This is a genomic window from Streptomyces sp. SAS_281 (assembly GCF_052542855.1).
On record NZ_JBMNDO010000012.1, the window covers coordinates 1 to 55639 of the forward strand.

The 55639-nt window shown below is 72.9% G+C and carries 53 protein-coding genes (1 of these 53 cut by a window edge); 31 read left to right on the plus strand and 22 right to left on the minus strand.

The annotated features are described in order from the left end of the window. Positions 1-46: 46 nt before the first annotated feature. Positions 47-1162, minus strand: coding sequence for a baeRF3 domain-containing protein (locus ACN6LM_RS06960; protein WP_445064381.1), 1116 nt, complete (start codon positions 1160-1162; stop codon positions 47-49). A 148-nt stretch (positions 1163-1310) separates the two neighbouring features. On the opposite strand from ACN6LM_RS06960, the gene ACN6LM_RS06965 reads away from it, so the two are divergent. Continuing rightward, positions 1311-1883, plus strand: coding sequence for a hypothetical protein (locus ACN6LM_RS06965; RefSeq protein ID WP_445064382.1), 573 nt, complete (start codon positions 1311-1313; stop codon positions 1881-1883). A 36-nt stretch (positions 1884-1919) separates the two neighbouring features. Here ACN6LM_RS06965 and ACN6LM_RS06970 read toward each other — a convergent pair whose 3' ends face one another. Continuing rightward, a complete protein-coding gene (locus ACN6LM_RS06970) occupies positions 1920-2738 on the minus strand; it encodes an endonuclease I family protein (RefSeq protein WP_445064383.1) in 819 nt (272 codons plus the stop codon). A gap of 248 nt (positions 2739-2986) precedes the next feature. Between ACN6LM_RS06970 and ACN6LM_RS06975 the strand changes: the two genes are divergently transcribed. Both ACN6LM_RS06975 and ACN6LM_RS06980 read left to right on the plus strand, forming a co-directional pair. Further along, complete coding sequence (locus ACN6LM_RS06975; protein WP_445064384.1) at positions 2987-3187, plus strand: hypothetical protein; 201 nt, start codon at positions 2987-2989, stop codon at positions 3185-3187. Positions 3188-3271: 84 nt separating this feature from the next. Then, positions 3272-4414: a methyltransferase gene (locus tag ACN6LM_RS06980; RefSeq protein ID WP_445064385.1), complete on the plus strand. Its 1143-nt coding sequence runs from the start codon at positions 3272-3274 to the stop codon at positions 4412-4414. On the opposite strand, the gene ACN6LM_RS06985 is transcribed toward ACN6LM_RS06980, so the two are convergent. The 3 genes from ACN6LM_RS06985 to ACN6LM_RS06995 are packed head-to-tail and all read right to left on the minus strand — an operon-like array spanning position 4404 to position 8031. Then, positions 4404-5321, minus strand: coding sequence for an ADP-ribosylglycohydrolase family protein (locus ACN6LM_RS06985; protein ID WP_445064386.1), 918 nt, complete (start codon positions 5319-5321; stop codon positions 4404-4406). The genes ACN6LM_RS06980 and ACN6LM_RS06985 overlap by 11 nt on opposite strands. A gap of 38 nt (positions 5322-5359) precedes the next feature. Then, the gene (locus ACN6LM_RS06990; RefSeq protein WP_445064387.1) at positions 5360-6802 is read right to left on the minus strand and encodes an MFS transporter; all 1443 of its coding nucleotides are present in this window, start codon (positions 6800-6802) and stop codon (positions 5360-5362) included. Further along, positions 6799-8031 carry a M20 metallopeptidase family protein gene (locus tag ACN6LM_RS06995; protein ID WP_445064388.1) on the minus strand — a complete coding sequence of 411 codons (1233 nt, stop codon included), beginning with the start codon at positions 8029-8031 and terminating at the stop codon, positions 6799-6801. The genes ACN6LM_RS06990 and ACN6LM_RS06995 overlap by 4 nt, the downstream gene beginning before the upstream one ends. Before the next feature lie 118 nt (positions 8032-8149). Here ACN6LM_RS06995 and ACN6LM_RS07000 point away from each other — a divergent pair, with 118 nt between their 5' ends. From ACN6LM_RS07000 to ACN6LM_RS07010, 3 genes are all read left to right on the plus strand, one after another. Further along, a complete protein-coding gene (locus ACN6LM_RS07000; protein ID WP_445064389.1) occupies positions 8150-9214 on the plus strand; it encodes an Lrp/AsnC family transcriptional regulator in 1065 nt (354 codons plus the stop codon). Positions 9215-9312: 98 nt separating this feature from the next. Continuing rightward, entirely contained in the window at positions 9313-10248 is a 936-nt protein-coding gene (locus ACN6LM_RS07005) for an oxygenase MpaB family protein (RefSeq protein WP_445064390.1), read from the plus strand. After that, positions 10230-12287 carry a protein kinase domain-containing protein gene (locus ACN6LM_RS07010; protein ID WP_445064391.1) on the plus strand — a complete coding sequence of 686 codons (2058 nt, stop codon included), beginning with the start codon at positions 10230-10232 and terminating at the stop codon, positions 12285-12287. Before ACN6LM_RS07005 ends, ACN6LM_RS07010 begins: the two co-directional genes overlap by 19 nt. Before the next feature lie 66 nt (positions 12288-12353). On the opposite strand, the gene ACN6LM_RS07015 is transcribed toward ACN6LM_RS07010, so the two are convergent. Beyond that, positions 12354-14183 carry a serine hydrolase gene (locus tag ACN6LM_RS07015; RefSeq protein WP_445064392.1) on the minus strand — a complete coding sequence of 610 codons (1830 nt, stop codon included), beginning with the start codon at positions 14181-14183 and terminating at the stop codon, positions 12354-12356. 176 nt (positions 14184-14359) lie between these two features. Here ACN6LM_RS07015 and ACN6LM_RS07020 point away from each other — a divergent pair, with 176 nt between their 5' ends. Beyond that, positions 14360-15859 carry an acyl-CoA synthetase gene (locus ACN6LM_RS07020; RefSeq protein ID WP_445064393.1) on the plus strand — a complete coding sequence of 500 codons (1500 nt, stop codon included), beginning with the start codon at positions 14360-14362 and terminating at the stop codon, positions 15857-15859. 26 nt (positions 15860-15885) lie between these two features. Here ACN6LM_RS07020 and ACN6LM_RS07025 read toward each other — a convergent pair whose 3' ends face one another. The 3 genes from ACN6LM_RS07025 to ACN6LM_RS07035 form a co-directional block, all read right to left on the minus strand. Beyond that, positions 15886-16662, minus strand: coding sequence for an SAM-dependent methyltransferase (locus ACN6LM_RS07025; protein WP_445064394.1), 777 nt, complete (start codon positions 16660-16662; stop codon positions 15886-15888). Between the two features lie 110 nt (positions 16663-16772). Beyond that, positions 16773-18056 carry a phenylacetate--CoA ligase PaaK gene (gene paaK / locus ACN6LM_RS07030; RefSeq protein WP_445064395.1) on the minus strand — a complete coding sequence of 428 codons (1284 nt, stop codon included), beginning with the start codon at positions 18054-18056 and terminating at the stop codon, positions 16773-16775. A 331-nt stretch (positions 18057-18387) separates the two neighbouring features. After that, complete coding sequence (locus tag ACN6LM_RS07035) at positions 18388-20016, minus strand: FAD-dependent oxidoreductase (RefSeq protein WP_445064396.1); 1629 nt, start codon at positions 20014-20016, stop codon at positions 18388-18390. A 194-nt stretch (positions 20017-20210) separates the two neighbouring features. Between ACN6LM_RS07035 and ACN6LM_RS07040 the strand changes: the two genes are divergently transcribed. From ACN6LM_RS07040 to ACN6LM_RS07070, 7 genes are all read left to right on the plus strand, one after another. Further along, a complete protein-coding gene (locus ACN6LM_RS07040) occupies positions 20211-21332 on the plus strand; it encodes a SchA/CurD-like domain-containing protein (RefSeq protein WP_445064397.1) in 1122 nt (373 codons plus the stop codon). Positions 21333-21406: 74 nt separating this feature from the next. After that, entirely contained in the window at positions 21407-21841 is a 435-nt protein-coding gene (locus ACN6LM_RS07045) for a cupin domain-containing protein (RefSeq protein WP_018102923.1), read from the plus strand. After that, entirely contained in the window at positions 21838-23097 is a 1260-nt protein-coding gene (locus tag ACN6LM_RS07050) for a beta-ketoacyl-[acyl-carrier-protein] synthase family protein (protein WP_445064399.1), read from the plus strand. Before ACN6LM_RS07045 ends, ACN6LM_RS07050 begins: the two co-directional genes overlap by 4 nt. Next, positions 23097-24335: a beta-ketoacyl synthase N-terminal-like domain-containing protein gene (locus ACN6LM_RS07055; RefSeq protein ID WP_445064400.1), complete on the plus strand. Its 1239-nt coding sequence runs from the start codon at positions 23097-23099 to the stop codon at positions 24333-24335. Before ACN6LM_RS07050 ends, ACN6LM_RS07055 begins: the two co-directional genes overlap by 1 nt. Before the next feature lie 48 nt (positions 24336-24383). After that, the gene (locus ACN6LM_RS07060; protein ID WP_164404358.1) at positions 24384-24641 is read left to right on the plus strand and encodes an acyl carrier protein; all 258 of its coding nucleotides are present in this window, start codon (positions 24384-24386) and stop codon (positions 24639-24641) included. A gap of 1 nt (position 24642) precedes the next feature. Beyond that, entirely contained in the window at positions 24643-25122 is a 480-nt protein-coding gene (locus ACN6LM_RS07065) for an SRPBCC family protein (protein ID WP_445064401.1), read from the plus strand. 20 nt (positions 25123-25142) lie between these two features. Beyond that, positions 25143-25475: a TcmI family type II polyketide cyclase gene (locus ACN6LM_RS07070; RefSeq protein ID WP_164404356.1), complete on the plus strand. Its 333-nt coding sequence runs from the start codon at positions 25143-25145 to the stop codon at positions 25473-25475. A 68-nt stretch (positions 25476-25543) separates the two neighbouring features. Here ACN6LM_RS07070 and ACN6LM_RS07075 read toward each other — a convergent pair whose 3' ends face one another. Then, a complete protein-coding gene (locus tag ACN6LM_RS07075; protein ID WP_445064402.1) occupies positions 25544-26605 on the minus strand; it encodes a methyltransferase in 1062 nt (353 codons plus the stop codon). Positions 26606-26640: 35 nt separating this feature from the next. After that, positions 26641-27714 carry a right-handed parallel beta-helix repeat-containing protein gene (locus tag ACN6LM_RS07080; protein ID WP_445064403.1) on the minus strand — a complete coding sequence of 358 codons (1074 nt, stop codon included), beginning with the start codon at positions 27712-27714 and terminating at the stop codon, positions 26641-26643. A 108-nt stretch (positions 27715-27822) separates the two neighbouring features. Here ACN6LM_RS07080 and ACN6LM_RS07085 point away from each other — a divergent pair, with 108 nt between their 5' ends. Together ACN6LM_RS07085 and ACN6LM_RS07090 are read left to right on the plus strand one after the other, a co-directional pair. After that, entirely contained in the window at positions 27823-28230 is a 408-nt protein-coding gene (locus ACN6LM_RS07085; protein WP_445064404.1) for an ACT domain-containing protein, read from the plus strand. Positions 28231-28343: 113 nt separating this feature from the next. Next, positions 28344-28844 carry a hypothetical protein gene (locus ACN6LM_RS07090; protein ID WP_026171499.1) on the plus strand — a complete coding sequence of 167 codons (501 nt, stop codon included), beginning with the start codon at positions 28344-28346 and terminating at the stop codon, positions 28842-28844. A 56-nt stretch (positions 28845-28900) separates the two neighbouring features. On the opposite strand, the gene ACN6LM_RS07095 is transcribed toward ACN6LM_RS07090, so the two are convergent. Beyond that, entirely contained in the window at positions 28901-31114 is a 2214-nt protein-coding gene (locus ACN6LM_RS07095) for a terpene synthase family protein (protein WP_445064405.1), read from the minus strand. A 348-nt stretch (positions 31115-31462) separates the two neighbouring features. Between ACN6LM_RS07095 and ACN6LM_RS07100 the strand changes: the two genes are divergently transcribed. Continuing rightward, on the plus strand, positions 31463-32794 hold the full coding sequence (locus tag ACN6LM_RS07100; RefSeq protein ID WP_445064406.1) for an N-acetylmuramoyl-L-alanine amidase: 1332 nt from the start codon (positions 31463-31465) through the stop codon (positions 32792-32794). Between the two features lie 87 nt (positions 32795-32881). Here ACN6LM_RS07100 and ACN6LM_RS07105 read toward each other — a convergent pair whose 3' ends face one another. After that, entirely contained in the window at positions 32882-34018 is a 1137-nt protein-coding gene (locus ACN6LM_RS07105) for an aminoglycoside phosphotransferase family protein (protein ID WP_445064407.1), read from the minus strand. Between the two features lie 231 nt (positions 34019-34249). Between ACN6LM_RS07105 and ACN6LM_RS07110 the strand changes: the two genes are divergently transcribed. Then, the gene (locus ACN6LM_RS07110; protein ID WP_445064408.1) at positions 34250-35743 is read left to right on the plus strand and encodes a DNA-binding protein NsdB; all 1494 of its coding nucleotides are present in this window, start codon (positions 34250-34252) and stop codon (positions 35741-35743) included. A 54-nt stretch (positions 35744-35797) separates the two neighbouring features. Here ACN6LM_RS07110 and ACN6LM_RS07115 read toward each other — a convergent pair whose 3' ends face one another. Continuing rightward, a complete protein-coding gene (locus tag ACN6LM_RS07115; protein ID WP_445064409.1) occupies positions 35798-37222 on the minus strand; it encodes a SpoIIE family protein phosphatase in 1425 nt (474 codons plus the stop codon). Between the two features lie 331 nt (positions 37223-37553). Here ACN6LM_RS07115 and ACN6LM_RS07120 point away from each other — a divergent pair, with 331 nt between their 5' ends. Then, positions 37554-37814, plus strand: a complete 261-nt coding sequence (locus ACN6LM_RS07120; RefSeq protein ID WP_161210646.1) for a type B 50S ribosomal protein L31 — start codon at positions 37554-37556, stop codon at positions 37812-37814. 125 nt (positions 37815-37939) lie between these two features. Here ACN6LM_RS07120 and ACN6LM_RS07125 read toward each other — a convergent pair whose 3' ends face one another. The 3 genes from ACN6LM_RS07125 to ACN6LM_RS07135 form a co-directional block, all read right to left on the minus strand. Continuing rightward, positions 37940-38587 (minus strand): YoaK family protein, encoded by a 648-nt coding sequence (locus tag ACN6LM_RS07125; protein WP_445064447.1) that lies wholly within the window; start codon positions 38585-38587, stop codon positions 37940-37942. A gap of 23 nt (positions 38588-38610) precedes the next feature. Beyond that, the gene (locus ACN6LM_RS07130) at positions 38611-39984 is read right to left on the minus strand and encodes a cryptochrome/photolyase family protein (RefSeq protein ID WP_445064410.1); all 1374 of its coding nucleotides are present in this window, start codon (positions 39982-39984) and stop codon (positions 38611-38613) included. Positions 39985-40051: 67 nt separating this feature from the next. Further along, positions 40052-41581 carry an SDR family oxidoreductase gene (locus ACN6LM_RS07135; protein ID WP_445064411.1) on the minus strand — a complete coding sequence of 510 codons (1530 nt, stop codon included), beginning with the start codon at positions 41579-41581 and terminating at the stop codon, positions 40052-40054. A 130-nt stretch (positions 41582-41711) separates the two neighbouring features. Between ACN6LM_RS07135 and ACN6LM_RS07140 the strand changes: the two genes are divergently transcribed. The 6 genes from ACN6LM_RS07140 (at position 41712) to ACN6LM_RS07165 (ending at position 45702) form a co-directional block, all read left to right on the plus strand. Next, the gene (locus tag ACN6LM_RS07140) at positions 41712-42377 is read left to right on the plus strand and encodes a VanZ family protein (RefSeq protein WP_445064412.1); all 666 of its coding nucleotides are present in this window, start codon (positions 41712-41714) and stop codon (positions 42375-42377) included. A 152-nt stretch (positions 42378-42529) separates the two neighbouring features. Then, positions 42530-43312, plus strand: coding sequence for a DUF4389 domain-containing protein (locus ACN6LM_RS07145; RefSeq protein WP_445064413.1), 783 nt, complete (start codon positions 42530-42532; stop codon positions 43310-43312). 42 nt (positions 43313-43354) lie between these two features. Then, positions 43355-43870, plus strand: a complete 516-nt coding sequence (locus ACN6LM_RS07150) for a DinB family protein (protein ID WP_445064414.1) — start codon at positions 43355-43357, stop codon at positions 43868-43870. A gap of 80 nt (positions 43871-43950) precedes the next feature. After that, positions 43951-44664 carry a DUF4230 domain-containing protein gene (locus ACN6LM_RS07155; RefSeq protein ID WP_445064415.1) on the plus strand — a complete coding sequence of 238 codons (714 nt, stop codon included), beginning with the start codon at positions 43951-43953 and terminating at the stop codon, positions 44662-44664. Between the two features lie 116 nt (positions 44665-44780). After that, a complete protein-coding gene (locus ACN6LM_RS07160) occupies positions 44781-45227 on the plus strand; it encodes a nitroreductase family deazaflavin-dependent oxidoreductase (RefSeq protein ID WP_164404654.1) in 447 nt (148 codons plus the stop codon). 67 nt (positions 45228-45294) lie between these two features. Next, positions 45295-45702 (plus strand): DUF6221 family protein, encoded by a 408-nt coding sequence (locus tag ACN6LM_RS07165; RefSeq protein WP_445064416.1) that lies wholly within the window; start codon positions 45295-45297, stop codon positions 45700-45702. 30 nt (positions 45703-45732) lie between these two features. On the opposite strand, the gene ACN6LM_RS07170 is transcribed toward ACN6LM_RS07165, so the two are convergent. Continuing rightward, positions 45733-45921, minus strand: a complete 189-nt coding sequence (locus tag ACN6LM_RS07170; RefSeq protein WP_365677449.1) for a DUF6381 family protein — start codon at positions 45919-45921, stop codon at positions 45733-45735. A gap of 152 nt (positions 45922-46073) precedes the next feature. On the opposite strand from ACN6LM_RS07170, the gene ACN6LM_RS07175 reads away from it, so the two are divergent. Together ACN6LM_RS07175 and ACN6LM_RS07180 are read left to right on the plus strand one after the other, a co-directional pair. Then, positions 46074-47066, plus strand: coding sequence for a GlxA family transcriptional regulator (locus tag ACN6LM_RS07175; RefSeq protein WP_445064417.1), 993 nt, complete (start codon positions 46074-46076; stop codon positions 47064-47066). Positions 47067-47155: 89 nt separating this feature from the next. Then, positions 47156-47779 (plus strand): cysteine hydrolase family protein, encoded by a 624-nt coding sequence (locus ACN6LM_RS07180; protein ID WP_445064418.1) that lies wholly within the window; start codon positions 47156-47158, stop codon positions 47777-47779. A gap of 27 nt (positions 47780-47806) precedes the next feature. Here the strand turns inward: ACN6LM_RS07180 and ACN6LM_RS07185 are convergent, their stop codons facing one another. Together ACN6LM_RS07185 and ACN6LM_RS07190 are read right to left on the minus strand one after the other, a co-directional pair. Next, the gene (locus ACN6LM_RS07185) at positions 47807-48430 is read right to left on the minus strand and encodes a DUF4232 domain-containing protein (RefSeq protein WP_445064419.1); all 624 of its coding nucleotides are present in this window, start codon (positions 48428-48430) and stop codon (positions 47807-47809) included. A gap of 199 nt (positions 48431-48629) precedes the next feature. Further along, positions 48630-49400, minus strand: a complete 771-nt coding sequence (locus tag ACN6LM_RS07190) for a uracil-DNA glycosylase (RefSeq protein ID WP_445064448.1) — start codon at positions 49398-49400, stop codon at positions 48630-48632. A gap of 127 nt (positions 49401-49527) precedes the next feature. Between ACN6LM_RS07190 and ACN6LM_RS07195 the strand changes: the two genes are divergently transcribed. Together ACN6LM_RS07195 and ACN6LM_RS07200 are read left to right on the plus strand one after the other, a co-directional pair. Then, positions 49528-49734, plus strand: coding sequence for a hypervirulence associated TUDOR domain-containing protein (locus tag ACN6LM_RS07195; protein WP_383300453.1), 207 nt, complete (start codon positions 49528-49530; stop codon positions 49732-49734). Between the two features lie 11 nt (positions 49735-49745). Continuing rightward, entirely contained in the window at positions 49746-50270 is a 525-nt protein-coding gene (locus ACN6LM_RS07200) for a DUF488 domain-containing protein (protein WP_445064420.1), read from the plus strand. Here the strand turns inward: ACN6LM_RS07200 and sigJ are convergent. Then, positions 50252-51211, minus strand: a complete 960-nt coding sequence (sigJ, locus tag ACN6LM_RS07205; protein WP_445064421.1) for an RNA polymerase sigma factor SigJ — start codon at positions 51209-51211, stop codon at positions 50252-50254. The two genes, ACN6LM_RS07200 and sigJ, sit on opposite strands and share 19 nt — an antisense overlap. A gap of 307 nt (positions 51212-51518) precedes the next feature. On the opposite strand from sigJ, the gene ACN6LM_RS07210 reads away from it, so the two are divergent. Both ACN6LM_RS07210 and ACN6LM_RS07215 read left to right on the plus strand, forming a co-directional pair. Further along, a complete protein-coding gene (locus tag ACN6LM_RS07210) occupies positions 51519-52832 on the plus strand; it encodes an ATP-grasp domain-containing protein (protein WP_445064422.1) in 1314 nt (437 codons plus the stop codon). Between the two features lie 35 nt (positions 52833-52867). Beyond that, positions 52868-54904, plus strand: a complete 2037-nt coding sequence (locus tag ACN6LM_RS07215; protein WP_445064423.1) for a CocE/NonD family hydrolase — start codon at positions 52868-52870, stop codon at positions 54902-54904. Positions 54905-54916: 12 nt separating this feature from the next. Here the strand turns inward: ACN6LM_RS07215 and ACN6LM_RS07220 are convergent, their stop codons facing one another. Then, positions 54917-55639 carry the 3' portion of a PP2C family protein-serine/threonine phosphatase gene (locus tag ACN6LM_RS07220; protein ID WP_445064424.1) on the minus strand. It continues 471 nt past the right edge of the window, so 723 of the gene's 1194 nt are visible here — the last part of the coding sequence; the start codon falls outside the window, past its right edge — the gene reads right to left on this strand; the stop codon is at positions 54917-54919.

Genomic DNA, 55639 nt, shown 5'->3' on the forward strand with positions numbered 1-55639 from the left:
CCGGACGGGAATCTCCGTCCGGGCCCTCGCCTTACGCCCCGTGGGCTCAGAAGCGCAGTTCGGCCGCGATCCGGCCGTGCCCCTTGAGCCAGTCGTCCGCGACGAAGAACACCTCCGCGCCGCTGTCCAGCGCCGCTTCCACCAACTCGTCCACGATGTCCTCGCGGACGCTCGCGTCGGACGGGTCCACCACGTCGTCGGTCACCGGCTTCAGGTGCTCCTGGTCGACCCGTACCGTCTGCTGGAAGTGCTCCTCCACCGCCACGAGACCGGCGCGGCCCTCGCGCACCGCGGCCCACACCTCGTCGAGACCGCCGGCGAACGCCTTGCGGCCGCGCGCCGCGTCCAGCCGCCCGTCGATCTCCTTCGCGAAGTGCTCGCGCCGGGCGTCCAGGGCCGGACGCAGCTCGGTGAGCAGGTCGCGGGGCGCGTTGTCGGCCGGCGCGCCCTTGGTGACCCGGCCGACCGCGTCCTTCGCGCTCTCGCCGACCTCGTCGAACAGGGCGAGCGCCGGCGCGATGCCGACCAGGTACAGCGGACGGGGGTCGGTGGCCAGGACGGCACGCAGCTTCTCGTCCACGGTGCGCAGGAAGTTGCGGGTGTCCTCGCTGGCGAAGTTGCTCGGCGTGTCGCCGGTCCGCTCCATGCGCTGCGGGTTGAACTCCTCGCGCGGTGCCGTCAGCGGGAAGCCGCCGACGTGGGCCTCCTGAGCGGACTCGGTGGTGCCGCTGAAGAGGGCGGCGTGGTCGGCCGCCACGGTGAGCGCCCAGAAGGGGCGGGCCTGCGCCTTCGCGGCGACCAGGTTGCGGGTGAGGTAGCTGTCGCTCAGCACCACCCGTTCGGGTGCGGTACGCGGCAGTCGCCAGATCTGGTACTCGTCGGCCGTGGCGAGGAGCACGAGCGCGTCCAGGGCCCGGCGCTGGTCGAGTTCGCCCGCCGCGCGGTCGAGCTGCTGCTTGATCGCGGCGCACGCCTCGCGGCCGACCTGCGGATCGGACTCCAGCCGGTTGTGGGCCTCGGACAGCAGGTTGCGCAGCCGGACGGCGTCCTGGGCGTTGTCCGGGGCGCGCCGGTGGGTCGGCATGGTCAGGGACAGGGCCGGATAGGGCCGGGTCCGGCGCAGCTCCTGCAGCAGGCCGGCGGTCAGGGCGTCCGTGTCCATCAGTTCCCTCCCGGGGAATTGCGCACTGCGTGCGGAACGGGTGAATCAACGAGTCAATTCATACCTTTTGATCCTAATATGGGCGAGTTGGTCAACCTGGGTGCGGAAGCAGCTGCTTTTCCGTGCCCGCTCAGTGGACGGAGCGTTTGTGAACCGGACCGGCCCCGCGCGGCGCCCCTTCCGAGGCCGCGTCATCCGCGGCCTGACCCCTGCCGCACTCGTCGCGGTACTCGTCGCCGGAGCGTCCGCGTGCGGCGACTCCGACACCTCGTCGGCGGGTACGGCCAGCAGTACCCGCACGATCTCCGCCGAACCCACGGCGAGCCCGAGCCCGAGCCCGACCCGTAGCGGGCGCACCCAGGACGAGTTCGCCGCCTCCGTGTCCGCCGACGCCGAGCGCAACCGGCAGAAGGCGGTGGCGACCCTCAAGGGCGTCGACGGCAAGGGCAACGCGATGGACGACGTCTCCGTCAACGGCATCGCGGTGGCGCCCGGGGAGCAGTTCCGCAGCGCCCTGGTGCGGGTGACCAACCGGAGCGGCGAGGAGGCGTTCTTCGCCGTGCGCGTCGAGTTCGTCGACGCGTCGGGCAAGGTGCTGGACTCCGTGGTGCTCGGCTTCCCGGACGCGCCGACGGACAGGACCGTCAGCCAGCACGCCAACAGCCGCAAGGCCGCCGGGGTCAAGTCGTTTCCCCGGATCGCCCAGGCGGAGCGGAGCTGACGGCCGGCGGCCTCGCCGCGATTCAGCGCGGGGCCGTCACCAGATGGCCTCCACCCACTCGGGGTGGTCCACGAACGGGTTCCGGTTGTGCTGGTAGTCCTCGTATATGACGTCGTTGCGCCGCTTCTCGAAGGCGTCCGGCGGGTCCTGCTCGCTCCATGCCTTCAGTACGGAGAGCCGGCCGATGTACGGTGCGGAGCCGTTGGACACGCTGTCGTTGGGTTCAAGGTCGGGGAAGGCGTCGTCGCCCTCGTAGCGCACGGCCATGTAGAGGATCATCCGGGCCACGTCGCCCTTGACGGCGTCGCGCGGTTCGAAGGAGTCGGCGTCGGTGTAGTTGCCCGGGGCGTCGCTCAGTTCCGTACCGCCGTTGTCGAAGTCCTTGTTGCCGCGCGTGGAGTTGACCTGGACGTCGGACGGGCGCAGATGGTGGATGTCGGTGCCGGGGCCGGTGGCCGTGCCGAAGTCGCCGTGGGACTTGGCCCAGACGTGCTCGCGGTTCCACTGGCCGGGGTCGCCGCCGTTGTCGCTCTTGGGCTCGGAGCGCCCGGTGTACAGCTCGATGACGTTCGAGGGGTCGGCGGGATCCTCGTCGGTGTCCTTCAGGGCGTCCCAGACCTGGCTGTAGGTGAGCTTGCTCTGGTCGCTGATGATCGTGTGCAGGGCGCTCTTCAGGGCGGCGCCGGTCCTGCCGGTCGCGTCCTCGTAGTACGTGTCGTCCAGCGCGCTGAGCGGGGAGGCGGTGGTGGGCGGTGGCGTCGGGGCGGGTGCGGCGGCGGCCGTGCCGGTGAACACCGCGAGGGCGGCGAGCGCGGCGGGCAGTGCGCGGCGCGCGGGAAGATGACGACGGGACATGTGGGGTGTCCTCTCCGGGAATACGCGCACCGCGGCGCCGTCACGGGGTGGGGGGCGGCTCCGCGGTGGTCGTGTCCGCTATGTGTACGCGGGAGCGTCCCATGCGGACCGTCACGATGTGTGAACCCCGCGTATCTATCATGTGCAGGTCAAGTGAGGGCCCGGAACCCGTTCCGGGACCCCGTCCCGGTCTCGGATGCGGGAGCACCGGCGGCGGGCGAGAATGACGGGAAGGACAAGGAGGCGGCATGAGCGACGAGCCCGATTCCGTATCCAGCACCCGGGGCCTGACTCCGGACGACCTCTTGCACACCGGCGCCACCGACAACCCGTCCGCCGAGGACCTGGTGCTCGCGTCCGGGCGGGACCTGACCCCGGAGAACCTGGAGTGGGCGGAGCGCACCCTGGCCAGGGAGGGCCGGGCGGCCATCGACAAGCGACTGCCGTAGACAGCGGTACGGCGCGGCGGCCACGGCCGTCGCGCCCGCGGCAGGTACGGGCGCCGGGCGCCGCTCGGTTAGCCTGAACGCACAATGAACCGTTTGACGACGTCAGAGGCGGGTTACGACCTCGCCCGCTTCCCCGAGGACCCCCGCGACCCGTTCCGTGCCTGGGACGCGGCCGACGCCTATCTGCTCCAGCACCTGGAGGAGGCGGTCGACGTCTCGGGGAACGTCGTCGTCATCGGAGACCGATGGGGTGCCCTGAGCACGGTCCTGGCCGCGCACCACCCCGTACAGATCAGCGACTCCCACCTCGGGCAGCGGGCGACCGCGGCGAACCTGGAACGGAACGGGCTGCCCGCCGACGCGGTGCGCCTGCTCTCCCCGCGCGACACCCCGCCGGACCGCGTGGACGTGCTCCTCGTACGCGTCCCGAAGAGCCTCGCCTTCCTGGAGGACCAGCTCCACCGCATCGCGCCCGCCGTGCACGCCGGCACCGTCGTCGTGGGCACCGGCATGGTCAAGGAGATCCACACCTCCACGCTCAACCTGTTCGAACGCGTCATCGGCCCGACCCGCACCTCCCTCGCGGTCCGCAAGGCCCGGCTCATCCACTGCACCCCGGACCCCGCCCTGCCCCGCACCCCCAGCCCCTGGCCGCTGCGCTACGAGCTGCCCCCGGACGCCGGGGCGGCCGCCGGGCGCACCGTCACCAACCACGCCGGGATCTTCTGCGCCGACCGGCTCGACATCGGCACCCGCTTCTTCCTCAAGCACCTGCCGGACCGCACGGGCCCCGACCGCGTCGTGGACCTCGGCTGCGGCAACGGCGTCGTCGGCCTCGCCGCCGCCCTCGCCAACCCCGACGCCACCCTCACCTTCATCGACGAGTCCCACCAGGCCGTGGCATCGGCCGAGGCGACCTTCCGCGCCAACACCGGGCCGGACGCCCGGGCGTCCTTCGTCGTCGGGGACGCCCTGGTCGGCGCCGAGCCCGGCAGCGCGGACCTCGTCCTCAACAACCCCCCGTTCCACTCCCACCAGGCCACCACCGACGCGACCGCCCGCAGCATGTTCCGGGGAGCCCGGCTCGCCCTGCGCCAGGGCGGCGAGCTCTGGGTGGTGGCCAACCGCCATCTGGGCCACCACGCCACCCTGCGCCGCGTGTTCGGCAACTGCGAGACGGTGGCCGGCGACCCGAAGTTCGTGGTGCTGCGCGCGGTCAGGCGCTGAGCGCCGCCCACCCGGGCAGCGGTTCGCGTGCCGCGTGCCAGGCCGGGGGGAGGGCGGCGACACCGGTACGGGCGGCGATCACGCCTCCCGCGACGGCGCAGGTGGTGTCGATGTCACCGCGTCCCGCGACCGTGCACCACAGGCCCTCCTCCAGGTCGTCCAGGTGGCCCGCCGCACACCACAGCGCGAACGGGACGGTGTCGGGCCCGGACATCCGGTAGCCGGACCCCAGGACCTCCGCGGCGTGGCGGACCGAGGTGTGGGCGGGCATCCGGGCCGCGATCCGGACGCCCGAGCGCACATCGCTGTCCGGGAGGTGCGCGGCGACCTCCTGGAGGAACACCCCGCGCTCGGGCGCCGGGCCGCCCCGGCCGCGCGTGGCCAGCGCCGCGGCGACGGCGACCGCCACCGCCCCGGCGGCCGCCTCCGGGTGGTGGTGCGAGACCGCGCTCTGGCGGGCGGCCTGCTCGACGGCGGCGTCCAGGTCGGCGGCGTGCCAGGCGCCGAGCGGGGCGACGCGCATCGCCGCCCCGTTGCCCCAGGAGCCCATGCCCTCGAACTGCGCGGTCACCAGCTCCTGCCAGGGCTCGCCCGCGCCGATGCGGCGCAGGACGTCGTGCATCGAGGCACCGTAGCCGCGGTGGGTGTCGGCCGCGTACTCCTCGGCCAGGCGCCGGGCGAACCGGTCCTGGTCCACGACGCCGTCGCCCTCGGCGAGTTCGCGCACCAGGACCAGCGCCTGCGCGGTGTCGTCGCTCCAGCGCCACACGGGCTCCGGGGGCGGGGTCCGGGCCTCCAGGGGCTCGGGCCCCTCGCGGCGCAGGATGCCGAACCAGCGGTCGCCGAAGGCGTCACCGAAGGCGAGCCCGGCCAGCGAGTCGAGCGCGGGGGAGGGAATGGCGGTCATCGGAGCAGTATGACAAGCCGGGTGCCCCCTCCGCCCCGTCAATCCGCCGTCCCGCGCCGCGCGGCGGCCGCCGCCACGGCCGCGCCGGCGGAGAGCAGCGCGCACAGCAGCCAGACCGCGACGTATCCGGACTCGCCCGCCGCCTCCTGGGTGTCGGAGACGGCACTCCCGGTTTCGGACGCCGGGGTCGCCAGGACCGCGGCGACGACCGCTCCGGCGACCGCGCCGCCCAGGGTCTTGACGTTGTTGTACAGGGCCGTGGTGATGCCTGTACGGGAGGGCGCGCCGGCCTCCGCGATCACCGTGGGCAGCGCGCCGAGCGCCACGCCGATCCCCGCACCGGCGAGCACCTTGGCCGCCACCAGCTGCCAGATCGCCGTGTGGAACGCGGCGGTGGACAGGAAACTCGCGCCGATCAGGGCGAACGAGGTGATCAGCGCGGGGCGGTAGCCGACGCGCCCCGCGACGCGGGCGGTCAGCGAGGAGCCGACGACCGCCGCGACCCCGGCGGGCAGGGCGATCAGCGAGATGGCGAGGGCCGAGAGCCCGAAGCCGTAACCGGTGCGTTCCGGGTCCGCCGCCAGGAACGTGGAGTCGGGGGCCAGGCTGCCGAAGTAGACGACGCCGAACGCCGCCGCGCACAGGAAGTACGGGGCGACACTGCGGTCGGCCAGCGCCCGCAGGTCCACCAGCGGATCGGGCACCCGCAGCTCGCGCACCGCCCACACCGCGCCCGTCAGCAGGGCGAGCGGCACCGGGACCAGCACCGCGCCGGAGAGCAGGGGGCCGGTCTTCGCCGCGGAGATCCCCGCGAGCAGCAGGAGCACGGCCAGGCCCAGCAGGCCGACACCCGGCCAGTCGAGCCGGGCGCCCGGCGCCCTGGTGGACTCCGGGATCGCGAGGAACGAGACCGGGACGCAGAGCAGCGCGAGCACGGCCGGGAGGAGCAGGGTGATCCGGACATCGCCCGTCGCCTTGTGCGCCAGGCCCATGACCACCCCGCCGAGCAGCGTGCCCAGGGTGAGCGCGCCGACCAGGCGCGCGATGGCGGCGCGGGCCCGTTCGACCGAGAGCCGGTCGCGTACGAGGGCGATCTCCAGCGGCAGCAGGGCCGCGAGCGGGCCCAGCAGCACCCGGCCGGCCAGCAGCACGGGCAGCGAGGGGGCGAAGGCCACGAGGAGCGAGCCGGCGGACACGCACACCAGCGAGACCCTCAGCATGCGGCGGTGCCCGTACACGTCGCCGAGCCGGCCGAAGGCGGGCACGGACACCGCGGCGGCGAGTAGCTGGGCGGCCATCACCCAGTTGAGGTCGGCGTCCGCGATGCCCAGCTCGGTACCGATGTCCGGCAGCAGGGGCGCGATCCCGCCCTGAAGGAACCCGCTGGTCAGCTCGAAGAGGACGAGGAGACCCACGACCGCGCCGACGGACGCGGAGGCGGTGGTGGCGGGACCCGGCCCGGCGGACTCGGTCGTGCTCATGACGGCTGCTCCGTGGGAGCGCCGGTCTTCCGGGCACCGGCCTCCTGGAGGCGCCGCGCCGCGAGTCCGGCCAGGAGGGCCGCGGCGTCCGCCACCGCCCGGTCGTCGTAGACCGCCTGCGCGGAGTGGTTCATGGGCGCGGCCGAGGGGTCCTGATCCGGCGGGCACGCGCCGAGGCCCACGTACGCGCCCGGGACCTCGTGCAGGACGTACGAGAAGTCCTCGGAGCCGGCCATCGGGCGCGGCGCCTCGAAGACCCGGGCGGCGCCGAGCACTTCGCGCGCGGTGCGCAGTGCGAACGCGGCCTCGGCGGCGTCGTTGACGGTGACCGGATAGCCCTCGCGGTAGTCGGTCCCGGCGGTCAGGCCGTGCGCGGCGGCGATCCCCCGCACGGTCCGTTCCAGGGCGGCCCGGACCCGGGCCCGGGTCTCCTCGGAGAACGTCCTGATGGTGGCGGTGAACTCGGCGGCCCCGGGGATGACGTTCCCGGCCGACCCGGCGTGCAGCGAGCCCACGGTGATCACGGCCGGGTCGAAGATGTCGACGGTGCGCGTGACCAGGGTCTGGAGCGCGGTGACCATCTCGCAGACGGCCGGTACCGGGTCCTTGGCCAGGTGCGGCGAGGACCCGTGGCCCCCGGCGCCCACGACGCGCACGGTGACCTCGTCGGAGGCGGCGAGCATCGGGCCCGGGCGTACGGCGGCGGTACCTACGGGCAGCACCGCGGAGGTGACGTGCAGCGCGTACGCCGCGACGACCCGGGTCCCGGCCGCGTCGAGCACGCCCTCCTCGACCATCAGGCGGGCGCCGCCCATGCCCTCCTCGCCCGGCTGGAACATGAACACCACGTCGCCCGCCAGCTCCTCGCGCCGCGCGGCCAGCAGCCGGGCCGCCCCGACCAGCCCCGCGGTGTGCACGTCGTGACCGCAGGCGTGCATCCGCCCGGGCACCTCGGAGGCGTACGGCACACCGCTGTCCTCCTGTACGGGCAGCGCGTCCATGTCACCGCGCAGCAGTACGGCGGGACCGGACCGGCCGCCGCGCAGCACGGCGGTCACCGAGGTGAGCTGCCGGCCGGTCGTGATCTCCAGGGGCAGCCCGGACAGGGCGTCCAGGACCGCCCGTTGAGTGCGGGGGAGGTCGAGACCGAGCTCGGGCTGCCGGTGCAGGGCGTGGCGCAGCCGGACCAGGGAGTCTTCGACGGCGAGGGCGTCGGTGCGTGCGAACATGCCTGGTATGGTGCCGATCCGGCCGCACAGGGCAGGCCGGGTGCCAGGATCCTCCGGTTCGCGCAGATCGTTTGCCGGAATCCACCGGCCGATGCCACGACCACCCGGAGGGCGCCGCGTGCTGGACGAACTCGACCTGCTCCTCGTCACCGCGCTCCAGATCGCGCCGCGCGCGGACTGGCGGACCATCGGGGACGTGCTGGACATCGATGCCTCGACGGTCGCCCGGCGATGGGCCCGGCTGACCCGGGACGGTCATGCCTGGATCGGCGTGCACCCCTCGGTCGGGGCGAGCGGCCCGGACACCTGGACCCTCGTCGCGTTCATCGAGGTCGACTGCGTCTCCGGACGGCTGCACGAGGTGGCCGGTCGGATCGCGGACGACCCGCACGTGTTCAACCTGGAGCACGTCAGCGGCAGCCGGGACCTCGTGGTCACCGCGGTCTTCACGGACCACGCCCAGCTCGCCCGGTACGTCGGCTTCCGCCTCGGCGCCCTCGACGGTGTCGCGGCCTCCCGCACCCAGGTCGCCACCACCCTGCACACCGAGGGCAGCCGCTGGCGGCTCGACCGCCTCACCGAGGAGCAGCGCCGCAAGCTCGCCCCGCCGGACCCGAGCCGGCAGCCCACCCGCACCGTCCCCCGGCGCGACCTCGAACTGGTCCGCGTCCTCGGCGAGGACCCGCGCCGGCCCGTCGCCCACATCGCCGAACGCACCGGGCTCAGCCCCACGACCGTCCGCCGCCGCCTCGACCGCCTCGACGCCGACCGGGCGCTCGCCTACCGGTGCGAGGTGGCGCGGTCGCTCTCCGGCTGGCCGGTCTCGGTCTCGTACTGGGCGGCGGTGCCGCAGAGCCTGGCGCCCCAGCTCGCGAAGAGCATCAGCCAGATCCGCGAGATCCGGCTCTGCGCCTCGCTGACCGGCCCGCACAACCTGCTCCTGGCCGCCTGGCTGCGCTCGGTGGACGACATCGGCGCCTTCGAGTCCCGGCTCACCGCGCGCCACCCGGAACTGACCGTGGCCGACCGGGCGCTCACGCTCTGGCCGATGAAGCTCGCCGGCCACCTCCTCGACCCCCAGGGCCGCCACCTGCGAGCGGTCCCCCTGGCCAGCTGGGAGGGCACCCACTCCGACACCGCGGAGGCGGCCCTCCTCGACCGCCTCCGGACACCGCCGGCCTGACGACCCCGCCGCGGGGTGCCCACCGAGCGCGTCCCCGGCCACACTGGAGTGGTGCGGCGACGCGGCGCCGGACCACCCCGAGCGGGAGGGACACACGCATGACGGAAGCCGACCCCGGGCTCTTCGGACCTGCATCGGTCACCTGGCAGCTGCACGGCGACCCGATGATGTGGGTCGCCGGGGTGCGGGCCCTCTACCTCCAGGCGCTCCACCCCCTCGCGGTGCGCGGCGTGATGCAGAACTCCGACTTCCGCGAGGACGCCTGGGGCCGGCTCATGCGCACCGCGGGCTTCGTCGGCACCATCACGTACGGCACCACCGAGGCCGCCGAGAAGGCGGGCGCCCGGGTCCGGAAGATCCACGCCCGCCTGGAGGTCACCGACCCGGTGACCGGCCGCACCCACGGCGTGGACGAGCCCGAGCTGCTGCTGTGGGTGCACTGCGCCGAAGCCGACTCCTTCCTCCAGGTCCTGCGCCGCTCCGGCTACCCGCTCACCGCCCGGCAGGCCGACCAGTACATCGCCGAGCACCGGCACAGCGCCCGGCTCGTCGGCCTCGACCCCGACGACGTGCCCGCGACCACCGCCGAGATGGCCGGCTACTTCGCCCGCATGCGGCCCCGGCTCGCCCGGACCCCGGAGGCGCTGGACGTCGACGGCTTCCTGCGCCGCCCGCCGGTGCCCCCGCTCCTCGTCCCCGCACGCGCCCTGCTGTGGCAGCGCGTGGCCACCCTCGCCTACCAGTCGCTGCCGCCGTTCGCCCATGAGCTGTACGGGAGGACGGCGCCGCCGCCCGCCGCCGTGGACCGCCGGCTGCGCGCCGCCGGGGTGCTCCTGCGGGCCGTCCCCGCACGGCTGCGGTGGCGGCTTCCGCCCCGCCACATCATGAACGCGATGGCACGACTCGGACCCGGCAGCCGTCCCACCCCGTACACACTGAAGAGGCAGGCAGCCATACTGGACGGACCGGGGAGGGCGCGGCGACAGCGGGCTGAACGACGGGGGCTGCAACAGGGATGGCGGAAACCAGACTGATCCAGAGCCGGTACCGGCTGCTCGATCTGATCGGTCGCGGTGGCATGGGCGAGGTGTGGCGCGCCCGCGACGAGGCGCTGGGCCGCCAGGTCGCCGTCAAATGCCTCAAGCCCATGAGCGCCCAGCACGACGAGGACCACACCCGCATCGTCCGCGAACGCTTCCGCCGTGAGGCCCGGGTCGCCGCCGCCCTCCAGCACCGGGGCGTCACCGTCGTCCACGACTTCGGCGAGTACGAGGGCGTGCTCTACCTCGTGATGGAGCTGCTGGACGGCCGCAACCTCAGCCAGCTCCTGGAGGACAACGAGCAGCACCCGCTGCCCGTGGACGACATCGTGGACATCGCCGAGCAGGTCGCCGACGCGCTCGGCTACACCCACCAGCAGGGCATCGTCCACCGCGACCTCAAGCCCGCCAACATCATGAGGCTGTCCGACGGGACGGTGAAGATCTGCGACTTCGGGATCGCCCGGCCTGGCCACGGCATCCCGGTCACCTCCCGGCTCACCGGCGTCGGTATCGCCATGGGCACCCCGCACTACATGTCGCCGGAGCAGATCAGCGGCGGCCAGGTCGACCACCGCAGCGACCTCTACTCGCTGGGCTGCGTGCTGTACGAGATCGCGACCGGAGCCCCGCCCTTCGACCTGGAGGACTCCTGGGGCATCCTCGTCGGCCACCGCGACACCCCTCCCGAGCCGCTGCGCTCCCACCGCGCCGAACTGCCCGGGTTCTTCGACCGGGTCGTCCTCGACCTGCTCGCCAAGACCCCCGAGGAGCGCCCGGCCGACGCCCACGACCTGCGCCGCCGCATCGCCGTCGGCCGCACCGGCGAGCAGCCCTTCCTGGGCCCGGCCGCCCGGGTGCCGCCCGCCCGGGTCACCCTCTCCGGCCCCGTCCCCGCCGCACCCCTGCCCGCCTGGGCGCACACGATGACCGGCGGCCACAAGGCGGCGGGCACCGCGAACCCCGTCGCGCCGCCCGACCACGCGGCGGGCCTCACCCTCACCTGGACCACCGGAACCGCCGGGCCGGGCACCCGGGCCGACCGCCAGGTCCTGGGCCCCGGCCCTTCCCGCAAGGACCGGGCCGAGAACGCGCTGCGCGAGTTCGGCCGCATCGCCGAGGACCGCGCCCGCGCCCTCGGCGCCGAGCACGGCGAGACGCTCGCCGCCCGGCAGCAGATGGCGTACGCGCTCGGCCGCCTCGGCCGGCACACCGAGGCCCACGAACTGCACGCCGCCGTGCTCGCGTCACGCGAGCGCGCGCTGGGCCCCGACCACCCCGACACCCTGCGCTGCCGCCACAACCTGGCCTTCAGCCTCAGCAGGCTGGGGCGGCTGGAGGACGCGTACCGCACGGCCCGCGACGTGGCCGCGGCCCGCGCCCGGGTGCTGGGGGCCGCCCACCGCGACACCCTGGTCACGCTCTACGAGGTCGGCTACACGCTGGGCCGGCTCGGCCGGTGGACGGAAGCCCTGCACACGTACCGCCAGGTCGCCGAGGCACGGACCCGGCTGCTCGGCGCCGAACACCCGGACACCCTCGCCACCCGCTACGAGGTCGGCATCAGCCTGGGCCGCCTCGGCCGCAGTGCCGACGCCCTGGAGCTGTACCGCGGGCTGGTCGCCGACCGCGTCCGGGTCAACGGCCCCACCGACCCCGAGACCCTGCGGGCCCGCCACGGACTCGGCGTCAACCTCGGCCGGCTGGCCCGCTGGGACGAGGCACTGGCCGAGGCGCAGGCGGTGTGCGCCGCCCGGGAGCACGTCCTGGGGCCCGATCACCCCGACACCCTCGTCAGCCGCCGTGAGGTGGCCGTCGCCCTCGGCTGGCTCGGGCGCTGGACCGACGCGCTCACCCTGTACCGGCAGGTCGCAGACGCCCGGACCCGGCTGCTGGGCCCCGCCCACCCCGACACGCTCGCCGGCCGCGACGACGAGGCGCACTGCCTCGAACAGCTGGGCCGCCCCCGCGAGGCCGCCGACCTCTACCGCGAGGTGGCGGCGCTCAGGCAGCGCGGCCATGCGCCGCCCTGACACGGGCCACGCGTACCGCGGCGGGGGGGGGGGGGGGGGCCGCCCGCCCCGCGTTCCAGGGGCCGGTCAGTCGGCCGAGGCGGTCCAGCCCTTCGCGTCGATCCGCCGGGCGTCCGACGGGCGGCCCTCGTCGAAGACCGTACGGCCGCCGTCCTCGACCTTGACGGCGTCCACGTACACGCCCCGGCCCACGTACAGCTGGTCCGTGGTGTAGCGCCACCTGAGCAGGACCTCTGGACCGCGCACTCCCGCCAGGCTCGCGTCGAGGCGGTGCCAGACGCGGCCCGACCAGCCGGAGAGCGAGCCGTCCGGGTGCGCCTCGGGGCGAGGGCGCCCGTCCTGCCCCGTCGGGGTGGTGGTGAACGGGACCGGCTGCCAGGTGGCGCCGGCGTCCGTGGACGCCTCCAGGTACAGGAAGTCCGACGCCGGTTCGGTGTCCCACCACAGCGCGCAGCTCAGCCGGGCCCGCGAAGAGGCGAGCGGCAGGGCGGGCAGCGCCAGGGTGGCCGTGGACGCGCTCGCCATCCCGGAGAACCAGGCGGTACGGCCCCGGGCCGGGCGGACCGCGACGGCCCGGGCCATCTGGTTGGCGGTGGCCACACGCGGCGCGCTGCCGGACCGCCAGCTGCGCACCGGGTGCACCGAGTTGCCCAGCACGATCAGGAACGAGTCCGTGGTCGGGTCCAGCACCAGGCTGGTCCCGGTGAAGCCGGTGTGCCCCGCTGTCCGGGGCGTGGCCATGGCGCCCATGTACCAGTGCTGGTAGAGCTCGAAGCCCAGGCCGTGCTCGTCCCCGGGGAACGCCGTGTTGAAGTCGGTGAACAGCAGGCCGACGGAGTCCGCCGAGAGGATGCGGGCCCGCCCGTACACCCCGCCGTTGAGCAGGGTGCGCGCGAGGACCGCGAGGTCCCAGGCGCAGGAGAACACCCCGGCGTGCCCGGCGACCCCGCCCAGGCTGAACGCGTTCTCGTCGTGCACCTCGCCCCAGACCAGGCCGCGGTCGAGCCCGGACCACGGGAGCCTGGCGTCCTCGGTCGCGGCGATCTTCGGCTTCCAGGAGGCGGGCGGGTTGTAACGGGTGCGCCGCATCCCGAGCGGATCGGTGATCCGCTCGCGCAGCAGTACGTCCAGGGTCCGGCCGGTCAGCTTCTCCAGGACGAGCTGGAGCGAGATCAGGTTGAGGTCGGAGTAGAGGTAGACCGTGCCCGGCGGGTTGGCCGGGACCTCCTTCCACAGCAGCTCCAGCTTCCCTTCCCGGGTCGGCGCGCTGTAGAGCGGGATCCAGGCGGTGAACCCCGAGGTGTGGGTCAGCAGCTGACGGATCGTGATGTCCTGCTTGCCGCCGCCGGCGAACTCCGGCAGATAGGACGCGACCGTCGCCTCCAGCTCCAGCGTGCCGCGCTCGATCTGCTGCACGGCCAGGATCGAGGTGAACAGCTTCGAGACCGACGCCAGATCGAAGACCGTGTCCTCGGCCATCGCGATCTGCTGGTCCTCGGGGAACTCAACCCCCGTGTCGGTCGTCTCGTCGTACGCCGAGTAGCGCACCGCCTTGCCGATCGGGTGGTGCAGTGCCACCGTCCCGCCCCGGCCCGCGAGCAGCACCGCGCCCGCGTACCACGGGTGCTTCGGGGAGGCGGCCAGATAGCGCTCCGCCTCGGTGACCAGCTGGTCGAGCGGTTCCCGCAACAGCCCGGCACGGGCGGCCGATCCGCGCCGCAGCGTCGGCTTCGCGCCCCTGCCCGCGTGCATCTCCGACGACCCCGCCCCCGGCTCCGTGGCGGACGCCGTGCCCGCGAACGGGATCGGCGCCAGGGCGAGTGCCCCGCCCAGGGCCAGCATCCCACCACCGAGCCTCCGCCGGCTGATGCCCCCGACCGCCGTGTCCTCCGTCATGCACAACCCCTTCTCGCTGCCTGAAAGTAACTTTCGAAATCTCTTCCGAGTGTGAAACTTCCTGCCGAGCAGAGAGTACTGTCAGGCGCCACCGTGCCGTAGGGGTGGGAGCCGGAAAGAATCTGATGTCGTGTCAGACCCTTGACCGCGGGGCCCCCGCCGCACAGGATCACGCCATGACCGGTGTACGCAGCAGCACAGTCGACGGTGTCCTGGCCCGCAGCGCACGGCGCGCCCCCGAACGGACCGCCCTGCGGTACGCCGACCGGACCTGGACCTACCGGGAACTGGACGAGGCCGTCGGCACCGCGGCCGCCGCACTCACCGAGGGCCACGGGCTGCGCCCGGGGGACCGCGTCGCCGCCTACGCCCACAACTCGGACGCGTATCTGATCGCCTTCCTCGCCTGCGCCAGGGCCGGGCTCGTCCACGTGCCGGTGAACCAGAACCTCACCGGAGACGACCTGGCGTACATCCTGGGCCAGTCCACCAGCTCCCTGGTCCTCACCGACCCGGACCTCGCGGACCGCCTCCCGGACGGCTTCGCCGTACGGGCGCTGCGGGACGACGACGCGTCACTGCTGGCCGAACTGGGCACCCCGCGTCCGTTCACCCCCGCACGCGAACCGGCCGCCGACGACCTGGTCCAGCTGCTGTACACCTCCGGGACGACCGCGCTGCCCAAGGGCGCCATGATGACCCACGGCGCCCTCGTCCACGAGTACGTCAGCGCGATCACCGCGCTCGACCTGCGCGCCGGGGACCGGCCCGTCCACGCGCTGCCCCTCTACCACTCGGCGCAGATGCACGTGTTCCTGCTGCCCTACCTCGCCGTCGGCGCCGAGAACACGGTCCTGGACGCACCGGACGCGGCCCGGATCTTCGACCTGGTCGAGTCGGGGCGGGCCGACAGCCTCTTCGCCCCGCCCACCGTCTGGATCGGCCTCGCCAACCACCCCGACTTCGCCGCCCGCGACCTCGGCGGCCTGCGCAAGGCGTACTACGGGGCGTCGATCATGCCCGTACCCGTGCTGGAACGCCTCCGCGACCGGCTGCCCGGTCTCGCCTTCTACAACTGCTTCGGGCAGAGCGAGATCGGCCCGCTCGCCACCGTGCTCGGACCGGACGAGCACGAGGGCCGGATGGACTCGTGCGGCAGGCCCGTCCTCTTCGTGGAGGCCCGGGTCGTGAACGAGCACGGCAAGGAGGTCGCCGACGGCACCGCGGGCGAGGTCGTCTACCGCTCGCCCCAGCTGTGCACCGGCTACTGGGACAAGCCGGAGGAGAGCGCGCAGGCGTTCCGCGACGGCTGGTTCCACTCCGGCGACCTCGCTGTCCGGGACGAGGACGGCTACTTCACGGTGGTCGACCGGGTGAAGGACGTCATCAACTCCGGCGGGGTCCTCGTCGCCTCCCGGCAGGTCGAGGACGCCCTCTACACCCACCCCGCCGTCGCCGAGACCGCCGTCGTCGGGCTGCCCGACGAACGCTGGATCGAGGCCGTCACCGCCGTCGTCGTCCTGAAGGGCGAGGCGACCGGGGACGAACTGATCGCGCACGCCCGCGAACGGCTCGCCCACTTCAAGGCGCCGAAGCGGGTCGTGTTCGTGGACGCCCTCCCGCGCAACGCCAGCGGCAAGATCCTCAAGCGGGAACTGCGCGACCGCCTCGCCTGACAGTCCTCGGGGGGCGCGCCCAGGGCCTACCCGCGGACGCGGCCGACCCCCGCGTAGATGGTGTCGGGGATCTGCCCGTGCTCCGGGGCGGGCACACCGTGCCAGTGCGGGGCGGCCACCAGACCGGGTGCGACCAGGTCGAGCCCGTCGAAGAAGCGGGCCACCTCCGCGCCGCTGCGGGGCTGCAGCGTGATGCCGCTCGACCGGTAGCGGGCCAGGGCCTCCTCGTGCGCGGCGAGGAAGTCCACCGTGAAGTGGGAGAGCACCAGGCAGCTTCCGGCGGGCAGCGCGTCGACCAGCGTGCGGGTGACGCCGTACGCATCGTCCTCGTCGGCCAGGAAGTGCATCAGCGCGATCAGGGAGAGCGCCACGGGCCGCTCGAAGTCCAGCACCGTACGGGCGTGGTCGAGGATCTTCTCCGGCGACCGCACATCGGCTTCCAGGTAGTCGGTGACGCCCTCCGGCGTGCTGACGAGCAGCGCCTCCGCGTGCCGCAGCACGATCGGATCGTTGTCCGTGTAGACGATCCGGGCCGCCGGATTGATCTCCTGGACGATCTGATGGAGATTCGGCTGGGTCGGGATGCCGGTCCCGACGTCGAGGAACTGGTCGATGCCCTGCCGCGCCGCCCAGCCCGCCGCCCGGTGCATGAAGGCCCGGTTCTGCGCGACCCCCACCTTCGCCGGCTCCGGCATCTGCTCGCCGAGTTCCTGGTCGACGGGGTAGTGGTCCTTGCCGCCCAGGAGGTAGTCGTAGACACGGGCCGGATGCGGCCTGCTGGTGTCGACCTGGCCTGCCGTCATGATGTGCTCCCCAACCCCTCGGCCGAGAACACGAGTCCCCCGGCGGACAATGGCTCACTCGGGCACATCCTGCCACAGCAACCCCGCCCGTCAGCGGGGCGGTTGGCCGGTCACCCGCGCTCGTCCACGATCCGCCGGAACTTGCCGACCGACCGCTCCAGCGTCTCCGGATCCAGGATCTCGACGCCCACCGACACCCCGATCCCGTCCTTCACCGCCGCCGCGACGGACACCGCGGCCGCCGCCCGCTCCCCGGCCGTCGCCCCCGGCCGGGCCTCCGCCCGCACCGTCAGCACATCGAGCCGGCCCTCCCGGGTCAGCCGCAGCTGGAAGTGCGGCGACACCCCCGGGGTACGGAGCACGATCTCCTCGACCTGCGTCGGGAAGAGGTTCACCCCGCGCAGGATCACCAGGTCGTCGCTGCGCCCGGTGACCTTCTCCATCCGCCGGAACACCCTCGCCGTTCCGGGCAGCAGCCGGGTCAGGTCCCGGGTCCGGTAGCGGATCACCGGCATGGCCTCCTTGGTCAGCGAGGTGAACACCAGCTCGCCCCGCTCCCCGTCGGGCAGCACCTCGCCCGTGAACGGGTCGACCACCTCCGGATAGAAGTGGTCCTCCCAGATGTGCAGCCCGTCCTTCGTCTCCACGCACTCCTGGGCCACACCGGGACCCATCACCTCGGACAGGCCGTAGATGTCGACCGCGTCGATCGCGAACCGCTCCTCGATCTCGCGCCGCATCTCCTCCGTCCACGGCTCCGCGCCGAAGATCCCCGCCTTCAGCGAGGTCGTACGCGGATCGACGCCCTGCCGTTCGAACTCGTCCAGGATGGTCAGCATGTACGAGGGCGTCACCATGATGATGTCGGGCCGGAAGTCCTGGATCAGCTGGACCTGGCGGGCCGTCATGCCGCCGGACGCCGGAATCACCGTGCAGCCCAGCCGCTCCGCCCCGTAATGCGCCCCGAGGCCACCGGTGAACAGCCCGTAGCCGTACGCCACATGGATCTTGTGCCCCGGCCGCCCGCCCGCCGCCCTGATGGAGCGGGCCACCACGTCGGCCCAGGTCTCCAGGTCCTTCCCGGTGTAGCCGACGACGGTCGGGCGGCCCGTCGTCCCGCTGGAGGCGTGGACCCGGCGCACCCGGTCCTCGGGGACCGCGAACATCCCGAACGGGTAGTTGTCCCGCAGATCCGCCTTGGTGGTGAAGGGGAAACGGGCCAGGTCGGCGAGCGAGCCGCAGTCCTCGGGTTTCAGCCCCGCGCGGTCGAACGCGGCCCGGTAGTGCGCCACGTTCTCGTAGGCGTGACGCAGGGTGGCCCGCAGCCGTTCGAGCTGGAGCGCCTCCAGTTCGGTGCGGCTCATCCGTTCCGCCGTGTCCAGCAGAGCCGTCATGTCGGGCCTCCCTCGTCCGCGCGTGCCGTGCGGGCGACCGATCATTCGGTCGCTTCCTCCGGGAGCAGTAATTCAGGATCTTGCACCGCCTGGCAAGAGGGGTGACGCATCCGGACCGGACCGCGCATACGCCCGCTCCCCAGGACCGCCGGCAGCCGCTCCTCCCGCTCGATCCGCCCCGGCCCCCCCGCACGGCCGGACGAGGAGCTGGACCACGACCGGCCGGTCGTGCCCGCCACCGACGCCGGCCGTCCCGTACACGCCGAACGACCGGAGGGATTCCTCGCCGCCCTCCGGTCGTTCGGGGTCCGATCACAGAAATGACGCTAGGTCAGTTCCGGTGCAGCAGCGTCACCAGGACGTCGTGCAGCGTCGCCTCGGCGTCCTCGGAGCCCGACTCCGTACGCCAGGCGACGAAGCCGTCGGGGCGCACCAGCAACGCGCCACCCCGGCCCGTCCCGTGCGCCTCGGCCCAGTCCGCGCCGTCCTCCGGCTCCAGATCGGAGCCCGCACCGATGCCGAACGCGTCCAGCCGCACCCCCAGCCGGTCCGCGACCCGGGCCGCGGCTCGCCGCCACACCGTGTCCGCGCCGTCCGCCAGCAGCACGAACGAGCGCTCGTAGAGATCCAGCGTCGAGATCCGCTCCCCGGACCGGCGCACCCAGAGGTGGGGCGCCCGGCTGCCCGGCTCGCCCGTCAGCCGCATTCCCTCCGGGACCACCGGCGTGCCCGGTGCCACGCCCAGCACCGCGCCCGCCGGGTAGCGGTAGCCCAGCGCCACGTTCAGCATCCCGCCCCGCTTGCCCCCGCCCACCGAGGGCGGGGGAGCGTAGCCGGGGTGGCTGTGCTCCTCGGATCGCGCCGACGCCCGTTCACTGGTCGCCCGCGCCACCGGCAGCCGCTCCTGCCCGTACGTCTCCAGCAGCCCCCGGCCCGCCTCGCCCCGCAGCACCGCCGCCAGCTTCCACGCCAGGTTGTGCGCGTCCTGAATGCCGGTGTTCGAGCCGAACGCCCCGGTCGGGGACATCTCGTGCGCCGAGTCACCGGCCAGGAACACCCGCCCCCGCGCGTACCGCTCGGCCACCCGCTCCGCCGCGTGCCACGGCGCCTTGCCGGTGATCTCCACGTCGATGTCCGGCGCGCCGACGGCGGTACGGATGTGGCGGGCGCACCGCTCGTCCGTGAAGTCCTCCAGCGTCTCGCCCCGCTCCGGCTGCCACGGGGCGTGGAACACCCACTCCCGCTCGTTGTCCACCGGCAGCAGCGCGCCCTCCGCCTCCGGGTTCGTCAGGTAGCACACGATGAAGCGCCGGTCGCCCAGCACCTCCGCCAGCCCGCGCGACCGGAAGGTGACGCTCACGTTGTGGAACAGGTCGCCGGCCCCCGAACGGCCGATGCCCAACTGCTCACGGACCGGGCTGCGCGGCCCGTCCGCCGCGATCAGGTAGTCCGCCCGCACCGTCGTGTGCTCACCGGTCTCCCGGTTCTTCAGGGCCGCAGTGACCCCTGAGGCGTCCGGGTCGAACGACATCATCTCCGTGGAGAAGCGCAGATCACCGCCCTGCTCCCGGGCCCGCTCCAGCAGGACCGGCTCCAGGTCGTTCTGGCTGCACAGGCACCAGCCCGTCGGGCTGAACCGGGCGAGCGCCCCGCCCGGGTCGATCTCCTTGAACAGCCACTCCTGGTCCTCGCCGGTCAGTGAGCCGGCCTGGAGGATGCCGTGGTTGTCCGCCAGCACCGAAGCGGCCGCCCGGATCTCCTGCTCGACACCCGCACGGCGGAACACCTCCATCGTGCGCACGTTGTTGCCGCGGCCACGCGGATGGGTCGAGGTGGCGGCGTGCTTCTCGACCAGCAGGTGCTCGATGCCGAGCCGGCCGAGGAAAAGGGACGCGGACAGACCCACCAGCGAGCCGCCCACGATGAGGACCGGTACGTGGAGGTCGACGTTCTCGTTCATCAGTTGCTCCAGCTCCGACGCCGTACAGATGCTCTGTCCATGCCCGTGCCGGGCCGGGTCGGAGCCCTTCGGACGCCTGCTCACCTGAACGGTTCATAAATCTCGCGTCGGGCGGACCAGCGTTTCACGATCGGTCACGGAGGCGGCCGGGCCTCCCCGCATTCCTGCCTCCCCTCGTCGAAGGAGTTCGCCAGATGACCACCACCCTCTCGGAACGGATCTCACAGTCCGCCTTCGACGGATCCCGGCTGCGCGTCGTGCTGCTGCTGGACCTGCACGACGGCGCCCAGAAGCAGTTCCTGGAGGCGTACGAGCACATGCGCAACCAGGTCGCCTCCATCCCCGGACACATCAGCGACCAGCTGTGCCAGTCCATCGAGAACCCCTCGCAGTGGCTGATCACCAGCGAGTGGGAGAGCGCCCCGCCCTTCCTCGCCTGGGTGAACAGCGAGGAGCACGTCGCCACCGTGCAGCCCCTGCACAGCTGCGTACGCGACACCAGGTCGCTGCGGTTCAGCGTGCTGCGCGAGACCGGCAAGGGCTTCGAGGCCCTCCCCGACCCGGCCAGGGGCAGCCTCCAGACCTCCCCGCGCCTCGGCGACGGCATCGTGCGCCACGCGCTCACCTTCACGGTGAAGCCCGGCACCGAGGACATCGTCGCGAAGCTGCTCGCCGACTACGAGTCGCCCCGCTCCCGCGTGGACGACCACACCCGGCTGCGCCGCACCTCGCTGTTCATGCACGGCAACCGCGTGGTGCGCGCCGTCGAGGTCGAGGGCGACCTGATGGCCGCGCTGCGCCACGTCTCCCGCCAGCCCGAGATCCGCGCCGTCGAGGAGGCCATCAACCCCTACCTCGAACAGGACCGGGACCTCGCCGACCCCGACTCCGCCCGCATGTTCTTCACCCGCGCGGCCCTGCCGACCGTGCACCACGTGTCGGCCGGCCGCCACGCCCCCGAGAGCCTGCACCGGCACGCCGTGTTCTACCAGGCCAAGGAGGGCTGCGGCATGGCCCTGGCCCGCCTCCTGGCCGGCCACGACGAGGAGGCCGCCGACGACACCGGCAGCCCCATCGACAGCAGCACCATCTTCCAGCGCGACGACGTCGTCGTACGCCTCCTGGAAGCCGACGGCCCGCTCGACGCGCAGCCCTCCCAGGCCCTCGGCATCCACGGCCCCGGCAAGGCGGCCCGACTGGCCCGCCTCCTCGCCGGAGAGGCGAACACCGTCCCCGCCACCGACGAGGACGCCGCGCGCTTCCTCGCCCGGTCCGAGATGCGGCTGATCACCGACCGGCGCGCCGCCGATTCCTGAACCGCGCTCCGGCACCCGGGCCCTCGCCCGACCCGTCACCACCACGCGCCCCGCGCCCAGGAGGAGAAGCAGAGATGACCACCCACCGGCCACGCATCGTGGACCTCAGTGAGACCCAGCCCAATACCAGGCGCGGAGGCGACCTGCGCGCCCTGCTCACCCCCACCGCGGTGGGCGCCACCAGTGGCTTCATGGGCCTCGCCCTCGTCGACCCCGGCGACCGCATCGGCGAGCACTACCACCCGTACTCCGAGGAGTTCGTGTACGTCGTGCAGGGGCACCTGGAGGTCGACCTGGACGGGGAGACGCACACCATGCGCCCCGACCAGGGCCTGCTGATCCCCCCGCACGTGCGCCACCGCTTCCGCAACGTCGGCGACACCGAGGCCCGCATGGTCTTCCACCTCGGCCCGCTCGCCCCCCGCCCCGAACTCGGCCACGTCGACACCGAGGTGACCGAGACCGCCGAGCGGGGCGCGCCGCCAGAACGAACCGAGGCCGCCTCATGACCCGGCGGGTGGCGGTCACCGGAGTCGGCGTCGTCGCCCCGGGCGGCATCGGGGCCCCGGCCTTCTGGGACCTGCTCTCCAACGGCCGCACGGCGACCCGGGGCATCACCCTCTTCGACCCCGCGGGCTTCCGCTCCCGGATCGCCGCCGAGTGCGACTTCGACCCGGCCGCCCACGGCCTCGACGACGAGGACACCGCACGCGCGGACCGCTACGTGCAGTTCGCGATGGTCGCCGCCCGCGAGGCGCTGGCCGACGCCGGCCTGGACCCGGAGCACACCGACCCCTGGCGCATGGGGGTCTCCCTCGGCACCGCGGTCGGCGGAACCACCCGGCTGGAGCACGACTACGTCGCCGTCAGCGAGAAGGGCGCGCGCTGGGACGTCGACCACCGGCGGGCCGGCCACCACCTGGAACGCGCCTTCTCGCCCAGCTCGCTGGCCTCCGCCGTCGCCGAGCAGGTCGGCGCCCACGGCCCCGTGCAGACCGTGTCCACCGGCTGCACCTCGGGCCTGGACGCCATCGGCTACGCCTTCCACTCCATCGAGGAGGGCCGGGTCGACGTCTGCATAGCGGGTGCGTCGGACTCGCCGATCACCCCGATCACCGTGGCCTGCTTCGACGCGATCAAGGCGACGTCCCCCAACAACGACGACCCGGAACACGCCTCCCGCCCCTTCGACGCACGCCGCGACGGCTTCGTCATGGGCGAGGGCGGAGCCGTACTCGTCCTGGAGGAACTGGAACACGCCCGGGCCCGCGGGGCGACGGTGTACTGCGAGATCGCCGGCTATGCCACCTTCGGCAACGCCTACCACATGACCGGGCTCACCCCCGAGGGCCTGGAGATGGCCGAGGCCATCAACCACGCGCTGGGCCACGCCCGGATCTCCCCGCAGGACATCGACTACGTCAACGCGCACGGATCGGGCACCAAGCAGAACGACCGGCACGAGACCGCCGCCGTCAAACGGGCTCTCGGCGCGCACGCCCACAAGGTGCCGATGAGTTCCATCAAGTCGATGGTGGGCCACTCCCTCGGCGCGATCGGGGCGATCGAGATCGCCGCCTGCGTCCTGGCCCTGGTCAACCAGACGGTGCCACCGACGGCGAACTACGAGTCCCCGGACCCGGAGTGCGACCTCGACTACGTGCCGCGCACCGCCCGCCCCCTGAAGCTGCGCAGCGTCCTCTCGGTCGGCAGCGGCTTCGGCGGCTTCCAGTCCGCGGTGGCCCTGACCCGAGGGAGGACCTGATGAGCACCCGAAAGGCCCGGCGCACCGTTGTCACCGGCATCGGCGTCGTCGCACCCAACGGCACCAGTACCGAAGCCTTCTGGAAGCGCACCCAGGAGGGCATGAGCGTCCTGGACCGGGTCACCCGCGAAGGGTGCGAGGACCTGCCGCTGCACGTCGCCGGCGAGGTCCGCGGCTTCGACCCGGTCGCACTCATCGAGGAGCGCTACCTCGTCCAGACCGACCGGTTCACGCACTTCGCGATGGCCGCCGCCGACATGGCGCTGGACGACGCCCGGCTCGGCCGCGCCGACTACGAGGACCGGCCGTTCGGCGTCGGCGTGGTCACCGCGGCCGGCTCCGGCGGCGGCGAGTTCGGCCAGCGCGAACTCCAGCGGCTGTGGGGCCAGGGCTCCACGTACGTCGGCCCCTACCAGTCGATCGCCTGGTTCTACGCGGCGAGCACCGGCCAGATCTCCATCCGCGGCGGCTTCAAGGGGCCGTGCGCGGTGGTGGCCAGCGACGAGGCGGGCGGGCTCGACGCCCTCGCGCACGCCGACCGCTCCGTGCGGCGCGGCACCGACGCGGTCGTGGTCGGCGCCGCGGAGGCCCCGCTCGCCCCGTACTCCGTGGTCTGCCAGCTCGGCTACCGCGATCTGAGCGCAGCCGAGGACCCGACGCGCGCCTACCGGCCGTTCACCTCGGACGCCTGCGGCTTCGTGCCCGCCGAGGGCGGCGCGATGTTCGTGGTCGAGGAGGAGGAGACGGCCCGTGAGCGCGGTGCCCGGGTCCGGGCGGAGATCGCCGGCCACGCCGCCACCTTCACCACGGCCGCCCACTGGGAGGAGTCCCGCGAGGGCCTCGCCCATGCCATCGAGGGCGCGCTGCGGGAAGCCGGCTGCGCCCCCGACGAGGTCGACGTCGTCTTCGCGGACGCGCTCGGCTCCCCGGCCGCCGACCGGGCCGAGGCGCTGGCGCTGGCCGACGCGCTCGGCCCGCACAGCCGGCGCGTCCCCGTGACCGCCCCCAAGACCGGCATCGGCCGGGCCTACTGCGGGGGTCCGGTGCTGGACGCGGCGGCGGCCGTCCTGGCCATGGAGAACGGCCTCGTCCCGCCCACACCCAACGTCTTCGAGGTCTGCCACGACCTCGACGTCGTCACCGAGCGGGCCCGCCCCGCCGAACTGCGCACCGCGCTCGTGCTCAGCCGCGGCCTCATGGGCTCCAACGCGGCCCTGGTGCTCCGGCGCCCCGCGTGAGCCCGTCCGCCCCTCGCGCCCACCCCTCGTGAGAAGGAGATGTCCCTCATGACCGAACGACTGACGTACGCAGAACTCGCCACCCTCATGAAGAAGGGCGCCGGCCTCTCCGTCGACCCCAAGGAGATGGAGAACCGCTCCGACGCCGCCTTCGAGGAGTACGGCCTGGACTCCCTCGGCCTGCTGGGCATCGTCGGCGTACTCGAGAACCGGCACGGTCAGCCGCTGCCGGCCGACGCCGACCGGTGCAAGACGCCCCGCGAGTTCCTCGACCTCGTCAACAACAGCCTCATGACAGGAGCCTGACGTGTCCGGACACACCGAGAACGAGATCGTCATCGCCGCCCCCCTGGACCTCGTCTGGGACATGACGAACGACCTGGAGAACTGGCCGGAGCTCTTCAGCGAGTACGCGGCCGTCGAGGTCATGGAACGGGACGGCGAGCGCACCACCTTCCGCCTGACCATGCACCCCGACGAGAACGGCAAGGTGTGGAGCTGGGTCTCCGAGCGCACCACCGACCGGCCGGGCCGTACGGTGCGGGCCCGCCGCGTCGAGCCCGGACCGTTCCAGCACATGGACATCCGGTGGGAGTACACCGAGGTCCCCGGCGGCACCCGCATGCACTGGCAGCAGGACTTCGCGATGCGCCCCGACGCGCCCGTGGACGACGCCTGGATGACCGACAACATCAACCGGAACTCCAAGGTCCAGATGGCGCTGATCCGGGACAAGATCGAGCAGCGCGACCGCGAGGGCCGCTCCGCCGCCGTCCCGGCCAACTGACCGGCAGAGGGGCACCACTCATGCACCACGCACTGATCGTCGCCCGGATGGCGCCGGGATCCGGCCCGGACATCGCGGAACTGTTCGCCGCGTCCGACAACAGCGAACTGCCGCACCTGGTCGGGGTCACCCGCCGCAAGCTCTTCCAGTTCGGCGACGTCTACCTGCACATGATCGAGTCCGAGCGCCCGCCGGGCCCGGAGATCGCCAAGGTGACGGAGCACCCGGAGTTCCGGGCCATCAGCGAACGGCTCACCGCCTTCGTCAGCCCGTACGACCCCGAGACCTGGCGCGGCCCCAAGGACGCGATGGCCCGGGAGTTCTACCGCTGGGAGCGCGACGCCACCACGTGAGCGACGCGGAACCGCCCCGGTCCCTGCTCTTCGGAGGGGACCGGGGCGGTTTCACGTACGCACGGAGGTCAGTCCGGCACCACGCACTCGAAGGCGTGCAGATACGGGTTGACCGGCCGGACGCCGTCGATCCGCAGCCCCGCCTCGGAGAGCCGGTCCACCAGGCTCTGCCGGGTGTGCTTGGCGCCGCCCACGTTCAGGAGCAGCAGCAGGTCCATGGCGGTCGTGAACCGCATCGACGGGGTGTCGTCCACCAGGTTCTCGATGACGACGACCCGGGCGCCGGGACGGGCGGCCCGGACGACGGCGGCGAGCGCCCGGCGGGTGCTCCCGTCGTCCCACTCCAGGATGTTCTTGATGATGTAGAGGTCGGCGGCGACCGGGATGCCCTCCCGGCAGTCCCCGGCGACGATGGACGCCCGCCCGGCCAGCGCGCCGCCGTCCCGCAGCCGCGCGTCGGCCCGGGCGACGACCCCCGGCAGGTCCATCAGGGTGCCGCTCACCGACGGGTGCTTCTCCAGCAGGCTCGCCAGCACATGCCCCTGGCCGCCGCCGATGTCGGCCACCGACGCGACACCGCTGAGGTCGAGCAGCGCGGCGACGTCCAGCGCGGACTGCACGCTGGAGGTGGTCATGGCCGCGTTGAACACCTGCGCCGACTCGTGGGCGTCCTGGTGGAGGTAGTCGAAGAACTCCTTGCCGAACACGTCCTCGAAGACGTTGCCGCCGGAGCGGACCGCGTCCTCCAGGTGGGGCCAGACCTCCCAGGTCCACGGCTCCGTGCACCACAGCGAGATCGCCCGCAGGCTGTCCGGGGCGTCCTCCCGCAGCAGCCGGGACATGTCGGTGTGCGCGAAGGTGCCGTCGGCGTTCTCCGAGAAGACGCCGTAGCAGGCCAGTGCCCGCAGCAGCCGCCGCAGCGGCCCGGGCTCGGTCCCCACCGCCTCGGCGAGCCGCTCCGCGGTCTCGGGGGTCTCGCCGAGCGCGTCGGCGACACCGAGCCGGGCGACGGCGCGCACGGCGGCGGAACGGGCCGCGCCGAACACGAGCTCGCGCAGCCGCATCGCGGGCTGAGGGGTGGGCAGGGGCTGGACGGGAGTGGTGCCGGGGGTGGTGCTCACGGTGGTCATGCCGTCTCACTTCTCCTCGTGCGGGGGGTCACCGGTCAGCACATCCCGGCCGGTGCGGAGGTCGTGCAGACATTGCCGGTGAACCGGTTGCCCGTACCGGTGTCCCGGTCCGCCAGGTCCGCCGGCAGGTTGCCGAGCACGACGTTGCCGCTGACGGTGTTGTCGGTGTTCTTCGCGCCCACGAAGCTCTTGAAGAGCACGACGCCGCCCGACAGCGGGGTCGCGCCCACGTTGTCGCGGATCACGTTGTTCCGCACCTCGGTGGACTCGGTGCCGGTCAGCACGATCCCGGAACCCTGGATCGCGGGCAGCCGGTCGGTGGCGGCGCAGAACTTGTTGTTGCCGGTGATCCGGTTGGAGCGGACCGACAGGGCGCCGGCCCGCGGGGTGCCCTCGTCGCCCACCACGAACACCCCGCTGCAGTTGGCGGTGAGGGTGTTGTCGCGCACCGACAGGTTGCGCACCCGCCGCGCGGTGAACCCGATCCGGTTGTCGGTCAGCGTGTTGCCCCGGACCCGGGTGCCGCCGGTGTCGGTGGCGCCGCCCTCCTCGTCGACGCTGTTGGCGACGAAGATGCCCGCGTCCCCGTTGGAGCGGGCGGTGCTGTCCCGGATGTCGGAGCGGGTGGACCGCTGCTGCGCGATGCCCCAGACACCGTTGGTGTCGGCGGTCACCGAGCGGACGGAGAGCCGGTCCGTCCAGGACGCCCACAGGCCGCTGCGGGCGAACCCGGTGACGCGCAGGGACCTGACGGTCACCCCGTCCACGGTGTCGTCCGCGGTCCCCAGGACGCAGATCCCGTTGCCGGCGCCCGCGCAGTCGTCGCCGGAGGCGGCCCGGCCGGCCGCGGGCATGATGACCGTGGCGTCCCCGGAGCCGCGCAGGGTCAGGCCCGGCGTGCTGATCCGGACGCTCTCGCGGTAGGTCCCGGGCCGGACCACGATGGTGTCCCCGGGGCGTGCGGCGTCCACCGCCGCCTGGATGGACTGTCCCGGTGACACCACGCGCGCGCCGGCCGCGGCGGCCGGTGCGGACGGCACCGCCGCGGCCAGTCCGGCGGCCGAAGCGGCTGCGATGCTCACGAGGCGAGTGATGTGTCGTTTCCTCATGAGCCGAAGCTATGGGCGATCCCGGCTCGGTGCCACGCACGGTGAGCGGTTGGACGCGGGGCGTGCCCGAATGGCTCACGCCTGCCCCCTCTCGCTAGCGTGGTGGCCGTGACAGCCGAACGAGATCTCCGAGTCCTGCTGAGCGGCCTGAGCCCCGAGCCGCACCCCGGCCGGTACGTCTACGCCACCGTGGCCGACGGCATCCTCCCCGACGGTGCCGCACCCGTCGTCACGGTCCGCGAGAGCGAAGGGCTCACCCTGGTGCTCCCCGAGGCCGAGGCCGCGGCGGCCGGGCTGGCGTACACCTATGTCGCCGGCTGGATCACCCTGCGGGTGCACTCGGCACTGGAGGCGGTGGGACTGACCGCCGCCGTCTCGCTCGCCCTGACCGACGCGGGGATCAGCTGCAACGTGGTGGCGGGGTTTCACCACGACCACCTCTTCGTGCCGTACGAGCGGGTGGACGAGGCCGTCGCCGTACTGGAACGGCTGGCCGCGGAGTCGCGTACCGGGTGACAGGTGTGCACGCGGTGGAGGTGTGCGGTGCGCGGAGGTGTGCCCCCGGGCCTGGGCATATGCCGGTCCGGGCCCGGCTCGGCGAGGTGAGCCAGGACACGTAACATGTGTGCATGTCCTTCCTCCGCCGCCGCAGCGCCGCCACACCCGCGGGCCCCGACTTCGACGTCCTGGCCATGGACCCCGGTGACTGGCCCGGCAACCTCGGCGCCGGCCTGCTCCCCGCCCCCGACGGCAGCTGCCAGGGTGTGTTCCTCCGGTACGACCTGTTCGGCGGGCGCGGCCCCGCGATGATCATCGGCAACCTGCCGGAGGGCTCGCCCGCGCGCGAGACCGAGGAGGGGCAGGTCCCCTTCGAGGTGGCCCAGTTGCTGCTGGCGCTGGAGAACGACGAGCCGGTCGAGGTCACCGGCACCGAGGACATGCCCGTCATGCAGGGCGACAACCTCATGATCGTGCGCCGGGTGAAGCTCTCCGAGAGCCGCATCTCGTGTGTGCAGTTCGACCGCAGCGACGGTGTGCTCGTCACCATCGCCAGCTGGGACCGGCCCATCACCGACGACCTGTACGCCCTCCTCAAGCCGCTGCCCGCCGAACTCTTCCAGCAGGGCTGAGCACACCCCCGGTCACCGGGCCGCATCGCCCGGTGACCGAGGCGCACCGGCGGGAGCTACCCGTTCGCTCCCGACAACTGGCCGAACAGGGCCGCCACCTTCGCCGCCGAAGTGCCCATCCCTGTGGGGCCGTTGAGGTGCCACGGGGCGCCGGTGCCCCGCCGCAGATCCTCCTCGCGGTAGCGCCGGCAGCCCCGGTGCCAGATCAGGATCCCCGCGAGCCAGTGCTTCAGCTCCTGCACATAGCCCGCCAGCGTCTCCCTGGCCTCGGCGTCCAGGCCGAAGTCGTCGTAGAGCACGGGCAGTTCGTTCTCGGCGACATGCAGGAACTGCCGCAGCCGCGACTTCATCAGGTCGTACAGGATCGCCATCCCGGTCGGATAGTCCACCCCGAAGAAGTTCTGCACGACCAGGACCCCGTTGTGCACCTCGCCCTCGTACTCGATCTCCTTCTGGTACGAGAACAGGTCGTTGAGCAGCGCCGCGTAGTCGGCGGCCGCGTTCTCCAGGGAACGCAGCGGGCCGCTCTCGTAGATCTCCCGCGGCACCTTGCGGCCGTGCCCGATCCGGCACAGGCTCATCGTCAGGTCGGAGCCGAACGTCATGCGCCGCATCTCGACGTAGTCCACCGGATCGGGGATCCGGTGCTGCGCCTGGTTCGCCAGCTCCCACAGCCAGCTCTCCGTCATGTCCTCGACGGACTTGCGGAACGCGCGCCGCCCGGCGTCGTCCATCGGCCCCGCCGTACGCTGCCAGAGGTCGCCGAGGCTCCGTTCCAGCGCGTTGACCGGCTCCGGCACCGGGCCCCCGTCCAGCGGCATGAAGAGCGACAGGCGCTCATTGGCCAGCCGGGCCCCCGCCAGGTCCCGTGACCGGCCGTGCACCACCGGGAACCAGTCGTCGCCGTACGTCCCCCACGCCAGCCACCCCGAGGACAGGTCGAGCCCGTCCGGCGTCGCGTCCGGGTGGATACCGGCCGCGCACAGCGGCAGGTCGATCGCCCGCAGCCGCTCCTCGTCCCAGATGTGCGAACCCGGCACCCCGGGCTGCGGCCCCAGGATGCCCATCCGGTCCGCCCAGACCACCAGCCGCTCGCGGGCGCCCTCCAGATGCGGGCTCAACGTCGTGTCGAACGGCAGGTCGAAGTCGGGCAGCAGGGACGGGCCCACGTGCTGGAAGAGCGCATGGCTGTGGCTGCGCAGCCGGGCCGACTCGGAGCGCCGGGTGAACCGGATCGACGCGGCGGACATCCCGAAGCCGGGCTCGGGATCGCCGGCGCCGCCGTCGTTCATGTAGCGGCTGGAGCGCATGTGCCACTCATGGCCGCCGGACTGCCAGTCCTGCAACCCCTTCACGTACGCCCCGACCGCGGCCGTCTGCGCCGCGTCCAGCCCCTTGGCCGCGCAGAGCGGGCCCACCTCGGTCAGCGCGGTGTTCTCGAACTGCTGGAGCCTGGACGTCAGCAGGTCGTTCACCGCCTCGGCCGCCTCCTGCGTCGAGCAGGCGAGGAAGCGTTCGAGGACCAGCACCCCGTTGCTGTTCTCACCCTCGTCCTCCACCTCGCGCTGGTACGAGAAGAGGTCGTTGCGCAGATGGACCCCGTCAGAGAACGCGTCGCGGAGCACCCGCAGCGCCCGTTCACCGGCGACCGCCTCCGGTACCTCGGCCCCGGCCGCGTACTCCACGAGCCCGGCCGACCAGGGGGCCCCGCCCACCTTGCGGCGCATCTCGATGTACTCGACGGGGTTCGCGATGCGGCCCTCGTTGATGTTGGCGAGCTCCCACAGCGACTCGTTGAGCAGGTTCCTGGTCGACTCCGCGAACCGGACCCGCCACGCGTCCGACATCGCGGGCACCGTACGCGCCCACAGATCCGCGAGCCCCGCCTCCACCGGGTTCTCCGGCTCGGGCACCGGCGCGCCGCGCTCCATCGGCATGAACGCGGGCAGCCGGTCCAGATACCGTTTGCCGCCCTCGCGGTCCGGGGTCCGTTTGAACAGCTCCAGGAAGTGGTCGTCGAAGAAGAAGACCCACACGTACCAGTCGGTGACGAGCGACAACGCCTCCGCCGAGCAGTCGGGATGGGTGTACGCGCAGAGCAGCGCGTAGTCGTGCGCGTCGAGGTCCTTCTCCTCCCAGATACCGGACCCCTCCAGCATCCCCATGGTCCGCGCCCACGTCTTCGTGTGCTGCCGGGCCTCCTCCACGTGGGGGTTGAGACGCGCCGGATACGGAACATAGAAGTCCGGCAGGGTGAACGGCTGAGCCATGTGCGTCCGGCCTTTCCGAGAGCCATTGCGTGGGAACCACGCGCATCGGTCCTGTCGGCGCCAGCACTACCCTTGGTCCGTTCGGGGCACGCACCCGCGCGATTAGTCACACCGCAGAGCGCCCGTTCGAGGGACACCTGTGCCGGTCCGGGCGCGTAAAACCCTGGTAACGCCCGATCGCCACACCCCCGCCGTTTCCCGCCCTTCGCAGGTCAACGGCCCTGTCAGTGGTCTGGTCCAGTGGCTCAACGCGCGGCCCTTCCTGGACTCTTGACGCCTCTTCACCTCAGGTCACAGAGTGTGCGCGCACGCCCGCCACGGCTCCACCCGGCTCTACGAAGGGTTGTCATGACGTCCAAGCAGAGGACCAGGCTCGCACTCGCCTTCACCACCGCCGGGGCGCTGAGCCTCGCACTGCTCAGCCCGGCCGCCCCGGCCGGCGCCGACGGGGTCCGGCCCGAGTGCCCGCGCGGTCTCGCCTGCGACTGGGTACCGGCCGCCTACCAGCAGACCGGCGACCCGGCCGACAAGGAGACGTACGGCAACTACGACACCGCCGACCGGCCGCACACCAACAAGATCAAGTTCATCGTGCTGCACGACACCGAGGAGGACTTCGACACCACTCTGAAGATCTTCCAGAACCCGCTGAAGCAGACCTCGGCCCACTACGTCGTACGCTCCGCCGACGGGCACGTCACCCAGATGGTCAAGAACAAGGACGTCGCCTGGCAGGCAGGCAACTGGTACGTCAACAGCCACTCCATCGGCATCGAGCAGGAAGGCGTCGCCGTCGACGGCGCCCAGTGGTACACCCCCGAGATGTACCGCTCGACCGCCGCCCTCGTGCGCTACCTCGCCGCCGAGTACGACATCCCCCTCGACCGCCAGCACATCATCGGCCACGACGGCGTCCCGCCCACCAGCGCCGCCGGCACCAGGAACATGCACTGGGACCCGGGCACCTACTGGGACTGGAACCACTTCATGACGCTGCTCGGCAGGCCCACCGTGCCGACCGCCCGCCCCGGCAGTCAGCTGGTGACCGTCAGCCCGGGCTTCAAGAGGAACAAGCAGGCGTTCCGCGACTGCGAGAAGAAGGTGGACCTGCCCGTCCAGGGCTCCAGCGCCGTCCCGCTGCACACCGCCCCCTCCGACGACGCGCCCCTCTTCTCCGACCCCGGCGTCCACCCGGACGGCTCGCCCGGCACCAACTGCGCCGCCGACTGGGGCAGCAAGATCAGCGCCACCCAGCAGGCCGTCGTCGCCGGCCGCGCCCCCGGCTGGACGGCCATCTGGTGGTACGGCGAGAAGGCGTGGTTCCGCACCCCCGCCCACACCCGCACCACCGTCCCCACCTCCGGCTACGTCGTCCGCCCGAAGGCCGGCAGAGCGGAGGTGCCCGTGTACGGGGTCGCCTACCCGGAGAAGTCGGAGTACCCGGCGGACTTCGCGGACCAGCGGGTCGGCGCGCCCCTCCAGTACACGATCAAGGCCGGCCAGTCCTACCCCGGCGGTGGCGAGGCACCCACCGGCTTCTTCTACGCACCGACGATCGACGCCTCATACCCGCTGGACCACGCGTACTTCAAGGGCGAGGAGAAGTACGTGACGGTTCAGATCGGCCACCGCGTCGCCTTCGTCAAGGCGTCCGACGTGGACGTCGTGCGCGCCCGCTGAAGCCAGGGTCCGGCACGCGCACAACAGCGCGCCGCGAGCCCGGTGTGTCGGCACCGGACCCGCGGCGCGCCCCATGGGGCCGGGCGGTCAGCGCGTGCCGACCGCCGCCCGCACGGCGTTCCGGGCCATCGCGCAGTCGTCGTGCAGCCGGCGCAGCAGCAACCGCTGCTCCTCGCCCGGGGCGAGCGCACCCGGCCGCTCCGGCACGGCCCGGGCGGGACCGGCCTCCCGCATGGCCCGCTGCACGGCCGTCTCGTACCGGCGGATCTCCCGCGTGAGTACGAGCATCAGGTTGACCAGGAACGCGTCGCGCGCCGCCGGACCGGCGACCTGCGCCATCTTGCTGATCTCGCGCCGGGCCACCGGGGCGTCACCCAGCACCGTCCACAGCGTCGCCAGGTCGTACCCCGGCAGATACCAGCCCGCGTGCTCCCAGTCCACCAGCACCGGCCCCGTGGGCGACAGCAGGATGTTGGAGAGCAGCGCGTCCCCGTGGCAGAACTGCCCCATCCCGTGGCGCCCGCCGGAGTGGGCGATCCCGTGCAGCAGCTTCTGCAGGTCGCCCAGGTCCCGGTCGGTGAAGAGACCCAGCTCGTGGTAGCGGGCGATCCGCGCCGCGTAGTCCAACGGCGCCTCGAACAGGCCCGCCGGCGGACGCCAGGCGTTCACCCGGCCCACCGCCCCGAGGACGGCCCGCAGGTCCGCACGCGGCGGCGCCTCGGCCGGGTGGCGCGTCAGGGCGGCCACCCGGCCCGGCATCCGCTCGATGACCAGGGTGCAGTTCTCCGGGTCGGCGGCGATGAGCCGGGGCACTCGTACCGGCGGGCGGTGCCGGACGAACGCCCGGTATGCCCCTATTTCGTGCCGGAATCGCTCCGACCACTCGGGGGAGTGGTCCAGTAAACACTTCGCCACCGCCGTCGCGCGCCCCGTGGAGCCGACCAGCAGCACCGAACGCCCGCTGCGCCGCAGCACCTGCACCGGATTGAACTCCGGGCAGATCCGGTGCACGGACGCGATCACCATCCTCAGCTGGGCGCCCTGGGGGCCCGACAGGTCCAGCCGGCCGCCGAGGGAGGGGACACCGGGCCCTCCCGGCCGCCGGGGCCGCCCGATGCCGGGGGCCGGGACGGTCGCGCGCGGGTCGAGATACGGTCCGCCGCCCGCCTGGAGGGGGCGAAGCGGCCGGGGCGGGGCGGACACGGAGGACGATGCTGTGTACATGGGCGATACAGATCCCTTCGTGCGCCGACAAGTTGCGTGCGCCACCCCGGCCGGCGGCCGTTCGGCACCCTGGGGAGTACCTAGGGCTGCCGGGCGGGGTTGCGCTTTCCTACCTGACACCGGCGCGCGGGTGTCTCTCGACATAGCGCACCCTGGCGAACCCTGGCGAATAGTCGCAAGGCATCTGACACGGGGTTACTGTCAACACAGCCGAGAACCTGGGGGCTTGACGTGACCGGAGAACCCAACACCCGTCTGTCGGACCTGTTCGGCCTTGCCGGCTGGTCCAAGGGCGAACTCGCGAGAATGGTGAACCGGAAGGCGGCGGCCATGGGCCACCCCCAACTGGCCACCGACACCTCGCGCGTGAGGCGCTGGATCGACATGGGGGAGTCCCCCCGCGATCCCGTGCCGAAGGTGCTGGCGGCTCTGTTCACCGAGCGGCTCGGTCGTGTCGTGACCATCGAGGACCTCGGGTTCGGCCGGCGCGGGCGTGTGGGGAAGCGGCGAGAGGCCGGGACGCAGGACAATCCCGAGCAACTCCCGTGGGCGCCCGAGCGGACGGCAGCGGTCCTCACCGAATTCACGGGAATGGACCTCATGCTCAACCGACGCGGCTTGATGAGCGCGGGCGCCGCGCTCGCCGCCGGCTCCGCCATCGCCGGCCCCATGCACGACTGGCTGCACACCGACCCCGTACTGGCGGCCGACGCCCCGAGCACCGGCGGCCCGGTGCACGCGGATCCGGCAGGCTTCGACCTGTACGAGGCCGCTCCCATCGGCTCCGAGGAGATCGAGGCGCTGGAGCGGTCCGTCGAGGTCTTCCGCGCCTGGGACGCGTCCCGGGGCGGTGGACTCCAGCGCAAGGCCGTGGTGGGCCAGCTCAACGAGGTGGGCGGGATGCTCTCGTACCACCACCCCGCCCACCTCCAGCAGCGGTTGTGGGGCGTCGCCGCCAACCTCGCCGTCCTGGCGGGGTGGATGTCGCACGACGTGGGCCTCGAACCCACCGCGCAGAAGTACTTCGTCATCGCCGCGCACGCGGCCCGGGAGGGCGGCGACCGCCCGCGCGCGGGTGAGGCCCTGTCCCGGGCGGCCCGTCAGATGGTCCACCTGGGCCGCCCCGACGACGCGCTGGACCTGATGAAGCTCGCCAAGTCGGGCTCCGGCGACACCGTCCTGCCGCGCACCCAGGCCATGCTCTGCACCATCGAGGCGTGGGCGCAGGCGTCCATGGGCCGGGGGCAGGCCATGCGGCGCACGCTGGGCCGGGCCGAGGAGCTCTTCGTCTCGGACAAGACCGACGTGCCCCCGCCCAGCTGGATGCAGATGTTCGACGAGGCCGACATGCACGGCATGCAGGCCCTGGCCTTCCGTACGCTCGCGGAACACGAGCCCGCGGCGGCGGTCATCGCCCAACGGCACGCGAAGCAGGCCCTGGAACTGCGGGTCAACGGCCGCGAGCGGTCCAAGATCTTCGACTACATCTCGCTCGCCTCGGCGTGCTTCATCGCCGACGACCCGGAACAGGCCGACCGCTACGCGCGGCTCGCCCTGGTCACGATGGGGGAGACTTCCTCCCACCGGACCTGGGACCGGCTGCGCGAGATGTACCGGCTGACCGGGCAGTTCTCCGGCTACGCGAAGATCGAGGACCTGCGCGAGGAGATCGAGCTCGCCGTGCCGCCGAGCCAGCGCAAGAAGTCGAGGAGCGCCGAGATCTGAGGAGTCCCGGGACGCGATGAGCAGCGGGCTCCGCCGAGGGCGACTGCCGCTTCCCTACGCCCCGACGCGGGCGATCAGCACGCACGCGTCGTCCAGCCGCTCGGTCCCGCCGAACGCCTCGACGACGATCCGTACGCACTCCTGCGCCGAGCGGGCCTCGGCGAAGCGCGGGGCCAGCCCCAGCAGCGTCTCCGTGCCCGGGCGCGCACCGCCGTGCCCGGCGGTGTCGTCGCGGGCCAGTCCGTCGGTGTGCAGCACCAGCACGTCGCCGGGCAGCAGGTGCGCCTCGTCCTGCTCGTAGGCGGCCCCGGAGGACGCTCCGAGCAGCACCCCGTCCGGCAGGGGCTGCGGGCGTCCGGTGCCGTCGCGGAAGAGCAGGGGTGCGGGGTGTCCGGCCTGCGCCCAGTCCAGGGTGCGCGTGGCCGGGTCGAACCTGCCGCACACGGCGCTGCCCAGTGCCGGCTGAATGGAGGTCTCCACCAACTGGTTGAGGTGCCCGAGGAGGGCGCCGGGCTCGATGCCGGCCATCGCCATGCCGCGCACCGCGCCCAGCACCACCGCCATGGCGGAGGTGGCCTGGACGCCGTGGCCGGTGAGATCGCCGACGGTGAGCATCGTCCTGCCGTCGGGCAGTTCCATGGCGTCGTACCAGCCGCCGCCGACCAGGGCGCTCGTCCTGGACGGCAGGTAGTGCGCGGCGATGTCCAGAGCGCCGGGCCCGTGGCCGGGGAGCCGGAGGGAGGTCTGCCACGGGGGGAGGACGGCTGCCTCCGGCTCCGCCGCGGCCCGGCGCCCGGTCCCGGGCTGGTCGCGGTGCAGGGAGTCATGGGTGCTGCGCACCACCTGCTGGCTGCGCCGCAGCGCGCTGACGTCGCGCAGGACGGCCCACATGGAGGCGGTGCAGCCGTCCGTGTCGAGAACGGGCTCGCCCATCATGTGCAGGGTCCGGACGCGCCCGTCGGTGTGCCGGATGCGGAACTCGCCGTCTATCGGCTTGCCGTCCACCAGGCAGTCCGTGACGAGCGCGGTGAGTAACGGCTGGTCCTCGGGGAGCAGCCGGGAGGGCAGGGCGTCGAGCGAGAGGCCGCCCGACTCGGGGTCCCGGCCGAAGATCCGGAACAGTTCGTCGGACCAGCTGACCTCGTCGGTGAGCAGATTCCACTCGGCGCTGCCGACCCGGCCGATGAGGGAGCCGGCGGGCTCGCCGGCACCGTCCGCGGGCTGTTCGGAGGGTTCGGGGGGCAGGCCGTCACGGAGCTGTCCCAGCTGTGCGCCCAGGTCGTCCAGGTGGTGCACCGCGAGCTCGCACAGCGCCCGCTGCCAGCGCGTGCGCGGGTCGTCCTCGTCGACGCGCACGGCGTCGCGCCGCACCGCGTCCACGTCGCCGCGCAGCCGGCGCGTGCGGTGGATCAACGCGTCGACGGCTTCGCGCTCGGGTGGCTGCGGGGCGGAGCGGTCCGCTGAGAGGGGGGACGGCATGTCGTACTCCGATACAGGGCGGCACAACCAGTGACGAAGGGTGGACCGCATACGACTTTCGCACAGCCGGAAGAGGCCCGTAAGGGGTTTGGCAACACTCGATGCGTTCTTGCATCCGGCATATGCCAGCGGCTGACTGTAGCCCATTTCTATTCGAACAGCCTTGCTGCTGGCGGCGGTTGGTGCAAGTCGCGAGGTGGCGGGCGGCCGGGAATGCGGCGGAGGGCGGCCGTGTTGTACGGGCAGAACGAAAACGAATCCCGTTCCCAAAAGGTCCGGGTTCCGTCATCGTCACCGCGCACGACCGTCCGCGTCCAGGAAGGAACGCCTCATGAAGTCCCGAATCCATCCCGTCTCCCGTCCGGTGGTCTTTCGCGACCGCGCCGCCGGGACCGCCTTCCTCACTCGTTCCACCGCCGACTCCGACCGGCGCGTGACGTGGGAGGACGGCCGGAGCTATCCCGTCATCGACGTGGAGACCTCGTCGGCGAGCCACCCGTTCTACACGGGCACCCGGCAGGTGCTGGACACGGCGGGCCGCATCGAGCGGTTCCACCGCCGCTACGGCACCGAGGCGCCCGCCGCCCGGTGAACGGAGGGCCGTCCGCGCCCCCGGCAGTCGTGCCCTGGATCACAGTCAGGGGCCGGGAGTGCCGGGAACAGGACGCGGTGGTTTATCGTTCACCTATATGTGGATGACGCCCTGAGCGCCCGCACTCAAGCCGCCCCGGCTGGATTCCCCCGATCCGGCCGGGGCTTCCCCTTTCCGGTACGGCCCGGCCCCGCCGAGGCCTCCACCAGCAGCGCCGCCACGGCCGGCGCCGCGGCCGCCACCGCACCGCCCGCCGGCCACCACCGCAAGGTCAGCGCCGCGAGCGCGGCCCCCGCCACCACGGCGGCCAGCCGCCCGGCGGCCCAGCCGTCGTCGCCCCGCCACGCGCCCACCGCGAAGCGGCCGACGAGCGACGTCAGCGTCCCGGTGAAGTAGTTCGTGGGCGTCGCCCGCACCCGGCCCTGGATGCCCATCGCGAGCCCCATGAGCACCAGCAGACCCAGCCGGTCCGCGTCCGACGACGCCTGCCGGGCCGCCCACAGCCCCGCCCCCGCCGCGAGCAGCACCACCTCGGCCAGCAGCATCAGCGGGACCCGCCGCCACATCCGCTCACCCACGAGTGCGGCACCGGCCACCCCGCAGCCGTACGAGACCAGCGCGGCGACCACCCGCAGCGGGACGCCCTCCTCGCCCGCCCCGGCGGCCGAGGCGCCCAGCAGCACCAGATTCCCGGTCATCACGCCGGCGAAGACCTGGCCGACACCGATGAAGACGAACGCGTCCGCCGCCCCGGAGGCCGCCGACAGCAGCACCAGCGCGCCGTGCTCCCGCGCCCTCACTCCAGCCCACGCGCCTGCCGGAACCGGGCCAGGCCCTCGGACAGCTCCACCACGGGCTCCGGATACCCCAGGCGCTCCCGCTCCCCGTCCGGCAGCTTCCACGGCTCGTGCACGGCGGACCCGGACACCGGCGACAGCTCCGGCACCCAGCGACGGACGTACTCCCCGCCCGGGTCGAGCCGCTTGCCCTGCACGACGGGGTTGAGCACCCGGTTGGGGCGGCTGTCGGTGCCGGTGCCCGCCATCCACTGCCAGTTCATCTGGTTGTTGGGGATGTCGCCGTCCACCAGGAGATCCAGGAAGTGGCGTGCTCCGACCCGCCAGTCCACGTACAGCGTCTTGGCCAGGAAGGAAGCGGTGAGCAGCCGGCCCCGGTTGTGCATCCAGCCCTCGTGGCGCAGCTGGCGCATCGCGGCGTCGACCATCGGATAGCCGGTGCGCCCCTGCCGCCACGCCTCGACCTCGTCGGCCGCGTCCGCCTCGGACCGCCACCGGTCGTGCTTGTCGCGGTAGTTCTCGTGCGACGAGGCGGGCCGGGCCGCGAGGACCTGGTAGTGGAACTCCCGCCAGCACAGCTGCCGTACGAACGCCTCGGCCCCCGCGCCACCCGCGTCCCGGCACCGGTGCACCAGCTCCACGGGGGAGAGGGTGCCGAAGTGCAGATGCGGCGAGAGGCGCGAGGTGCCGTCCGCCGCCAGGTCGTCGTGCCGGTCCTCGTACGCGGCGAGCCCGTGCCGCCGCCAGGCCGTGAACGCCTTGCGCCCCGCCTGCTCGCCGCCCTCCGCGAGCCCTTCCGACACACCGGAGACGTCGCCACGGGAAGGCACCTTCTCGGAGTCCGGCCCCTCCGGCACCCGGACCGTGCGCGGCGCGCCGAACACGTCGCGCAGCCGCTCCTGCGACCAGCGCCTGAAGTACGGGGTGAACACGGCGAAGTGGTCCGAGGAGGCGGGCGTCACCGCGCCGGGCGCCACCGCGGTGACCACTCCGTCGTGGACGCGCAGCCGGCGCCCGTCCGCCTCCAGCGCCTCGCGCAGCCGTTCCTCACGTCGGCGGGCGTACGCGCTGACGCCCGCCGCCACGTGCACCTCGTCGGCGCCGGTCTCCGCGGCGACCCGGCACACCTCGCCGGCCGTGTCCCCGGACCGGACGACCAGCCGGCCGCCCCGGTCGCGCAGTCCGGCGTCGAGGTCGCGCAGACAGTCCGCCAGGAACGCGCGCCGGTTCGGGGCGTCGAAACCGGCCGCCCCGATCGCGCTGTCCCGGACGAACAGAGGCACGACCTCGTCGGCCGACGCGAGCGCGGCGCGCAGCGGGGGATGGTCGTGCAGACGCAGGTCGGCGGTGAACAGGACGACCGCAACGGTCATGGCGCAACTCCAGAGGGGGGCGGGGACAGCCATGCTGCCGTTATCCCGCCGCGCCGGAACGCACCGTTCAGGGCGACACCGCCGGTACCGCCCGTTCGGGTGACGTCCGGTTCTCCGCCGCCCGCGCGATGTTGCGCGCCATCCCGCCGAACACGACGGCGTGGAACGGCGAGACGCTCCACCAGTACGCGTGCCCGAGCAGCCCGCGCGGATGGAACAGGGCCCGCTGCCGGTAGCGCGACCGGCCCTCCCCGTCCCGCTCGACGTACATCTCCAGCCAGGCCGGGCCCGGCAGCCGCATCTCCGCGCGCAGCCGCAGCAGGTGCCCCGGCTCGATCTCCTCGACCCGCCAGAAGTCCAGCGAGTCGCCCACCCGGAGCCGGTCCGTGTCGCGCCGTCCGCGCCGCAGGCCGACTCCGCCCACCAGCCGATCGAGCCAGCCGCGTATCGCCCAGGCCAGCGGGAACGAATACCAGCCGTGTTCCCCGCCGATGCCCTCCACCACCCGCCACAGCGCCTCCGGCGACGCGCTCACCTCGCGCTCCCGCTCGTCCGTGTACAGGCTGCCGCCCGCCCAGTCGGGGTCCGTGGGCAGCGGGTCGCTGGGTACGCCCGGCACCGAGGCGGAGGACCACCGGGTGGTGACCCGGGCCTCCCGGATCCGTTGCAGCGCCAGGCGCAGCGCCGTGTCGAAACCGAACGGCTGCCCCGTGCCGTCGGGGACGTAGCCCGCGATGTCGTGCTCCCGGCACACCACCTCGTACCGCAGGGACTCGGCGAGCGGCCGGGCGATCGACGCGGGCACGGGCGTGATGAGCCCGACCCAGTGGCTGGAAAGGCCCGGTGACAGCATCGGCACGGGGAGGATCAGCCGGTGCGGCAGCTCCGCCACCTCCGCGTAACGCTGCATCATGTCCCGGTAGGTGAGGACGTCGGGGCCGCCGATGTCGAACGCCCGGTTCACGTCCCGGGGCATGCGGGCACTGCCCACCAGATAGCGCAGCACATCGCGTACGGCGATCGGCTGGATGCGGGTCGACACCCAGCTCGGCGTCACCATCACCGGCAGCCGTTCCGTGAGATAGCGCAGCATCTCGAAGGACGCGGAACCCGAGCCGATGATGACGGCGGCGCGCAGCGCGGTCGTCGGCACGCCGGAGTCCAGCAGGATGCGCCCGACCTCGGCCCGGGAGCGCAGGTGCGGCGACAGCTCCCGCTCGGGTACGCCCTCCGGGGTGAGACCGCCCAGGTAGACGATGCGGCCGACCCCGGCGGCCCGCGCCTGCACGGCGAAGGCCGTGGCGGCCCGCCGGTCGGTCTCCTCGAAGCCGGCCCCGGTCGTCAGCGCGTGCACCAGGTAGTACGCCACGTCGATGCCGTCCATCGCCGGGGCGAGCGAGGCCGCGTCCGTGACATCGCCCCGTACGGTCTCCACCTCGCCCGCCCAGGGATGGTCGCGCAGCTTCTCCGGGGTACGGGCCAGACACCGCACCCGGTGCCCGGCCGCCAGCAGCTCCGGGACCAGGCGGCCGCCGATGTAGCCGCTGGCACCGGTGACCAGGCAGTTCAGGGGAGCATTGGCATGGTCGCCCGTCATGAGACCTCCGCATCGGGTCCGGATGCGCCGGGCCCCGCACGACCGGCCCGCCGCGACCAGTCTGACGCCGGGACGCCCGCCCCGCACGGCGCGCGGGTGTGGTCCGGCGCTCCCGGGGCATCCGTGGCCCATGGACGCAGCGGCGGCAGGACCCCAGCGCGGCACGGCCCGGCGGAAGGGATGGGGGCGGCTTCTGCTGCGTGTCGCCATCCTCGTCCTGGCCTTCGCGGCCATGATCGCATTCTCGGTGGTGCTGGCGAAGGTGACGCTCACCCCGTCGCCCGCCTCCGAGGAACTCGTGAAGTCGAACCTGCACCCGGGCCGCTCCCTGCGGCAGTACGCCGAGGACTACACGTTCCTCGCGGCGTGCAAGCAGGCCGGGGGCAACCTGGTGCTCGGCATGCCCTTCGGCATCCTGCTGCCCATCCTCGTCCCGCGGCGGCTCCGGATGCTCCGCATGTTCCTCCTGACCGTGGCGGTCATCGTCCTCGTGGAGCTGGTGCAGGGAGCGGTCGTACGGGGCCGGGCCTTCGACGTGGACGACGTCATCCTCAACACGGCGGGGGCCCTCCTGGCCTATCTCCTGGTGGGGCGCCGGCTGAGCCACCGCTACCACGTCCTCGCCGAGGGACCGGAGCGCGCGTCGGCGGACCGCCCCGAGGACGCGCCGCGCACGAAGCCGGAACCTCGCCCGAAGGCCGCTCCCCGGCGCGCCGGGCGGCCCGCGCCGGCCTGGTCCCGGCTGCGCCGCGGCGTCCGTCGCAGGGCGGCGCGCGGCCGGCCCCGGAAGCGCTGACCTGCGGCGGTACGGCTACCCGATCGGCCCGTGGCCGATTGCGGGCCGTGTCCGGGGGACCGACGGTGGAAGGCCACCGGGAGCGCCGCGCACCGGCGCCCGGTGGCCAGGACCGCGGGCCCGGCGCGCGGTCACCGCCGAAGAGGAGCGACATGACCGACGCCCAGTGGAGGCCGGGGCCGCGCGCCCGGGACGCCGACGAGTGCCGGCCCGTGCTGGACGTCGTGGAGCCCGCCCGTCAGCGGCGGCTCACCGTCTTCTTCCGGCTGCTCCTGCTGATCCCGCACTTCGTGGTGCTGTTCTTCCTGGAGATCGCGGCCTTCTTCACCCTCGTGTTCGGCTGGTTCGCCGCTCTCGCGCTCGGCCGGCTGCCCGGCCCCGTCTACCGCTTCCTCGCCCAGGTCCTGGCCTACCGGACCCGGGTCGGCGCGAGCGCCATGCTCCTCGTGGACCGCTACCCGCCCTTCGGCCTGGCCCAGCCGCCGGACCACCCCGTGCGCATCGACGTCCGCCCGACGCGGCTGAACCGGCTCGCCGTGTTCTTCCGGCTGATCCTGGTCGTCCCCGCGGCGATCGTGCAGGGCCTCGCCACCTCCGGCTGGTCGGTCCTCGCCGTCCTCTGGTGGCTCATCACCCTCGTCCTGGGGCGCATGCCACGCCCGCTGTTCGAGGCGACGGCGGCCACCCTGCGCTACGAGATGCGGGTCTCCGCCTACTTCTCCCTGCTCAGCCCGGCCTACCCCAAGGGGCTCTTCGGCGACGACGCCCTCTCCGAACCGCAGGGCCGGCCGCGCTCCGCCACCCGGCCGCTGGTCATGAGCAACGCGGGAAAGGCGCTGGTGGTCCTCTTCCTGGTCCTCGGACTCGTCGGCGGTGCCACGACGTCCGTGTCCCGCTCCGCATCGGACGGCGACGCCTCCGGCACGCGCGCGTAAAACGACTCGTACGAACAGTCGTTCAGGGTGCATGATCGCCCGATGACTTGGACCGCACCCGCAGCCACCCGTACGCCCGGCTCGCTCGTCGCCGCCGAACGGGAGATGCTCACCGGCTATCTCGGCTGGTTCCGCTCGACCCTGCTCCAGAAGTGCGCCGGGCTCACCGGTGAACAGCTCGCCGAACGGACGGTGGAGCCCTCGAATCTGTCCCTGCTGGGGCTCGTACGCCATATGGCGAAGGTCGAACGCACCTGGTTCCGGCAGCGGTTCGCCGGGCAGGACCTGGAGCCGATGTACGACCCGGCCAAGGGCAAGGACGCGGACTTCGAGGACCTGGACCCCGCCACGGCCGCCGAGGACTACGCCCGGCTGGTCGAGGAGTGCCGGCTCGCCGACGGGATCGTCGCCGGTGCCTCGCTGGACGACACCTTCACCCACAACGGGGAGGTGTACTCGCTGCGCCTCGTCCACGTCCACATGATCGGGGAGTACGCGCGCCACATCGGCCACGCCGACCTGGTACGGGAGCGGCTGGACGGGGCCACCGGGGCCTGAGGGGCTGCGCGGGCTCCGGAGACGGCGCAAGGGCGGTCCGCCCCCTGCGTGAACCCGGCGGGCCGGGTCATACGGACCGTATGACCTCCACCGACCCGGCGACAGAACCGTCCACGAAGCCAGGCCCGGCCGACGACGGCCGGCGCCGCCGTCGATGGGGCCGTGCGGCCGCCCTGGGCGCGGCCGCGCTCGCCCTGCTGCTCCTCGGTACCCGCCTCAGCCTGCTCCCCGGCCTGGGCGACATCTTCGGCGAGGAGACCCACGACCGTTCGGGCCCCGCGGTGCTCAAGTCGATCCAGGACATGAGCAGGTACGAGGCGGCGGCCGGCAACTTCCAGGTCGTGGTCGACCTGGAGAAGGACACCAAGTACGTCCCCGACGTGATCCGGGGCAGCCGCACGCTGTACGTCGGCGCCGGCACCGTATCCGCTTACGTCGACCTCGGGCGGGTGACGAGCGGGGGAGTCGTCGTGAACGAGGACCGCACCACCGCCGAACTCCGGCTGCCGCACGCCGTGCTGGGCAAGCCGGCGCTCGACCCCGACCGCTCCTACGCGGTGTCCAAGCAGCGCGGCCTCCTCGACCGGCTCGGCGACTTCTTCTCCGACAACCCCGGCAGTGAGCAGGCCGTCAACAAGTTGGCCGCACGCCACATCGGTGAAGCGGCCGAGGAGAGCGGCCTGGCGCGGCGCGCGGAGAAGAACACGACCGCGATGCTCAAGGGCCTTCTCGGATCCCTGGGCTTCGAGACGGTCACGGTCCGCTACGGCACCGGAGCCACCGGCCGCTCCTGACCGCGACACGACGGCAGGGGCGGATGAGCCCGGCCGCAGAAGTCGTTGAAGCCATGATGAGATGCCGCGGCCGGCGATGTGCCACGGCCGGACAGACCGACGACGGGAATGAACGCATGCCTCTCCAGGGCGAGTACGAGCCGAGCCCCTCCCAGTGGGTTCGCGACCAGGTCGAGCAGTACGAGAGCTCCGGCGGAACGGAAGGGACGACGATGCGCGGCATGCCCGTCATCGTCCTGACGACCGTGGGCGCCAAGTCGGGGAAGATCCGCAAGACGCCCCTCATGCGCGTCGAGCACGACGGCCGGTACGCGGTGGTCGCCTCCCAGGGCGGAGCCCCCACCCACCCCGTCTGGTACCACAACCTCAAGGCCGATCCGCGCGCCGAGCTCCAGGACGGCCCCGAGCGCCGGGACATGACGGCACGTGAGGTCACCGGTGCGGAGAAGGAGCAGTGGTGGGAGCGCGCGGTCGAGGCGTTCCCCGACTACGCCGACTACCAGAAGAAGACGGACCGGCAGATCCCCGTGTTCGTACTGGAGCCGGTGGACGGGAGCCACTGAGGCGCCTCGGGGTAGTGTCCAGCTCGGCCCCCAGGGGGTGGGGCCGAGCGGAAGGATGCGAAACCAGATGACGACAGACAACTCCGACCTCGTCGCCTTCGTCAGGGCGCGCCTCGACGAGGAAGAGGACCTCGCGCGGGCCGCCGGCGGCGAGGGGTGGCGGTGCCCGGCCGAGTCGCCCGGTGAGATCCACGACCGGGGTGGCTCGATCGCCTTCACCCTGCGCACGCACGGCCACGCCTACGACCGGCACATCGTCCGCCAGGACCCGGCCCGGACGCTCCAGCGCATCGAGACCCACCGGGTCCTGCTGGACGAGTACGCCGAGGTCGCCGCGCTCGACGTGGACCGCCCCCAGCGCGACTTCGCGTCCGGCCGGGCCTTCGGCCTGGGGTTCGTGGTCCGGCAGCTGGCCGCCGAGAACGCGGGCCACCCCGACTACCTGGTGAAGTGGCTGCCCCGGTTCACCCAGTAGGTTCACCCGGCAGCAGAAGGGGCCGCCGGCTCAGAGTGCGTTCGTGCCGTGGTCGCCCTTGGTGGTCACCTGGTCGCTCCGCTCCTGGAGCCGGCGGGCCTTGTCCCGAAGGCGCTGCCGCTCCTGCGGGTCCGATGTGCGTTCGGCGGTCTCCCGCATCTCCTCGGCCTTCGCCCGGATGCGCTCGGCCCGGCCGCCGGTCTCGTCCGCAACGCTCATGATCACTCCAGGTTCTCGGTGGAGAGCCGTCCATCCCAGCGAACCAGCGCGCCCGCGCGCCCGCATCTCGGAACCCGGGCCGCCGCGCCGGTGTCCGAATGTGACAGGGAACCGTCATTGCGGCCACCCGCGCGGTTGACGACGATGGACCCATGTCCAGCGCACACCGCGTCGTCATCGCGGTCTTCCCCGGCGTCGACCTGCTCGACGTCTCCGGCCCCGCCGAGGTCTTCGCCCTGGCCAACAGGGTGTCCGAGGGCCACGACCGCTACGAGGTCCGGCTCGCCGGGCCCGGGGCGGGCGAGGTCCGGACCTCGGCAGGGGTGCGGCTGCTGACCGACCTCACCTTCGGCGAGGTGGGCCGGGAGGTCGACACCCTGCTGGTGCCCGGTGCCGTCGACATCACCGACGACGGCCCCGTCGCCCGGATCGACGCGGACATCGTGGCCTGGGTGAAGGAGACCGCCCCGCACGCCCGCCGGGTGGCGTCCGTGTGCGTCGGCGCGCATCTGCTCGCCGCCGCCGGGCTGCTGGACGGCAAGACGGCGACCACCCATTGGTCGACCGCCGCCCAGCTCGCCGCCGCGCACCCGGAGGTCACGGTGGACGCGGACCCGATCTTCGTCCGCGCCGACCGGGGGCGGGTGTGGACCGGCGCCGGCATCAGCGCCTGCCTGGACCTCGCGCTCGCCCTGGTGGCCGAGGACCTGGGCGAGGACGCCGCGCTCGCCGTGGCACGCCAGCTGGTGATGTACCTCAAGCGGCAGGGCGGGCAGAGCCAGTTCTCCGTGCCCCTGAGCAGGCCGGCGGCCTCCCGGCGCGAGATCGACGTGCTGCGGCTGTGGATCGCGGACCACCTCGACCAGGACCTGTCCGCACCGGTGCTCGCGGCGCGGATGTGCCTGAGCGAGCGCCACTTCGCCCGGGTCTTCAAACAGGAGACCGGAGTCTCCCCGGCCGCCTACGTCGAGTCCGCCCGCGTCGAGGCGGCCCGCCGCCTCCTGGAGACGACCGACGACCCGCTCGACCGGGTGGCGTCCGCCGCCGGGCTCGGGTCGGCGGAGACCCTGCACCGTGTGTTCCGGCGGCAGATCGCCACCACACCGGCCGCCTACCGCCGCCGCTTCCGCACCCACGCGGCCTGACCGCTCCGGACACCCCGGAACCCCGACCCCCGCACCGGGCACGACGGACGGCTCCGCCCTGCCCGCACACCCTGAGAAAGGCATCCACCATGACCACGATCCAGCCCTCCGTCACGCTCCGCGAGGTCTCCGGCCTGGACGCCCGGCTGCCCCGGCTGAGCGAATCCGTACTGATCCTCATCGACGTCCAGAACACCTACCGCACCGGCGTCATGGCGCTGGAGGGAGCCGAGGAGGCCGTCGCGGCCTGCGCCAGGCTGCTGGACCGGGCCAGGGCCGCGGGCACCCCGGTGATCCATGTCATCCATGACGGCGGCGAGGGCTCCCCGTACGACATCCGCGAACACATCGGCGCCCTCAGCGACGAAGTGGCGCCCCGGGAGGGGGAGGCGGTGGTCGTCAAGCAGTTCCCGAACTCCTTCCACCGCACGGAGCTGGAGAAGACCCTCACCGCCCTGGGCGCGGAGCCCGGCAGCGGCAAGGACCTGGTGCTCGCCGGGTTCATGGCCCACATGTGCGTCACCCACACCGCGCAGGGCGCGTTCAACCTCGGCTACCGGCCCGCTGTCGTCGCCGAGGCCACGGCCACCCGGAGTCTGCCCGCGCCCGACGGCACGGCCGTCCCGGCCGCCGCCCTCAAGACGGCCGCCCTCACCGCCGTGGCCGACCTCTTCGCCCCCGTCGCCCCGACGGTGGACGACCTCCCGGCCTGACCGCGCCCGCCCTTCGGGGCGGAGGGGTCAGCGCTCGACCGACGTGGTCGTGAAGCGGTCGCCGCAGACGCGGATCTGCGGGTCCCGCAGGGTCAGGGCCTCCTTGGAGCCCGGCGGGTACACCCGCAGGTAGTCGCCCTGCTTCCAGCAGCCGCCGTCCGCGATGCCCTGGTTCAGCGTGTGCAGGACGACGTGCGCCGTCTTCCCGGGAGCCAGCACCGTCGCCCCGTGCGAGGCGCCGTCGCGCTCGGCCGGTGCGCCGATGACGGCGCCGTCGCGCTGGATCAGGGACACGCCGGGGAAGCCGTTCAGGGAGCAGGAGTGCCCGGACTTGTTCACGAACGTGAGCTCGTAGTAGACCTGCCCGGCGCCCCCGTCGCCCCGCTTCACGCTCATGCCCAGGCCCTCGGCCGTGCACCGGCCGGGACCGGCGGCGTCCGCCCCGGACGGCGCCCCGGAAGCACTGGGCGCGGCCGGGGAGGACGGTGGCGTCGCGGGGGCCGAGGAGGCCGGGGCGGGCGGCTGCGGCGAGGTCTCGGCGGGCCCCGTCGTTCCGGCGTGGGCCGCGGCCGAGGCCGCCCCGTCCGATCCGGAGCCGTCGTCGTTGCAGCCCGCAGCGACGAGGGCGAACGACATCATCGCGACGGGCACGAGCAGGCGTCGGCGGATCGTACGCGCTCTCCCGGCCGACTCGCGCCCTCGCGGACGGGGCGCGTGTGCGCGCGGTGCGGGGGTGGCGGTGGTGCGAGGAAGTGAGCCCATAACGGACGCGTGCTCGATTTTCTGTCGGTCCAACCTGATGATCTGGCAAAAATTCGCCCGGACACTCCTTGGGCGGCCCCGGGCCGCGTCACTCCGGATCCGGCCGGACGACCGGCAGTCCCGCCGTCTCCGCCGCCTCGGCCAGCACCTCGCGGAGCATCGCCGGGGTGAGGCGCCCGGTGAAGACGTTGCGCTGGCTGACGTGGTAGCAGCCGAACACCGTCAGCGGGTCGCCCGCCCCGTCGGCCGGCTCCAGCGTCGTACGGGCACCGTGGCCGAACACCGGCCTCGGCCGGGGCACCCGCCGCCCGGCCCGCTCCAGGGCGGCCAGGGTCGCCTGCCAGCCGAAGCCGCCGAGCACGACGACCGAGCGCACCGTGGGCCGCAGCAACTGGAGCTCGCGGGCCAGCCACGGCCGGCACGTGTCCCGCTCGCCCGGCGTGGGGCGGTTGGCCGGCGGCGCGCAGTGCACGGGGGACGTCACCCTGACCCCGAACAGTTCGAGCCCGTCGGCCAGGTCCGTCACCGTGGGCCGGGAGGCCAGGCCCAGCTCGTACAGCGTGGCGTACAGCAGGTCACCCGCCCGGTCGCCGGTGAACATCCTGCCGGTCCGGTTCCCGCCGTGCGCGGCGGGCGCCAGACCCGTGACGGCCAGCGAGGCGTCGGGCGGCCCGAAACCGGGTACGGGGCGGGCCCAGTACTCCCAGTCGCGGAACGCGGGGCGTTTGATCCGGGCGGTTTCCTCGCGCCACTCCACGAGGCGCGGACAGGCCCGGCACCCGACCAGTCGCCCGTCCAGCTCGGCCAGCGTGCGGGAGCGGGCGGCGGCCCGTACGGGGTAGTCCTCGGCGGTGCACATCGATCGACCCGCTTCCACGTTCCTGTTCCCGCCCGGTGGCGTGCTCACCGAAAGGAGCGTACCCAGGGCGAAAGGGACCATGGCCGCGAAACGGCCCCGCCCGCGACGACAGACGAAAGGAAGCGCCATGAAGGATTTCGCCGTCGGGGACCACGTGCGATGGAACTCCGAAGCGGGTCACGTCGAAGGCGTCATCACCGGGAAGCACACCAGCGACGTCGAGTTCAAGGGCCGCACCCGGCGCTGCAGCAAGGAGGAACCGCAGTACGAGATCAAGAGCGACAAGACCGGCCACCTCGCCATGCACAAGGGCAGCGCGCTCAAGAAGACCTGACGGGCGGGACGGTGAACAGGATCTGCACGGTCGGCCACTCGAACAGGGAGTTCGGTGAACTGGTGGAGCTGCTGCGCCGGAACGACGTCACCCTGCTGGCCGACGTGCGCTCGTACCCGTCGTCCCGGAAGCTCCCGCAGTGGAACCAGCGGAACATCATCGACTCCCTGCCGCCCGGCATCGGATACCGGTGGCTCCCGAAGCTGGGCGGGCGCCGCCACACCCCGAAGGGCGTCCCGACCGAGAACGGCGCCTGGCGGGTCAAGGCGTTCCGCGACTACGCCGACTACATGGCGACGGACGCCTTCCGGGAAGGGCTCGCCGAACTGCTGGAACTCGCCGAGGACACCCGGCCCGCGATCATGTGCAGCGAGGCCGTGCCGTGGCGCTGCCACCGCAGACTCATCACCGACGCGCTGATCGTCGCGGGCGCCGAGGTCGTGGACATCCTGTCGCCCACCTCGACGCGGCCCGCGGTCCTCAACAAGGACGCGCGGGTCCGCGACGGCCGGCTGACCTACCCGCCCCACGACTGAGCCGCCTCCCCGGCCCCGCCGTGCCCGGGCCAGGGACGCAGCTTCTCCGGGTTGCGCACCGCCCAGATGCGGTGCACCCGGTCCCCCGCGAGACCGAACGCGGCCACCGTCACCGTGACCCCGGCGTGCTGGGCGACCAGGCCGGGCCGCCCGTTCACCGTGCGTTCGAGCAGGAGGAGCTCCGGCACCCTGTCCGCGAAGTGGACCAGGTACTGGGCGACCCGCTCGGCGCCCTCGACCGGGCGCAGGGCCGCCCCGGCCAGACCGCCCCCGTCGGTGATCATCGCCGCCTCCGGGTCGAGGAGACCGATGAGCGCCCCGATGTCCTTGGCCTCCCACGCGTCCTTGAACTCCCGCACCAGGGCCGCCTGCCCGGCCGCGGGGGCCGCCTCGGCGCGCGCGTCCCGGAGGCGCCGGCGGGCCGAAGCGGCGAGCTGCCGGCACGCCGGGGCGCTCCGGCCGACGATGTCCGCCACCTCCGCGAAGGGGTACCGGAACACGTCGTGCAGGATGAACGTCACCCGCTCGGCCGGGGTCATGGACTCCAGCACCACCAGGAAGGCCATGTTCACGGACTCGTCCAGGGTGACCCGGTCCGCGGGGTCCGCCGGCTCGTCGCCGCCGCCGTCGGCGCGCCCGCCGACCCACTCGGAGCGGTCCGGCAACGGCTCCGGTATCCACTCGCCGACGTAACGCTCCCGCCTGACCCGCGCCGAGCCCAGCACGTCGAGGCAGACCCGGCTGGCCACCGTCGTCAGCCACGCCCCGGGCGACGCGATGGCGTCCCGCTGCTCCGGCGCCATGGCGTACCAGCGGGCGTACGTCTCCTGTACGGCGTCCTCCGCCTCGGCGACCGAGCCGAGCATCCGGTAGGCGAGGTTCGTCAACTGGCGGCGCTCACCGATGACGGCGCCGAGGTCCGGCTCGGAAGGTGTGCTCATGTACGTGACCGCCCCTGGTCGTCGTGTCCGTTTCCGCTGCTGACGGTCCGACGGAACAGCGGGCCCGAATGTGAGGCGGACAGGGGTCTCGCATCCCGTGGGTCCACGTCGTCGGACCGCTGAGACAGTACCCAACCACTGCCGCGAGGCAGAGGAGAGGACCGCGCCGTGGCCCGCGCCGAGCGGGACCGCGCCCGTACGGGCGGCGGGCTTGGGCCGGTCCTGGTGTGGCGGCCGGGGGAGGGCCGGACGCCCTTGATTCCCCCGATGGGGGGTACGCGCCGGGGACCCCACGAAAGGACGACGCGTGTCCCCGCCCTGCAAGAACATCTTCGTACTCGGTCTGGACGAGGCGAATCTGCCGTCCCTGAACGCCGTTCCCGACGCCGGCACCTACCGGTTCCACCCCCTGCTGACCATCGAGGAGCTCCAGGGGGGTGAGGTGTCGGTCGCCGCCCTGATGGACCGGGCCCGCGCGGTGCTCGACGCTCACGAGGGCTCCGTCGACGCCATCGTCGGCTACTGGGACTTCCCCGTCAGCACGCTCGTGCCGATGCTCGGCCGCGAGTACGGCACCCGCACCACCAGCCTCGAATCCGTCGTCAAGTGCGAGCACAAGTACTGGAGCAGGCTGGAACAGAAGAAGGCCACCGACGCCCTGCCCGGCTTCGGACGGGTCGACCTCGACAGCGACGACCCGCAGCCGCCCGAAGGCGTCGGATTCCCCATGTGGCTCAAGCCCGCCCTCGCCTACTCCTCGGAACTCGCCTACGGCGTCGAGGACATGGCCGGGTTCCGGGCCGCCGTGGAGTCCATACGCAAGGGCATCGGCCGGGTCGGCAAACCCTTCGACGAGGTGCTGGAACTCGTCGATCTGCCGCCGGAGATGGAGGGGATCGGCGGACAGGTCTGCCTCGCCGAGGAAGCCATGACCGGCATCCAGGTCGCCGTCGAGGGCTACGCGAACGACGGCGAGGTCACCGTCTACGGGGTGCTCGACTCCATCAACTACCCCGGCTCCCCGTGCTTCCTGCGCCACCAGTACCCGAGCACCCTGCCCCCGGACGTCGTCCACCAGCTCCACGAGGTCAGCGAGCGGACCATCCGCCGGATCGGCATGGACGCGGCGACGTTCAGCATCGAGTACTTCTACGATCCGAAGACCGGCCGGGTCCGTCTGCTGGAGATCAACCCGCGCCACTCCCAGTCCCACGCGGAGCTGTTCCACTACGTCGACGGCGTACCCAACCACCACCGGATGATCCGCCTCGCCCTCGGCGAGGACCCCGTGGTGCGCGGCGGCGAAGGCCCGTACCGGATGGCCGCCAAGTGGTACTACCGCTGGTTCGGCGAGGGAACGGTCCGCGAGGTCCCCACCCCGGAACGGATCGCGGCCATCGAGCGCGGGATACCGGGCGTACGCATCGACATGGTGCCGTCCGAGGGCCAGAAGCTCTCCACCGTCCCCCAGCAGGACAGCTACAGCTACGAGATCGCCCACATCTTCACCGGAGCGGACGACGAGGAGGGTCTGCGGCGCAAGTTCGACCAGTGCGTCGCCGCGCTCGGCCTCACCTTCGAGGACACCGCACCGGGCGGCCGTGACGTCAAGGCGTCGTGAACCGGGCCGCGAAGAGGAAGGAGCAGAACACAGGTATGCGACACGTCGACCGACTGCCGTACGAGGTCAGCCAGGAGGACCACGTCACCATCACCATGTCGGACGGGGTCCGGCTGTCGGCGAGGATCTGGCGCCCCACCACCTCCGACCGCCAACCGGTTCCGGCGATCCTGGAGGCCGTCCCGTACCGCAAGAACGACCTGACCTCCACCCGCGACGCGATCCACCACCCCTACATCGCGGGCCACGGCTACGCCTGCGTACGCGTCGACCTGCGGGGCACCGGCGAGTCCGAGGGCGTCCTTCTGGACGAATACCTGGAACGCGAGCAGCGCGACGCCGAGGAGGTCCTCGCCTGGCTGGCGGACCAGCCCTGGTGCGACGGGAGGACCGGCATGATGGGCATCTCCTGGGGCGGGGTCGCCGCGCTCCAGGTCGCCGCCCGCCGCCCGCCGAGCCTCGGCGCCATCGTCATCGCGTCCTTCACGGACGACCGGTACGCGGACGACATGCACTACGTCGGCGGCGCGATGCTCTCCGACAACCTGGCCGAGGCGGGCACCATGTTCGCCTACTCCACCTGCCCGCCCGACCCCGCCGCCGTCGGTGACCGGTGGCGGGACATGTGGCACGAACGGCTGGACGCCGCACGCCCCTGGGTCGTCGAATGGCTGCGCCACCAGGAACGCGACGACTACTGGCGGCACGCCTCGCTCAGCGAGGACTACCAGGCGCTGCGCTGCCCCGTACTCGCGTCCAGCGGCTGGGCCGACGGCTACTCCAACGCCGTCACCCGGCTCCTGAGCCGTGTCGACGTCCCGCGCAAGGGGCTCATCGGCCCCTGGTCGCACAAGCTGCCCCACCTCGGGGAGCCCGGACCGGCCATCGGCTACCTCCAGGAGGTCGTGCGGTGGTGGGACCACTGGCTCAAGGGCGTCGAGAACGGCGTCATGGACGGGCCCATGATCCGCGCCTGGATGCAGGAGAGCGTGCCCCCCTCCACCTCCTACCAGGAGCGCCCCGGCCGCTGGGTGGGGGAGCCGAGCTGGCCGTCCCCGCACATCGAGGAGGTGCCCCACCCCCTCCGGGACCACCGCATCGTCCGCGGCGACGAGGACCCGGGGGCCGGGGCGGAGGAGCGCGTCCACACCGTGCAGTCACCGCTGTCCGTGGGCCAGTTCGCCGGCAAGTGGGCTTCGTACAACGCCCCGCCGGACCTGCCCTACGACCAGCGCGAGGAGGACGGCGGCTCACTGGTCTTCGAGACCGCGCCGCTGTCCGAACGCGTCGAGATCCTGGGCGCGCCCTCGGTGGACCTGCTCGTCTCCTCGTCCCGGGAGACCGGGCAGGTGGCGGTGCGGCTCTCCGACGTGGCCCCCGACGGGCGGGCGACCCGGGTCACCTACGGCGTGCTCAACCTCGCCCACCGCTCCGGTGCGGACCGGCCCGAACCGCTGGAGCCCGGCGAGGCATACCCCGTGCGGGTGCCGCTCAACGGGGTCGCCCAGGTCTTCCCGGCGGGCCACCGCATCCGCCTCTCGCTCTCCACCTCGTACTGGCCGCTGGTCTGGCCCGCCGCCGCACCCGCCTGCCTGAGCGTGTACGAGAGCGGCAGCCGCCTCACGCTGCCCGTCCGCCCGGCCGAGGCACCGGACGGGATGCCCGAGGTGCCCTTCGGCGAGCCGGAGGGGTGCGCGCCGCCCGAGGTCACCCAGCTCACCGAACCCGAGCAGGCGTGGACCGTGTCCAGGAATCTGGTCGACTACCACTCCGTGCTGGACATCGTGAAGGACCGGGGGCTCCAGCGGTTCGAGGAGAACGGCATCGAGGTGGGGCTGCGGGCCTGCGAGAGGTACACCTCCGTCGCGGACGACCTCGGCTCGGTTGGCGGCGAGTCCGCCTGGACCATGCGCTTCCGGCGCACCGGCTGGGACGTCCGTGTGGAGACCCGCACCATGCTGACCTCGGACGACAGCGCGTTCCACGTGGACGCCACGCTCGACGGCTACGAGGACGGCCGGCGGGTCTTCTCGCGCACCTGGAACGAGAGCGTGCCGAGGTCGGGCCTCTGAGCCCGTGACGCCCTAGCTTTCCCGCGGGCTCGGGCGCCACTCCAGCATCATGATCGTGGCGTCGTCGTTCAGCCGGTCGTGCTGGTACTCGCGGATGGAGTGGATGAGCTGCCGCAGGGCCTCCGACGCGGGCTCCCCGGCGGCCGTGGCGCGGATGACCGAGGCCGTGAAGCGGTTCAGGCCGAACTGGGTGCCGTCCGCCATGCGGGCCTCGGTCACCCCGTCCGTGTACAGCAGGACCCGGTCGCCGGGGAGCAGGGGCACCTCGTGGACCACCCGTTCCGCCGCGGCGAGCACGCCCGGGGTGCCCAGGGGCGGTTCGCTGGGGCGGTCGAGGGCGTTGTCCAGGACGCGGTGCTCGCGGATCAGCAGCGGCGGAGGGTGGCCGCAGTTGATCCAGCTCATGATGCCGCTGGACATGTCCAGTTGCAGGGCGATGCCGGTGCTGAACTGGTCGGGGAGCCATTCGGCCAGCACGTCGTCCACCGTCCTGACGAGCTCCCGCAGCCCCGACCCCTTGCGCCGGGCGCTGCGGCAGCCGGCCATCGCGATCGCACTGGTCATCCCGGACGCCAGGTTGTGGCCCATCGCGTCGAGGATGACCGCGTGCAGCGTCGACTCCGTCAGCGAGTGGTCGAAGGCGTCGCCGCCCAGTTCGTACGCCGGTTCCAGCACCGCCGTGGACAGCGCCCGGTCCTCGCCGACCGCGCGCGGCGGCAGCAGGTTCCGCACCAT

Bases quoted from the DNA above. Each gene is read 5' to 3' on its own strand.
- ACN6LM_RS07090 (WP_026171499.1), top strand. From the start codon at position 28,344: ATGTCCTTCCTCCGCCGCCGCAGCGCCGCCACACCCGCGGGCCCCGAC.
- ACN6LM_RS06970 (WP_445064383.1), bottom strand. From the start codon at position 2,738: ATGTCCCGTCGTCATCTTCCCGCGCGCCGCGCACTGCCCGCCGCGCTC.
- ACN6LM_RS07045 (WP_018102923.1), top strand. From the start codon at position 21,407: ATGACCACCCACCGGCCACGCATCGTGGACCTCAGTGAGACCCAGCCC.
- paaK (WP_445064395.1), bottom strand. From the start codon at position 18,056: ATGACGGCTCTGCTGGACACGGCGGAACGGATGAGCCGCACCGAACTG.
- ACN6LM_RS07175 (WP_445064417.1), top strand. From the start codon at position 46,074: ATGTCCAGCGCACACCGCGTCGTCATCGCGGTCTTCCCCGGCGTCGAC.
- ACN6LM_RS07130 (WP_445064410.1), bottom strand. From the start codon at position 39,984: ATGACCGTTGCGGTCGTCCTGTTCACCGCCGACCTGCGTCTGCACGAC.
- ACN6LM_RS06975 (WP_445064384.1), top strand. From the start codon at position 2,987: ATGAGCGACGAGCCCGATTCCGTATCCAGCACCCGGGGCCTGACTCCG.
- ACN6LM_RS07075 (WP_445064402.1), bottom strand. From the start codon at position 26,605: ATGACCACCGTGAGCACCACCCCCGGCACCACTCCCGTCCAGCCCCTG.
- ACN6LM_RS07165 (WP_445064416.1), top strand. From the start codon at position 45,295: ATGACGACAGACAACTCCGACCTCGTCGCCTTCGTCAGGGCGCGCCTC.
- ACN6LM_RS07035 (WP_445064396.1), bottom strand. From the start codon at position 20,016: ATGAACGAGAACGTCGACCTCCACGTACCGGTCCTCATCGTGGGCGGC.
- ACN6LM_RS07155 (WP_445064415.1), top strand. From the start codon at position 43,951: ATGACCTCCACCGACCCGGCGACAGAACCGTCCACGAAGCCAGGCCCG.
- ACN6LM_RS07015 (WP_445064392.1), bottom strand. From the start codon at position 14,183: ATGACGGAGGACACGGCGGTCGGGGGCATCAGCCGGCGGAGGCTCGGT.
- ACN6LM_RS06960 (WP_445064381.1), bottom strand. From the start codon at position 1,162: ATGGACACGGACGCCCTGACCGCCGGCCTGCTGCAGGAGCTGCGCCGG.
- ACN6LM_RS07170 (WP_365677449.1), bottom strand. From the start codon at position 45,921: ATGAGCGTTGCGGACGAGACCGGCGGCCGGGCCGAGCGCATCCGGGCG.
- ACN6LM_RS07135 (WP_445064411.1), bottom strand. From the start codon at position 41,581: ATGACGGGCGACCATGCCAATGCTCCCCTGAACTGCCTGGTCACCGGT.
- ACN6LM_RS07040 (WP_445064397.1), top strand. From the start codon at position 20,211: ATGACCACCACCCTCTCGGAACGGATCTCACAGTCCGCCTTCGACGGA.
- ACN6LM_RS07180 (WP_445064418.1), top strand. From the start codon at position 47,156: ATGACCACGATCCAGCCCTCCGTCACGCTCCGCGAGGTCTCCGGCCTG.
- ACN6LM_RS07120 (WP_161210646.1), top strand. From the start codon at position 37,554: ATGAAGTCCCGAATCCATCCCGTCTCCCGTCCGGTGGTCTTTCGCGAC.
- ACN6LM_RS07150 (WP_445064414.1), top strand. From the start codon at position 43,355: ATGACTTGGACCGCACCCGCAGCCACCCGTACGCCCGGCTCGCTCGTC.
- ACN6LM_RS07005 (WP_445064390.1), top strand. From the start codon at position 9,313: ATGACGGAAGCCGACCCCGGGCTCTTCGGACCTGCATCGGTCACCTGG.
- ACN6LM_RS07070 (WP_164404356.1), top strand. From the start codon at position 25,143: ATGCACCACGCACTGATCGTCGCCCGGATGGCGCCGGGATCCGGCCCG.
- ACN6LM_RS07095 (WP_445064405.1), bottom strand. From the start codon at position 31,114: ATGGCTCAGCCGTTCACCCTGCCGGACTTCTATGTTCCGTATCCGGCG.
- sigJ (WP_445064421.1), bottom strand. From the start codon at position 51,211: ATGAGCACACCTTCCGAGCCGGACCTCGGCGCCGTCATCGGTGAGCGC.
- ACN6LM_RS07105 (WP_445064407.1), bottom strand. From the start codon at position 34,018: ATGTACACAGCATCGTCCTCCGTGTCCGCCCCGCCCCGGCCGCTTCGC.
- ACN6LM_RS07020 (WP_445064393.1), top strand. From the start codon at position 14,360: ATGACCGGTGTACGCAGCAGCACAGTCGACGGTGTCCTGGCCCGCAGC.
- ACN6LM_RS07190 (WP_445064448.1), bottom strand. From the start codon at position 49,400: ATGTGCACCGCCGAGGACTACCCCGTACGGGCCGCCGCCCGCTCCCGC.
- ACN6LM_RS07140 (WP_445064412.1), top strand. From the start codon at position 41,712: ATGGACGCAGCGGCGGCAGGACCCCAGCGCGGCACGGCCCGGCGGAAG.
- ACN6LM_RS07215 (WP_445064423.1), top strand. From the start codon at position 52,868: ATGCGACACGTCGACCGACTGCCGTACGAGGTCAGCCAGGAGGACCAC.
- ACN6LM_RS06985 (WP_445064386.1), bottom strand. From the start codon at position 5,321: ATGACCGCCATTCCCTCCCCCGCGCTCGACTCGCTGGCCGGGCTCGCC.
- ACN6LM_RS07195 (WP_383300453.1), top strand. From the start codon at position 49,528: ATGAAGGATTTCGCCGTCGGGGACCACGTGCGATGGAACTCCGAAGCG.
- ACN6LM_RS07055 (WP_445064400.1), top strand. From the start codon at position 23,097: ATGAGCACCCGAAAGGCCCGGCGCACCGTTGTCACCGGCATCGGCGTC.
- ACN6LM_RS07115 (WP_445064409.1), bottom strand. From the start codon at position 37,222: ATGCCGTCCCCCCTCTCAGCGGACCGCTCCGCCCCGCAGCCACCCGAG.
- ACN6LM_RS07100 (WP_445064406.1), top strand. From the start codon at position 31,463: ATGACGTCCAAGCAGAGGACCAGGCTCGCACTCGCCTTCACCACCGCC.
- ACN6LM_RS07080 (WP_445064403.1), bottom strand. From the start codon at position 27,714: ATGAGGAAACGACACATCACTCGCCTCGTGAGCATCGCAGCCGCTTCG.
- ACN6LM_RS07060 (WP_164404358.1), top strand. From the start codon at position 24,384: ATGACCGAACGACTGACGTACGCAGAACTCGCCACCCTCATGAAGAAG.
- ACN6LM_RS07160 (WP_164404654.1), top strand. From the start codon at position 44,781: ATGCCTCTCCAGGGCGAGTACGAGCCGAGCCCCTCCCAGTGGGTTCGC.
- ACN6LM_RS07010 (WP_445064391.1), top strand. From the start codon at position 10,230: ATGGCGGAAACCAGACTGATCCAGAGCCGGTACCGGCTGCTCGATCTG.
- ACN6LM_RS06995 (WP_445064388.1), bottom strand. From the start codon at position 8,031: ATGTTCGCACGCACCGACGCCCTCGCCGTCGAAGACTCCCTGGTCCGG.
- ACN6LM_RS07025 (WP_445064394.1), bottom strand. From the start codon at position 16,662: ATGACGGCAGGCCAGGTCGACACCAGCAGGCCGCATCCGGCCCGTGTC.
- ACN6LM_RS07145 (WP_445064413.1), top strand. From the start codon at position 42,530: ATGACCGACGCCCAGTGGAGGCCGGGGCCGCGCGCCCGGGACGCCGAC.
- ACN6LM_RS06990 (WP_445064387.1), bottom strand. From the start codon at position 6,802: ATGAGCACGACCGAGTCCGCCGGGCCGGGTCCCGCCACCACCGCCTCC.
- ACN6LM_RS07050 (WP_445064399.1), top strand. From the start codon at position 21,838: ATGACCCGGCGGGTGGCGGTCACCGGAGTCGGCGTCGTCGCCCCGGGC.
- ACN6LM_RS06980 (WP_445064385.1), top strand. From the start codon at position 3,272: ATGAACCGTTTGACGACGTCAGAGGCGGGTTACGACCTCGCCCGCTTC.